This window comes from Glutamicibacter sp. FBE19, from assembly GCF_015524875.1.
GTDB lineage: Bacteria > Actinomycetota > Actinomycetes > Actinomycetales > Micrococcaceae > Glutamicibacter > Glutamicibacter halophytocola.
Genome location: NZ_JACKQN010000009.1, coordinates 1 through 57,671 on the forward strand (window position 1 = coordinate 1; position 57,671 = coordinate 57,671).

The 57,671-nt window shown below is 59.7% G+C and carries 51 protein-coding genes and 1 riboswitch (1 of these 52 running past the window's edge); of the genes, 31 read left to right on the forward strand and 20 right to left on the reverse strand.

The window, feature by feature from the left end:
- The 3 genes from H6F58_RS18000 to H6F58_RS13595 form a co-directional block, all read left to right on the forward strand.
- Positions 1-254 (forward strand): LPXTG cell wall anchor domain-containing protein (locus H6F58_RS18000; protein ID WP_206693702.1); only part of this gene is annotated, 254 nt, incomplete at its 5' end.
- Positions 255-371: 117 nt separating this feature from the next.
- A complete protein-coding gene (locus tag H6F58_RS13590; protein WP_146276095.1) occupies positions 372-1,127 on the forward strand; it encodes a DUF5819 family protein in 756 nt (251 codons plus the stop codon).
- On the forward strand, positions 1,118-2,191 hold the full coding sequence (locus tag H6F58_RS13595) for an HTTM domain-containing protein (RefSeq protein ID WP_195181958.1): 1,074 nt from the start codon (positions 1,118-1,120) through the stop codon (positions 2,189-2,191). Before H6F58_RS13590 ends, H6F58_RS13595 begins: the two co-directional genes overlap by 10 nt.
- A gap of 81 nt (positions 2,192-2,272) precedes the next feature.
- On the opposite strand, the gene H6F58_RS13600 is transcribed toward H6F58_RS13595, so the two are convergent.
- The 3 genes from H6F58_RS13600 to H6F58_RS13610 all read right to left on the reverse strand — a co-directional run bounded on the left by H6F58_RS13600 (position 2,273) and on the right by H6F58_RS13610 (position 5,443).
- Positions 2,273-3,655 carry an NAD-dependent succinate-semialdehyde dehydrogenase gene (locus H6F58_RS13600; protein WP_060702483.1) on the reverse strand — a complete coding sequence of 461 codons (1,383 nt, stop codon included), beginning with the start codon at positions 3,653-3,655 and terminating at the stop codon, positions 2,273-2,275.
- A gap of 271 nt (positions 3,656-3,926) precedes the next feature.
- Positions 3,927-4,973 carry an L-glyceraldehyde 3-phosphate reductase gene (gene mgrA, locus H6F58_RS13605; protein ID WP_244652609.1) on the reverse strand — a complete coding sequence of 349 codons (1,047 nt, stop codon included), beginning with the start codon at positions 4,971-4,973 and terminating at the stop codon, positions 3,927-3,929.
- A 332-nt stretch (positions 4,974-5,305) separates the two neighbouring features.
- Complete coding sequence (locus tag H6F58_RS13610) at positions 5,306-5,443, reverse strand: hypothetical protein (protein WP_171919718.1); 138 nt, start codon at positions 5,441-5,443, stop codon at positions 5,306-5,308.
- A 158-nt stretch (positions 5,444-5,601) separates the two neighbouring features.
- On the opposite strand from H6F58_RS13610, the gene H6F58_RS13615 reads away from it, so the two are divergent.
- Both H6F58_RS13615 and hrpB read left to right on the forward strand, forming a co-directional pair.
- Positions 5,602-6,387, forward strand: a complete 786-nt coding sequence (locus H6F58_RS13615) for an alpha/beta hydrolase (protein ID WP_195181959.1) — start codon at positions 5,602-5,604, stop codon at positions 6,385-6,387.
- Positions 6,384-8,954 (forward strand): ATP-dependent helicase HrpB, encoded by a 2,571-nt coding sequence (gene hrpB, locus H6F58_RS13620; protein ID WP_195181960.1) that lies wholly within the window; start codon positions 6,384-6,386, stop codon positions 8,952-8,954. Before H6F58_RS13615 ends, hrpB begins: the two co-directional genes overlap by 4 nt.
- Before the next feature lie 67 nt (positions 8,955-9,021).
- Here hrpB and H6F58_RS13625 read toward each other — a convergent pair whose 3' ends face one another.
- Both H6F58_RS13625 and H6F58_RS13630 read right to left on the reverse strand, forming a co-directional pair.
- Positions 9,022-10,254, reverse strand: a complete 1,233-nt coding sequence (locus tag H6F58_RS13625) for an acyl-CoA dehydrogenase family protein (RefSeq protein ID WP_195181961.1) — start codon at positions 10,252-10,254, stop codon at positions 9,022-9,024.
- Between the two features lie 98 nt (positions 10,255-10,352).
- The gene (locus H6F58_RS13630; RefSeq protein ID WP_195181962.1) at positions 10,353-11,042 is read right to left on the reverse strand and encodes a TetR family transcriptional regulator; all 690 of its coding nucleotides are present in this window, start codon (positions 11,040-11,042) and stop codon (positions 10,353-10,355) included.
- Between the two features lie 159 nt (positions 11,043-11,201).
- Here H6F58_RS13630 and H6F58_RS13635 point away from each other — a divergent pair, with 159 nt between their 5' ends.
- Positions 11,202-11,633, forward strand: coding sequence for a hypothetical protein (locus tag H6F58_RS13635; protein WP_084793264.1), 432 nt, complete (start codon positions 11,202-11,204; stop codon positions 11,631-11,633).
- Between the two features lie 104 nt (positions 11,634-11,737).
- A complete protein-coding gene (locus tag H6F58_RS13640; RefSeq protein WP_060702478.1) occupies positions 11,738-11,920 on the forward strand; it encodes a hypothetical protein in 183 nt (60 codons plus the stop codon).
- An 88-nt stretch (positions 11,921-12,008) separates the two neighbouring features.
- Here H6F58_RS13640 and H6F58_RS13645 read toward each other — a convergent pair whose 3' ends face one another.
- Both H6F58_RS13645 and H6F58_RS13650 read right to left on the reverse strand, forming a co-directional pair.
- The gene (locus H6F58_RS13645; protein WP_146276083.1) at positions 12,009-13,454 is read right to left on the reverse strand and encodes a DHA2 family efflux MFS transporter permease subunit; all 1,446 of its coding nucleotides are present in this window, start codon (positions 13,452-13,454) and stop codon (positions 12,009-12,011) included.
- A gap of 61 nt (positions 13,455-13,515) precedes the next feature.
- Positions 13,516-14,514, reverse strand: a complete 999-nt coding sequence (locus H6F58_RS13650) for a PhzF family phenazine biosynthesis protein (protein WP_244652604.1) — start codon at positions 14,512-14,514, stop codon at positions 13,516-13,518.
- Between the two features lie 228 nt (positions 14,515-14,742).
- Here H6F58_RS13650 and H6F58_RS13655 point away from each other — a divergent pair, with 228 nt between their 5' ends.
- On the forward strand, positions 14,743-15,837 hold the full coding sequence (locus H6F58_RS13655; protein WP_195181963.1) for a mechanosensitive ion channel domain-containing protein: 1,095 nt from the start codon (positions 14,743-14,745) through the stop codon (positions 15,835-15,837).
- Between the two features lie 85 nt (positions 15,838-15,922).
- Here the strand turns inward: H6F58_RS13655 and H6F58_RS13660 are convergent, their stop codons facing one another.
- Positions 15,923-16,567, reverse strand: coding sequence for a YqaJ viral recombinase family protein (locus H6F58_RS13660; RefSeq protein WP_236995193.1), 645 nt, complete (start codon positions 16,565-16,567; stop codon positions 15,923-15,925).
- Positions 16,568-16,631: 64 nt separating this feature from the next.
- Positions 16,632-16,892, reverse strand: a complete 261-nt coding sequence (locus H6F58_RS13665) for a thioredoxin (protein ID WP_146276077.1) — start codon at positions 16,890-16,892, stop codon at positions 16,632-16,634.
- Positions 16,893-17,021: 129 nt separating this feature from the next.
- Between H6F58_RS13665 and H6F58_RS13670 the strand changes: the two genes are divergently transcribed.
- The 3 genes from H6F58_RS13670 (at position 17,022) to H6F58_RS13680 (ending at position 20,335) form a co-directional block, all read left to right on the forward strand.
- Positions 17,022-17,762, forward strand: a complete 741-nt coding sequence (locus H6F58_RS13670) for an ABC transporter ATP-binding protein (protein WP_146276075.1) — start codon at positions 17,022-17,024, stop codon at positions 17,760-17,762.
- On the forward strand, positions 17,759-19,084 hold the full coding sequence (locus H6F58_RS13675) for an FtsX-like permease family protein (protein WP_195181964.1): 1,326 nt from the start codon (positions 17,759-17,761) through the stop codon (positions 19,082-19,084). The genes H6F58_RS13670 and H6F58_RS13675 overlap by 4 nt, the downstream gene beginning before the upstream one ends.
- Positions 19,085-19,276: 192 nt before the next feature.
- Complete coding sequence (locus H6F58_RS13680; RefSeq protein ID WP_146276071.1) at positions 19,277-20,335, forward strand: ABC transporter substrate-binding protein; 1,059 nt, start codon at positions 19,277-19,279, stop codon at positions 20,333-20,335.
- A 3-nt stretch (positions 20,336-20,338) separates the two neighbouring features.
- On the opposite strand, the gene H6F58_RS13685 is transcribed toward H6F58_RS13680, so the two are convergent.
- Entirely contained in the window at positions 20,339-21,133 is a 795-nt protein-coding gene (locus H6F58_RS13685) for an MBL fold metallo-hydrolase (protein WP_195181965.1), read from the reverse strand.
- A 20-nt stretch (positions 21,134-21,153) separates the two neighbouring features.
- Here H6F58_RS13685 and H6F58_RS13690 point away from each other — a divergent pair, with 20 nt between their 5' ends.
- From H6F58_RS13690 to H6F58_RS13700, 3 genes are read left to right on the forward strand one after another with little or no spacing between them, the layout of a single operon-like run.
- A complete protein-coding gene (locus H6F58_RS13690; RefSeq protein WP_060702468.1) occupies positions 21,154-22,203 on the forward strand; it encodes an iron chelate uptake ABC transporter family permease subunit in 1,050 nt (349 codons plus the stop codon).
- A gap of 11 nt (positions 22,204-22,214) precedes the next feature.
- Positions 22,215-23,288 carry an iron ABC transporter permease gene (locus H6F58_RS13695; protein WP_195181966.1) on the forward strand — a complete coding sequence of 358 codons (1,074 nt, stop codon included), beginning with the start codon at positions 22,215-22,217 and terminating at the stop codon, positions 23,286-23,288.
- A gap of 3 nt (positions 23,289-23,291) precedes the next feature.
- Positions 23,292-25,196, forward strand: coding sequence for an SIP domain-containing protein (locus H6F58_RS13700; protein ID WP_195181967.1), 1,905 nt, complete (start codon positions 23,292-23,294; stop codon positions 25,194-25,196).
- A gap of 81 nt (positions 25,197-25,277) precedes the next feature.
- Here the strand turns inward: H6F58_RS13700 and H6F58_RS13705 are convergent, their stop codons facing one another.
- The gene (locus H6F58_RS13705) at positions 25,278-25,754 is read right to left on the reverse strand and encodes a MarR family transcriptional regulator (RefSeq protein ID WP_195181968.1); all 477 of its coding nucleotides are present in this window, start codon (positions 25,752-25,754) and stop codon (positions 25,278-25,280) included.
- 103 nt (positions 25,755-25,857) lie between these two features.
- Here H6F58_RS13705 and H6F58_RS13710 point away from each other — a divergent pair, with 103 nt between their 5' ends.
- Entirely contained in the window at positions 25,858-27,702 is a 1,845-nt protein-coding gene (locus H6F58_RS13710) for an ABC transporter ATP-binding protein (RefSeq protein ID WP_195181969.1), read from the forward strand.
- On the opposite strand, the gene H6F58_RS13715 is transcribed toward H6F58_RS13710, so the two are convergent.
- Complete coding sequence (locus tag H6F58_RS13715) at positions 27,699-28,184, reverse strand: MarR family transcriptional regulator (protein WP_195181970.1); 486 nt, start codon at positions 28,182-28,184, stop codon at positions 27,699-27,701. The genes H6F58_RS13710 and H6F58_RS13715 overlap by 4 nt on opposite strands.
- A 204-nt stretch (positions 28,185-28,388) precedes the next feature.
- Between H6F58_RS13715 and H6F58_RS13720 the strand changes: the two genes are divergently transcribed.
- Positions 28,389-29,510 carry a glutathione S-transferase C-terminal domain-containing protein gene (locus H6F58_RS13720; RefSeq protein WP_195181971.1) on the forward strand — a complete coding sequence of 374 codons (1,122 nt, stop codon included), beginning with the start codon at positions 28,389-28,391 and terminating at the stop codon, positions 29,508-29,510.
- Here the strand turns inward: H6F58_RS13720 and H6F58_RS13725 are convergent.
- Positions 29,507-29,812 carry a hypothetical protein gene (locus tag H6F58_RS13725; RefSeq protein WP_146276061.1) on the reverse strand — a complete coding sequence of 102 codons (306 nt, stop codon included), beginning with the start codon at positions 29,810-29,812 and terminating at the stop codon, positions 29,507-29,509. The genes H6F58_RS13720 and H6F58_RS13725 overlap by 4 nt on opposite strands.
- A 117-nt stretch (positions 29,813-29,929) precedes the next feature.
- Here H6F58_RS13725 and H6F58_RS13730 point away from each other — a divergent pair, with 117 nt between their 5' ends.
- Positions 29,930-30,853 carry an RNase H family protein gene (locus H6F58_RS13730; RefSeq protein WP_146276059.1) on the forward strand — a complete coding sequence of 308 codons (924 nt, stop codon included), beginning with the start codon at positions 29,930-29,932 and terminating at the stop codon, positions 30,851-30,853.
- Between the two features lie 77 nt (positions 30,854-30,930).
- Here H6F58_RS13730 and H6F58_RS13735 read toward each other — a convergent pair whose 3' ends face one another.
- Positions 30,931-32,382 carry an APC family permease gene (locus H6F58_RS13735; protein ID WP_146276057.1) on the reverse strand — a complete coding sequence of 484 codons (1,452 nt, stop codon included), beginning with the start codon at positions 32,380-32,382 and terminating at the stop codon, positions 30,931-30,933.
- A 263-nt stretch (positions 32,383-32,645) separates the two neighbouring features.
- Here H6F58_RS13735 and H6F58_RS13740 point away from each other — a divergent pair, with 263 nt between their 5' ends.
- The 10 genes from H6F58_RS13740 to H6F58_RS13785 all read left to right on the forward strand — a co-directional run bounded on the left by H6F58_RS13740 (position 32,646) and on the right by H6F58_RS13785 (position 46,564).
- Positions 32,646-33,806, forward strand: a complete 1,161-nt coding sequence (locus H6F58_RS13740) for a serine hydrolase domain-containing protein (RefSeq protein WP_195181972.1) — start codon at positions 32,646-32,648, stop codon at positions 33,804-33,806.
- 48 nt (positions 33,807-33,854) lie between these two features.
- A complete protein-coding gene (locus tag H6F58_RS13745; RefSeq protein ID WP_309245038.1) occupies positions 33,855-34,643 on the forward strand; it encodes an SGNH/GDSL hydrolase family protein in 789 nt (262 codons plus the stop codon).
- A gap of 101 nt (positions 34,644-34,744) precedes the next feature.
- Positions 34,745-34,842: riboswitch (glycine riboswitch) on the forward strand.
- Between the two features lie 165 nt (positions 34,843-35,007).
- Positions 35,008-37,854 carry an aminomethyl-transferring glycine dehydrogenase gene (gcvP, locus tag H6F58_RS13750; protein WP_171919139.1) on the forward strand — a complete coding sequence of 949 codons (2,847 nt, stop codon included), beginning with the start codon at positions 35,008-35,010 and terminating at the stop codon, positions 37,852-37,854.
- Positions 37,855-37,866: 12 nt separating this feature from the next.
- On the forward strand, positions 37,867-38,994 hold the full coding sequence (gcvT, locus tag H6F58_RS13755) for a glycine cleavage system aminomethyltransferase GcvT (RefSeq protein WP_195181973.1): 1,128 nt from the start codon (positions 37,867-37,869) through the stop codon (positions 38,992-38,994).
- Between the two features lie 60 nt (positions 38,995-39,054).
- Positions 39,055-39,435, forward strand: coding sequence for a glycine cleavage system protein GcvH (gcvH, locus tag H6F58_RS13760; RefSeq protein WP_060702456.1), 381 nt, complete (start codon positions 39,055-39,057; stop codon positions 39,433-39,435).
- Positions 39,435-40,757, forward strand: a complete 1,323-nt coding sequence (gene glyA, locus H6F58_RS13765; protein WP_206693703.1) for a serine hydroxymethyltransferase — start codon at positions 39,435-39,437, stop codon at positions 40,755-40,757. The genes gcvH and glyA overlap by 1 nt, the downstream gene beginning before the upstream one ends.
- 187 nt (positions 40,758-40,944) lie before the next feature.
- Complete coding sequence (locus tag H6F58_RS13770) at positions 40,945-42,354, forward strand: L-serine ammonia-lyase (RefSeq protein ID WP_146276049.1); 1,410 nt, start codon at positions 40,945-40,947, stop codon at positions 42,352-42,354.
- Between the two features lie 402 nt (positions 42,355-42,756).
- Positions 42,757-44,124, forward strand: a complete 1,368-nt coding sequence (mgtE, locus tag H6F58_RS13775; RefSeq protein ID WP_244652605.1) for a magnesium transporter — start codon at positions 42,757-42,759, stop codon at positions 44,122-44,124.
- Positions 44,125-44,183: 59 nt separating this feature from the next.
- The gene (locus tag H6F58_RS13780; protein ID WP_195181975.1) at positions 44,184-45,293 is read left to right on the forward strand and encodes an NADH:flavin oxidoreductase/NADH oxidase; all 1,110 of its coding nucleotides are present in this window, start codon (positions 44,184-44,186) and stop codon (positions 45,291-45,293) included.
- Positions 45,294-45,433: 140 nt separating this feature from the next.
- Entirely contained in the window at positions 45,434-46,564 is a 1,131-nt protein-coding gene (locus H6F58_RS13785; protein ID WP_206693704.1) for a hypothetical protein, read from the forward strand.
- A 104-nt stretch (positions 46,565-46,668) separates the two neighbouring features.
- On the opposite strand, the gene H6F58_RS13790 is transcribed toward H6F58_RS13785, so the two are convergent.
- Positions 46,669-47,841, reverse strand: coding sequence for a CPBP family glutamic-type intramembrane protease (locus H6F58_RS13790; RefSeq protein WP_195181976.1), 1,173 nt, complete (start codon positions 47,839-47,841; stop codon positions 46,669-46,671).
- Positions 47,842-47,976: 135 nt separating this feature from the next.
- On the opposite strand from H6F58_RS13790, the gene H6F58_RS13795 reads away from it, so the two are divergent.
- From H6F58_RS13795 to H6F58_RS13805, 3 genes are all read left to right on the forward strand, one after another.
- On the forward strand, positions 47,977-49,230 hold the full coding sequence (locus H6F58_RS13795; protein WP_060702449.1) for a YibE/F family protein: 1,254 nt from the start codon (positions 47,977-47,979) through the stop codon (positions 49,228-49,230).
- Between the two features lie 69 nt (positions 49,231-49,299).
- Complete coding sequence (locus H6F58_RS13800; RefSeq protein ID WP_195181977.1) at positions 49,300-50,310, forward strand: zinc ABC transporter substrate-binding protein; 1,011 nt, start codon at positions 49,300-49,302, stop codon at positions 50,308-50,310.
- Positions 50,311-50,330: 20 nt separating this feature from the next.
- Positions 50,331-51,449: a CDP-glycerol glycerophosphotransferase family protein gene (locus H6F58_RS13805; RefSeq protein WP_146276036.1), complete on the forward strand. Its 1,119-nt coding sequence runs from the start codon at positions 50,331-50,333 to the stop codon at positions 51,447-51,449.
- A gap of 8 nt (positions 51,450-51,457) precedes the next feature.
- Here the strand turns inward: H6F58_RS13805 and H6F58_RS13810 are convergent, their stop codons facing one another.
- From H6F58_RS13810 to H6F58_RS13830, 5 genes are all read right to left on the reverse strand, one after another.
- A complete protein-coding gene (locus H6F58_RS13810) occupies positions 51,458-52,948 on the reverse strand; it encodes a gamma-aminobutyraldehyde dehydrogenase (RefSeq protein ID WP_195181978.1) in 1,491 nt (496 codons plus the stop codon).
- Positions 52,949-52,968: 20 nt separating this feature from the next.
- Positions 52,969-53,337: a cupin domain-containing protein gene (locus H6F58_RS13815; RefSeq protein WP_186468104.1), complete on the reverse strand. Its 369-nt coding sequence runs from the start codon at positions 53,335-53,337 to the stop codon at positions 52,969-52,971.
- Entirely contained in the window at positions 53,337-54,782 is a 1,446-nt protein-coding gene (locus tag H6F58_RS13820; protein WP_195181979.1) for an FAD-dependent oxidoreductase, read from the reverse strand. Before H6F58_RS13820 ends, H6F58_RS13815 begins: the two co-directional genes overlap by 1 nt.
- 184 nt (positions 54,783-54,966) lie before the next feature.
- Complete coding sequence (locus tag H6F58_RS13825; protein WP_195181980.1) at positions 54,967-55,338, reverse strand: hypothetical protein; 372 nt, start codon at positions 55,336-55,338, stop codon at positions 54,967-54,969.
- 55 nt (positions 55,339-55,393) lie between these two features.
- Positions 55,394-57,316, reverse strand: a complete 1,923-nt coding sequence (locus H6F58_RS13830; protein ID WP_195181981.1) for a primary-amine oxidase — start codon at positions 57,314-57,316, stop codon at positions 55,394-55,396.
- 123 nt (positions 57,317-57,439) lie between these two features.
- Here H6F58_RS13830 and H6F58_RS13835 point away from each other — a divergent pair, with 123 nt between their 5' ends.
- On the forward strand, positions 57,440-57,671 hold the beginning of the coding sequence (locus tag H6F58_RS13835) for a TetR family transcriptional regulator C-terminal domain-containing protein (protein ID WP_195181982.1). 356 nt of this gene lie beyond the right edge of the window; 232 of the gene's 588 nt are visible here — the first part of the coding sequence; it begins with the start codon at positions 57,440-57,442; its stop codon lies off the right edge, out of view.

The window sequence follows — 57,671 nt, forward strand, 5'->3', positions numbered from 1 at the left end:
ACACTGACGCAAACACGGATGCGAACACTGACGCAAACACGGATGCGAACACTGATGCAAACGGTAGCGCCAATGCCGCGGACAACTCGGATGCAAATTCCGATGACTCTAAGGAACCACAAAAGGACAATTCCAAGAATGGTGGCCTTGCGGACACCGGTTCTAACGGAGCGCTCTGGATTGGTGCGGGTGCACTCGCACTTGTCCTCATCGGAGCTGGTGTGACTGTGATCGCTCGAAAGCGTTCAGCTTAGTCAATAGCAAGTGGTAGTTAGAAGTAGGAGGGGCATCAATTGATGCCCCTCCCATTTCGCGTTCAAGTCGTGATTGCAATTATTCACGGGCATTGAGGGATCGGAGACAATAGCCTGATGAGGCAACATAAAACTAGGCCCAAACTGTTCACGGTGTTGGTGCTTTTAATTGCAGGTGCGGCAGCATTGGGGCATATTGGTGCGACATTGGCCTTCACTGGACCTTCCACGCCAATTAAGTCGTCATTGCAACCTGGATTGAATCGTTATTTTCTTGGGCCGCTAGATCAAGGGTGGAGCCTTTTTGCTCCCGGTCCGTATTCGCAAGATGAATACTTTACGATGCGTGCTTGCCTATCGAGTCCGGAAATTTGCGCACAAGGAAGCAAGAAAGGCGCGAAATTCACGGAATGGCGCGACGTCACCGCTGAGGAGATGAAAAGCCGCGCCGGTAACATGTTCGCTAACCGTGAGTCCAAACAGTCAAAGTCGATACATGGAAGGCTTTGGAGTGCCGCATCGGATTTGAGTACAAGCGCACGTGAACAAATCGCAAAACCGTTTATTCAAGGGACTCCAGTATTCGGAGTGGATCTCAGTTCGTCACAGGCGAGGAAAGAATACTCAGCTACAGAATTGAGTAATCTTCGAGCTTACAAGCGAATGGAGGACACGGCCGTCGGCTTCGCATCTCTTTATGCGATTGAGCAGTGGGGTGGAGCGTCAATGGTTGAAATTAAACTCAGGCGTGAACCAATCGTTCCTTTCGCTCAACGAAACAACGATGAAGCTAAAACGAAATCTCGTGAAACGTATATCGGATGGCGAGATACCAAAGAATTCAGTAAAGCGGCGGTGTCGGCATGGAGCTAAATCAGGAGACGGTCAATGCTCCGTCTATCCGAAACTGGATGGTAAAAAATAGAGATTTTGGTTCGAAATTTCTCGCCGCGCTCTACAGCTGGTTTACCGTAAACCGCCATGCGGCATATGGTTTGGCCGTTATGCGCATGGCATCAGGCCTTTTTATCTTGGGCTGGTTAGTAGTAAATGTTCCCGTCGCCTCCAAGATTTGGGGTCCAGGGTCGGAATATCTAGAACCATACCGCTCGGTACTTGGATACAAGTGGCCGTTAGATATTCTGCGTGATGCTGGACTTGGCTTCTTCGTCTTTTGGTATGTGGTTGCCGTAGTTTTAGCGATCGCCTTTGTAATCGGATGGAAGACGCGTTTTGTCACTCCACTCTTTTTCATTTTCTACACGGCCATAAATGCTCAAAACACACCTGTTTCTGACGGTGGAAACTACTTCATCCGAATCATGCTGATTTATCTGATCTTTGCAGATCTATCGAAGCATTGGTCGGTCGATTCTTGGATGCGTAAGCGCGCTGCAAAAAGTAAAAAAGAATTCGAAGCCGTTACGGTGCTTCATAATCTAGCGTTGTGCCTAGTAGTGGCTCAGCTTTGTATGGTCTATTTAGAAGCCGGTCTATACAAAGTTCAGGGTAGTTTGTGGCAGAACGGCACCGCCATGTATTACCCGGTCAATTCTGAAGCTTATGGTGTCTTTCCTTGGCTCAGCGACCTCATCACTGCGAACTCTTGGGTAGTTGCGCTGATTACCTACGTAACTGTGGTGGCACAAATTGCGTTCCCATTCATGCTGTTCCATAAGATCAGCAGGAGGATTGCGCTGATCGTGATTCTTGGGATGCATATCGGTATCGCCGTCGTTATGGGGCTCCCGTTCTTCTCGGGCATCATGGCATCTGCGGACGCCGTCCTTGTCTCCAGCGGCACTTGGTTAACTATTCAGGGATGGCTAGCCACACAATGGCGTGAAAAGTTCCTTCGTAGGAATCCATCTGAAGGTACCTCAGAACCAGAAGATGAATTTACCGACAGGCCGGAAAAGGCATCTTCGACCGCTTAAACGAATAAGTCGGGGCGAACCATGCAAGCTCATGGTTCGCCCCGAGTTTCATGGGCACATTGGCGGCTGCCAATGCATGAATTACTCGCCCACGTAGAACAGGCGCTTGTTTACGAACTCATCCATGCCCAGTGGGCCGAGCTCGCGTCCGAAGCCAGATCGCTTCACACCACCGAACGGCATTTCAGCACCTTCAGCTGCGGCGATGTTGACATTGCTCATGCCAACCTGCAGCTTCTGGGCGACTTTGGCAGCGCGTTCTGCATCGGTGGAGTGCACTGAACCGCCCAGGCCGTAGATGGTGTCGTTAGCGAGGTCCGCAGCTTCCTCGTCGCTGGCTACCTTGTAGACCACGGCTACTGGGCCGAAGAGCTCTTCGTAGAAGGCCCGCATCTCCTTGGTGACACCGGTCAGCACGGCAGGGGAGTAGTAGGCCGCAGGACCATCGTGCAGCACGCCACCGGCGTGCAGGGTCGCTCCCTTGGAGACTGCATCCTGCACCTGGGCGTGGAGGTCCTCGGCTGCCTTGCGCGACGACATCGGCGCGAAGGTCCCTTCCAGCTCTGCCATTGGATCCCCGGCCTCCAGGCCTTCTGCGCGCTTGGTCAGCTCGGCGACGAAGTCGTCATAGATGTCTTCCATGACGATCATGCGCTTGTTCGAGTTACAGGCCTGGCCCGTGTTATCGATGCGGAATCCCCACGCGGTGTCAACGATGCCAGGCACGTCATCCGAATCCAGGACAACGAATGGATCCGAGCCGCCAAGTTCCAGCACGGCCTTCTTCAGGTTCCGGCCCGCTTGCTCGCCGATGATGGCGCCTGCGCGCTCCGAACCGGTCAAGGAAACGCCCTGGATGCGGGAATCAGCGATGATGGTGGAGATCTGGTCGTGCGTTGCGAAGACGTTGTTGTAGACGCCTGCCGGGACACCGGCCTCGTCCATGATTTCCTGAATGGCCAATGCCGAACGCGGGCAGGACTCGGCGTGTTTCAGGATGATGGTATTGCCCAGCATCAGGTTTGGCGCCGCGAAGCGCGCTACCTGGTAGAGAGGGAAATTCCACGGCATGATGCCTAGAAGGGCGCCAACCGGAAGCTTCTGTACGACGGCCTTGCCGCCGGAGAACGACTTGATTTCCTGGTCCGCAGCCAAGGAAGGTCCCTCGGTGGCAAAGTACTCGAAGATGTCCTTGCAGTATTCTGCCTCGCCGACTGCCTCGGAGAGCGGCTTGCCCATTTCAGTGGTCATGATTTTGCCAAGCTCTTCAGCGCGCTCGGCGAAGAGGGCTGCAACCTTGGAAACGATCTTCGCGCGCTCGGTGATGTCAACATTCTGCCATGACTCGTAGGCAGACTGGGCCGAGCTCAGGGCCTGCTCGACTTGCTCGTCGGTGGCGGCGGCGAATTCTTCAATAACTTCACCGGTGGCCGGGTTCAAGACCTTGTAGGTTGGGGCGCTCATCAATGCTCCTGTCGTTTGTGCAGATTGGTCAGCGTAAGCCTGTTCCTTGACGCTATCGAACTTAACACAATAAATGAATGTAATTCACTTCATTGCGCGTCTACGTCGAGCTTATCCCCAGAATTGCGTTTGAGCCAGTATGCAGAAGCAATATTCATCGGCGGAAAACAGGCCACGCATCCAAGCAAAAGCAAAGCCATGGTCTCCCCAAGTGAACACGGGGAAACCACGGCTTTTGAGATGAACTCACAAGGGAGCTCTCCGGGTGTCGCTAGCTGATGGCTGAGGCGCGCCACCAATCGATTCCGGCATCTCCTTGCGCGATATCGGCAATCTTCGATAGCTCTGTCTCGCTGAATTCCAGGTTGTTCAAAGCACCCAAATTTTCGTCCAGCTGCTTGGTGGAAGAAGCGCCAATGAGCACCGAAGTTGCCGCGCCGTCACGAAGCAGCCATGCCAAAGCCATCTGTGCCAAGGATTGGCCGCGCTGCTGGGCCACCTCGTTCAGGCTTCGGACCTTGGTCATATTCTCTTCTGTCAGTTGGCTTTCAAGTGAGCGGCGACCTCCTTGGCGCTCAACATCAGTGGTCGACAGGTACTTGTCGGTCAGCAAGCCCTGGGCCAATGGAGTGAACGCAATGGTCCCCATGCGTTCTTTCTCCAAAGTTTGCAGCAAGCCATGTTCAACCCAAGGGTTGAGGATGTTGTAGGAAGGTTGGTGAATGACCAGCGGAGTCCCCAGATCATTGGCGATGGCCTTGGCCTCGGCGGTGCGTTCTGCAGAGTAGGAAGAAATGCCAACATAGGTGGCCTTGCCTTGGCGCACCAGGGTATCCAGAGCGCCTATGGTCTCCTCCAGTGGCGTCTTGGGATCAAAGCGATGCGAGTAGAAGATATCCACATAATCCAAGCCCATTTTTTCTAGCGACGCATCGCACGATGCAAGCAAATACTTGCGAGAACCGAAGGTTCCGTACGGGCCCGGCCACATGTCGTAGCCGGCCTTGGAAGAAATCACCAATTCATTTCGGTAAGGCTTGAAGTCCTTGCGCATCATGCGCCCAAAGTTCTCTTCGGCAGAACCCGCAGGTGGACCGTAATTGTTGGCCAGGTCGAAGTGGTTGATGCCGTTGTCAAACGCATGGCGGAGAATTTCTCGCTGGCTGTCGAAGGGCCGGTTGTCTCCGAAGTTCCACCATAATCCCAAGGACAACGGGGGCAGCCGCAAGCCTGAATCGCCAACGCGGCGGTAGCCGTAGTGTTCGTAGCGATCCGCCGCTGCAGTGTAGGGGCGGTGCAATTCCTTGATGGATGACATTCGTTCGTATTCCACGAGACACCTTTCTACCAGCAGCAATGCTGGCTGGGTGGAGGGCAAAGGGCTTCCACCTCAGAATATGCCAGACGGCGACTCGTCCAACATGTTGCCGGGACAAATCTGCTATGTGCGTAACGTTGCGGCAACGGCGTGGATGGGAATCTGATCAGAAGAAATTAAATGAAGAACCGATCCGTCAGGCCAAGGAGGTAACGCCTGCGCGGATCGGTTCTTCTAGATCACTCGCACCTTGAGAAGGTATTAACCACACTAGGAGCCGAGTCTTGAAACAAGCTGAGTGCGACGTGTGTGGTCACCTAGGAAGTTGATGCCTAGTAATTCGACGGTGGGTCAGAAGCAGGGAAGGATTCATCTTCCCACTCTTCGACAAGCTCTTCGTCATGCTGGTCATGAAGCTTTTTCTCTTCGTCGGGATCTACCGGCTGCCCGTTGGCTGATTGTGCATTCATGATCTTCCCCCTTTTGATTTTGGTCCAGACCACTTTTGTTGGCGGTGGCCTTTTCGCGTACATTCAGTCTTCACCTATTAATTGGCGTTGTCGATAGGTTTGGGGCAACTCAGATTTCCCCTTCCCCATGGATAGGGGATTTAATCGAAAGCATGCCGATGATCAATAATCCTGTCGATGGTTCCAACATCTTTTTTGACGATGACGGAGCAGACGGGGAACCAATTCTCTTCCTGCACGGCTCAGCTTTATCCCGCTCCATTTGGCGCGGTCTGGGCTACACCAAGGAACTTGGCGCAGACCATCGGACCATCCGCATGGATTTACGCGGTCACGGCAAATCAGCCAAGTCGCATGACGTCGCCGACTACACCATGGACAAGGTCGTCAGCGACATCCAAGCAGTCTTGCGCCATCTGGGCCTTGAACGGGTGCATATTGTTGGGTACTCGTTTGGTGCGCGTACCGGTCTGCACTTGGCCATGAATCATCCGGAGCAAGTGATCTCATTGATCATGCTCGGCGGCACTTTTGAAATCACCCCTGGCGAAATCGGCCAACTCTTCTTTCCCGGATATCTGGAAGTGTTGCGCCGTGGAGATATCGAAGGGTTCGTCAGCGGCCAGGAGACCGGCGGAAAATTGGATCCTGCAACCAGGCTGGCTTTCAAAGCAAATGATCCGCTAGCCTTGGCCGCGTACTACGAGGCCGCCGAGACGCTCCAGAATATTGCTCTTGCAGACTTGGCCAAAATCGGGATCCCAACCTTGCTGCTGATCGGCACGCGTGATCAGCCTCGATTTGACCAGAACAAGATTATGGTTCGCACGTTGCCCAACGCTCGAATGGTGGCCTTGCCGGGACGAACGCATGGCAGCACCCTGTACCCAATCGAGCCAGTCATCACCGCCATCCGCTCCTTCTGGTCCGGGCGCCAGGCATGAGCGGCAGTTCTTTTGATCTAGAGCGGGTCGCCCGCGGGCTTGCGTTCGGGCCCATTCGAGATGACCTGCACAGCGCGCTCCTTTCGGATCCTTCTGGCCCCCTGATAATTCAAGCGCCGCCGGGATCGGGCAAAACCACCGTTGTCCCGCCGACGGTGAGCAATGCACTGCGGGAAGCCGGGCTGACTGGAAAAATAATCGTTACCCAGCCACGCCGCGTGGCAGCCCGCGCCGCTGCCCGAAGGCTTGCCCACTTGGATGGGTCAGTGCTCGGCGAGCACGTCGGTTTTGCGGTTCGCGGAGAACGCAAGAGTTCCGCAACTACCCAGGTGGAATTTGTCACCGCGGGTTTGATGCTGCGCCGTTTGCTGGACGATCCGGATTTGTCTGGGGTCAGTGCCGTCGTCATTGATGAAGTTCACGAACGGTCCATCGACACCGATCTGCTGCTGGCAATGGTCAAGCAAGTCAATGAACTTCGAGATGATCTCTGCCTTGTCCTGATGAGCGCGACGCTGCACGCCCAGGAACTTGCCGATTTCCTTTCGACTGAAAAACCAGCGAGGGTGTTCAGCGCCCAAACCGCGCAGTTCGATGTCGAGGAGATTTTCGAGAGCTACTCATCAACCAGAGTCACTGAATTCGGTATCAAAGATGACTACTTGCGGCATGTCGCGGCCGTTAGCGTACAGCATTCGGCGAGAGCCAATGCTGCCAGCAAGCATCCGGTGGACACCTTGGTGTTTGTGCCGGGCGTGCGTGAAGTCGAGCGCGTCTGCGCCCAGATTTCAGCCAATGGTGTCACCGCATTGGCACTGCATTCGCAAATCTCGTCGGCCGAGCAAGACGCGATTTTGAATGAACCTGAGGCAGGCAGCTCGCCGCGAATTATTGTTTCAACTTCCATTGCCGAATCCTCGCTGACAGTACCTCGGGTCCACCTCGTGGTCGACGCTGGCTACGCCAGGGAACCGCGTCGGGATACGTCCCGCGGAATGTCCGGGCTTGTCACCGTCGTAGCAAGTCGGGCCACAGCCACCCAGCGTGCTGGCCGTGCTGGCCGATTGGGACCCGGCCAAGTCGTGCGCACCCTTGACCCCAAGTCGTTTGCCGCGGCACCAGCCTATTCCACCCCGGAAATCCGCACCGGTGATCTGGTTCCGGCTGGTCTTGCCCTGGCAGCGTGGGGAACGCCCCGCGGAGAGGGCCTGGAGCTGTGGGAGGTTCCCCCTGCCGCGGCCATGGGCAGCGACGAGCTGGTGCTCAAAAGCCTTGGCGCTGTTGACAATTCGGGACGCATTACCTCGATGGGCGAGCAAATGGTCAAGATCCCCACCGATCCCAGGGCAGCGCGAGCCTTGCTGGAGGGCGCGCCCTTGTTCGGCTCGCTGCCGGCGGCCGAAGCAGTGGCATTGCTGGCCAGCTCCGAGCGCATCGCCAGCGCAGATCTGCAAGAACTGCTGGTCTCGATTCGAAGGGCATCCCATTCGGGCCACAGAGCCTGGAAACATGAAGCAGCGCGCATGCAACGGCTGGCAGAGGTGAAGGCTCGCGGCAAGCAAGGACAACCTGCGCCAGCCACTGCTTCGTCGGCCGAGGCATTATCAGCCATCAGCGCACTGGCCTACCCGCAATGGGTTGCCCGCAAAGTTGGGCACGATGAGTACCTGCTCGCTTCTGGAACGAGGGCTGTTCTTCCTCGGGGGAGCCACTTGGCACATGAGGAGTATTTGGCCGTGGTCGAAGTGGCGCGGACCGGGACCAGGGCAACGATCAGGCGAGCGACGGGTATCGAGCTGTCTACGGTCCTTGAATTGCTTCCGCAAATGCGCGAGAGCAAGGAAACAGCCGAATTCATCGACGGCAAAATCAGTGCTCGCAAGGTAGAACGATTCGGCGCCATTGAACTTTCCGCGCGTCCCATCAAAGCAACCGAGGAATTGGGAATGCAGGCGGTCCAGTTCGCTGTGCAAGAGCAGGGGCTGGCGTTTTTCGGTGAGCAGGAGGGTTTTGATGCCCTGCGCCGCCGCATGGCAGTGGCCTACCGGTTGCTTGGCGAACCGTTCTGCGCGGTTGATGATGAGTCCCTGATAGCGCGGGCCGATGAATGGCTGCAACCTATCCTGCGCCAGATATCTCATGGCAAGAACGCTGCCAAAGCCGATGTGCATTCGGCCTTGCGCACCCTGCTTCCATGGGAGCATGCGCACGATTTTGATTCGTTGGTGCCGCAACGCCTGGAAGTGCCCTCAGGGTCCAAGATTCGTATCTCCTATCCACCTGTGGGCGAGAGCGGTCCGGCTGTGGTGGCCGTCAAGCTTCAAGAGTGTTTTGGCCTGGACCAATCTCCGCGGCTGGTGCACGAGAAGCTGCCGGTGCAGTTCCACCTGCTGTCCCCAGGGGGCCACCCGCTGGCAGTTACCGAAGACATTGCCAGCTTCTTCAATGGCCCCTACGCTCAAGTTCGTTCTGAAATGCGTGGACGCTATCCGAAGCATCCCTGGCCGGAAAATCCTTGGGGACATGTTGCCACGGCGAAAACGAAGAATCGGCTCAACGGGCAATAGCCGCACAAAGATGTCGGGCTGCTGACACGGACAGCACCCCGACATCTTGCCAGCGACCCTGGATCGCTTAGGCGAAGGCGGAGAACCCCGTGATGTCGCGTCCCATGATCAGGGCCTGGACCGTCTCGGTTCCTTCATAGGTGTGAATAGCTTCCACGTCAGCAAAGTGGCGGGCGACGCGGTTGCTGGTGAGAATTCCGTTGCCTCCCAGCAGGTCGCGGGCATTGGAAGCAATGGCTCGTGCCGTGCGAGTGGCCGTGTACTTGGCCAGCGAGGCCTGTGGCCCGGTGAGCTCACCGTCGGTCTCGCGCTTGGTCGCTTGCATTGCCAATACCTGAATAGTTGCAAGTTCGGACTGCATGCGTGCCAAGCGCTCCTGGACAATCTGGCTGGCAGCCAACGGACGGCCGAACTGCACTCGCTGTTTTGCGTAGTTCACCGCTGACTCGTAGCAAGCGGTGGCATGGCCTACAGCTGACCACGCGACACCGAGACGCGTAGCGAACAGAACTCGGGAGGTGTCCTTGAAGCTGGTGGCATCCGGCAGCACGTCTTCGTCGGGGACGAAAACATTCTCCATGCGGATATGCGCCTGCCAGATAGCACGCAGCGACAGCTTGTTTTGGATGGTGGTGGCGTTGTACCCCTCGGCGTCCTGATGGACGGCAAAACCGCGAACCTTGCCCTCATCGTCACGAGCCCAAACGATGGAGATGCCGCCGATGGAGCCGTTGCCAATCCATTTCTTTTCACCGCTGATCCGGTAGCCGCCCTCGACTTTTGTCGCACGAGTTTCCAATGACACCGAGTCAGACCCGTGGGTTGGCTCGGTCAGCGCAAAGGCGCCCGGCAGGTCGCCGGACAGCATCGGCATGGCGTACTTTTGGATCTGTTCCTCATTGCCGCAGAAGAGCACCGAGCGCAGCGCCAACCCGCCCTGCACGCCAACGATGGTGGCCACGGAACCATCGCCGCGTGCCATTTCCATGTTGACCAGTCCGGCTGCCAGTGGACTCATTTTTTCGTGGGAGTCCAGATTCATTCCGTCACGCAGCAGGTCCGCTTCGCCGAGCTTCTTGATCAGATGCAGGGGGTAGTCGGCCTTGTCCCAATATTCGTGAATGTCCTTTTTGACTTCTTCTACGACGAACTTGCGTGCCTTGGCGCGCCAGGCGAGGTCTGCAGCATTAATATCGGCAAAGATTCCGGTGGGGTCAATATTGACGTCTTCTGCCCACAGATCGTACTCCGGTTCAACAACTCCGGCGGGAAATTCCAAACCGGTCGACTTCTCTGTCATCTCAGGCGCTCCAAATTGGCTAGAGTGAAAACTTTTAACTCCAGCCTAATGGAACGCAGTGTCATGTCAAGAAACTACGTCTCAGGTTCTGTGGTTTATTATTTGCTGTGTTCTTTCAGCGCCGCCGAAACTGCCTTCAGAATGGATTGCTCGTCGGAACCTGGATCAATCACTGAAACAATGACTGTAGGCGTTGGGGAAGCGGCAGTGGTGCCCGTATTTTCGCCACCCAGCAGGTCTGCAAAGCGTTCAAGGAATAACCGAACATCATGTGCCAGCTTGCTTCGGTCGGTGCTGGCTGGATCCTTGATCCAGGTGCGCAGGTGATCATTGTGGATGGCCACCAGGCCGGCGCTAACTCCGAGGCACAAGGATTTTTCCGATGCGGTGTTGGCCAATTCGCGACGGACCAGAAAATCGTAGAATGCGCGCTCGTACCGATGAGTTGAAACGAGCTCTCGTTCTCGTAGCGATGGGACCGAGGAAAGCAGCCTGTGCCGAAGCCGAGCACCCTCGGGGTTGACAGTGTACTGATCAAAGACGACATGAGCCGCGTCAATCAAAGTCGAGATCGCGTCGACAGATGATGCCGCCAGCGTCGTCTGAACGTGGGTGATGATCATTTCTTGATCGGCAAAGACCATGTTCTCTTTTGAGCCGAATCGGCGGAAGAACGTGGAACGCGAGATCCCCGCAGCTGCTGCCAGCTCATCGACGCTGGTGGTGTCGAAGCCTTGAGAAATGAGCAGATCAAGTGCGGCCGGTGGTACAGCGGAAGAAGCGATCATGATTCACGAATTTAGCACGATTCTCAATCCCTGATTCTTGAAGGCTGCCAAGCGCGCCGCTGAAATGATTGTGAACTCCCACAGCCATGACTACGCTGAACAGCAAGGGCGTTCTTTTCCAGAACGCGTATTTACTATTGGAAAGAAAAGTGAGGGCCCATGGGAATCTCGATCGCAAACGCCGCACTCCGATTAGTCAGCGGCGCATTCATTCTCAACAGCGGCATTAACAAGCTGCGCATTGATGAAGCCAGCGCGGCCGGGTTGCAGCAAATGGCGTCCAACGGTGTACCGCAGATGGCAGAACTGGAACCTGCAGTCTTCGGCAAGATCCTATCCGTTTCGGAAATTTCGCTGGGCAGTGCACTGCTTTTGCCATTGGTTCCTTCGCGCTTGGCAGGAATCGGTCTGGGTGCCTTCTCCGCAGTGCTGTTGTCGTCTTATCTGCGCACTCCGGGAATGACCGAATCTGATGGCGTACGTCCAACTGCTGATGGCACCGCCTTGGCCAAGGATGTGTGGCTAGCCGGTATCGCCGTGGCTTTGATTTTTGGCCGTCGGGCAGCAAAGAAGATCAAAAAAGAAAAGTAATTTTTGCGCCGTTGCCCAGTCCGGTGCACAGGCGGAAGTAGATTGTTTCTGAAGACTGAGGTTTTCAGGGTTCAAATTTGGATGACAAGCTAAGAGGAGAACCAATGGGTTTCTTAGATGATGCAAAGAAGAAGCTGGGCGAAGCAGTCGAGAACGCCAAGGAGTTCGCCGGCGACGCCACCGAAAACATCAAGGACTTTGCCGCTGATGCGCAGGAGAAAATCGGCGAGAAGGTCGATGAGTTCAAGAATGGCGACAGCAACGATGGTCCTTCAGACCAAGCATAAATAACTGGCAAGAGAACCCCGGATCGACAATGGAATTCCACTGGCAATCCGGGGTTCTCTTGTATCCAGAACAGCAACGAAAGTGTTGTCAGGACTTCTTGCCGGGGCTCAAGAAAGCCACCACAATCACGGCAGCTACGGCAGCGAACCCGGGCAGCAGCAGTGCTTGGCCCAAACCTACCGAGGTTGCTTCCATCAGTGTTGCAGGATCCTTGGAAGAAGCCTTTTCGATCTGTGCTTGCACGCGCGAATCCATCATCACGGCGATCAGCGCCGAACCGAGCACGGAACCGATCTGGCGAGTGGTGTTATAGATACCGGATCCGGCCCCGGCATCACGCGGAGTCAGGTCTCGGGTAGCTGCCAGCGAAAGCGAAGGCCAGATCATGGCCGAGCCAACGCCCTGCACGGCTGATGGAATCAGCAGGGTCCACAGGGCGATGTCTGCGTGCATCATGTAGGCGTAAACCACGGTTGCTCCGCCAAAGAGCAGGAAGCCTGGTACTGCCAGAATTCTCGGACTGAGCTTGTTGACCATCTTGCCCAGGCGAGGTGCGATGAAAATGCCCACCACTGCCATTGGCGAAATCATCAGCGCCGATTCCGTAGGAGATAATCCGCGGACGTTCTGCAAGAAGAACACCATCGGCAGGCTGATCGTTGCGATGGTCAGGCCCATGAACGCGATGGCCACATTGGAAAGCGAAAAATTGCGTACCAAGAACAAGCGCAACGGAACCAGCGGTTCAGACTTCGTCTTGCCCTGCCACCAAACGAACACGGCCAGCAGCAGTACGCCGGCGATGATCAAGTGCCACGAAGAAACCGGGCCAATGAATGGTTCCCAACCGGTCGAGTCGCCTTCCTGGATGCCAAAGACCAGGCAGAACATCGCTACTGCTGACAGGGCAACTCCGATCCAGTCGAAGGAGTGCGCCTGAGGTTCCAAGCGCGGAACAAATTTGAAAACCATCACCAAGCTGAGAACTGCGATGGGCAGATTGATGAAGAAGATCCATTCCCAGCCCACCGAGTCCACCAGCAGGCCGCCGGCAATCGGGCCAATCAGTGAAGCGATCCCGGCTACTGCACCCCACAACCCCATGGCTGCGCCTCGGTGCTGGTACGGGAACAAGCGGGTAATCATGGTCATCGCCTGGGGCGAGATCATCGAGGCGCCCAGTCCCTGGACTGCGCGGGCGGCAATCAGCGATCCAAGGGAATCCGAGAGGCCGCACCAGAGCGAGGCGAGGGAGAAGATGGCCATGCCGATGAGGTAGATGTTGCGCGGGCCAAACCGGTCGCCCAAGCGGCCGGTGACCAGCAGCGGTACGGCGAAGGTGAGCAGATAGGCGCTATTGACCCAGAGGATGCCAGAGATATCTGCATCAAGCGAGGCCATGATGGATGGCATGGCCGTGGACACAATGGTGGTGTCCAGGAGGATCATGAAGAACCCGATGACTAGTGCCCAGAGGGCACGCCAAGCGGCTTTCTTATCAAAGTCAGTGGTGGGATTCGCAGTTTCAGGCACTGGACAAGGCTAGTACCTGATTGGCGGAAGTGGAATGGATAGTGAGCCTATGAACGGATAATCAGTCGAAACTCACATTGCCGGAAATGCGGGTTTCAACATCTCCGCTGACCCAGACACCTTTTTCCGTGGCTTCGATATGCAAGATGGCGCTGCGGCCAACGCGGGTTCCCTGGCGCACGGTATAGCGTTGCGGGGCGTACCCGGATTGGGTCAGCCAGATTCCAAAAGCCGCATTGAGCGAGCCGGTAGCAGGGTCCTCTGACACCGCTTCGCCAGCGACGAAGGCTCGCACCTCGAAGTCGGCTGGCGGTTGCATCACCACGGAACCGAAGCGCTCTTCGGAACGCTCCAGGTCCGAGGAATCCAAGGGGCGCAATTCTTCCCGCGTTCCCGAGACACGGGGCAAAACCGAACCTCGCGGCTGCCACACGCCATGGGCCACGCTGGAAGCCGTATAGGGGCCGATGACGCCAACCTCCAGTCCCTGAAGCGCCTCGTAGTCTGGTTCGATGCCCAGAACAACGTCTGCGTCACGCAGGACCAAGCCAGCAGGATGCGGGCCGTTGACCAGCCATTGGTGGTCAACCACGTCATCTTCGTGGATGCCGAGTCCGCTGATAGCCCACTGGAGGACATCTGGCTCCAGCGGACCGGTGCGCGTCAGCGGGGGAGCGAGGAACGCCAGCCGGCGGGAATGGCTGTCGGTGCATTCGCGTTCGACCCGAACCGGAATGAGCCCTGCCCCGCATTCCTGGATCAAATGTCCGGCAGGTCCCGGCGCCCCACCGGATTCCAGCCATGCATGGGCGGCACCAAGTGTCGGGTGTCCGGCAAAGGACAGCTCCGTGCTCGGCGTGAAAATGCGGATGGCATAGTCGGCCTCTTCATGGGATGGCTCGACGAAGAATACGGTCTCGGACAAATTCATCCACTGGGCGAAGTGCTGCATCTGATCATCAGTCAGGCTGTCAGCGTTGAATACGACTCCGAGCCCATTGCCGTTGAACGCAGTGGGCGCAAAAACATCAACCTGCTGATAAGCAAATGTTCGGCTCATACTTAGCATGGTGGCACATTAACCATCAGGTTGATCGGGTGTTACGTGAAGGGACACATAAAACGTCATTAACCTCTCCCGCGCTTGCTGGCCAGCGCGAGTGCCATCCTTTTTGCAATCATCGTAGCTATTCGACTGTGATCAAGACCGCTCGGATTCGCTGGGTTCCGTAGGCTGCGGCAAGGGCTTGCACAGCATTTATTTAGTGCCATATGACATCCTTTAAACATGTCACCTACCCCCGTTGAACCTCTGGACGAGACCGTCGAGGAAGTCATCAGCGTTTCAAGCGTCCTCCCCGCATCGTTGCAATTCTGGGCTGTTCTCCTGGCCGGCGCAGTGGTTGCCGCTATCTTGGCTTTTGTTTTCAGCGCTATTGCCCGCCGCATGCTCAAGCGCATTGGCGTGGATGAAGCTGATGTGAAGGCCACCCGCCTTCCATTTTTCGGCCTGATTACTTCTATCGTTGCCAAGTCCGCCTTTGCGCTCTTCTATCGAGATCGTGACTGGTACAACCCGTGGCAATTCGTCATTCTGATCATCCTGGTGACGTTCCTGACCTGGTTCATCATCAAGCTGGTTCTCGTCATCGAGGCAGGCATGATGTCCCGCTTCGAATCGAAATTCGGACCCGGACGCCGACTGGCCAAGGTGCAAACCCAGGTGGGCTTGATGCGCCGTGTGCTCATTGCGGTGCTCTGCATCTTGGCCGTAGCCGCCGTCTTGCTGACTATTGAACAAGTGCGAGCACTAGGCGCCGGACTGCTGGCCTCGGCAGGACTGGCCTCGGTAGTGGTCGGTTTGGCCGTTCAATCCACCCTCGCGAACGTCTTCGCAGGTTTGCAGGTCGCTTTCACCGATTCCATCCGGGTGGATGACACCGTGGTGGTTGAAGGCGAGCGCGGCACTGTCGAAGAGATCACCTTGTCCTATGTGGTGGTCCTGTTGCTCGATGGCCGCCGAATGATCTTGCCTTCCACGTACTTCACCACGACGCCATTTGAGAACTGGTCACGGCGCAGCACCGAGATTTCGGGCAATGTGGCACTGCAGCTGAAGCTCAACGCGCCAATCGAATACCTGCGCCAGCGCAGCACGGAACTGCTTGAGTCCTCGGACCTGTGGGACGGGCGCGACAATGAGCTGCTGGTGACCGACGCGCAAAACGGTCTGCAAACCGTAACCGTCTACCTCTCAGCGCGCAATGCTGGAGACCTGTGGGGCCTGCGCAATATGATTCGCGAAAAACTGTTGGCGGAGTTGCTCGATAGCTATCCCGAATGCCTGCCTGATCCGAGAATCGTTCCAACAACCCCGGGCTAAGCCTCGAATAATGGCCAAGAAACCAGTAGATCCTTGGAAGCCGCCAGTGAACTGGCTCCCAAGGATCTACTGCGTTGTGCAGCAATTACAGGCGCAGGGCCGCCGGGCCGTAGTCGTTGTAGCGTTCCTGCCGGGCTGTCGCCTCGCGCAATGCTGAAATCAAGGCTTCAGCCTTATCGATCAGATCTTGAATCAGGTCATCATCCCGTTCGACCCACAGGTACTCGGGCACCGCGCGCACCGGTACGAAGTCCTGGTGCTCTTCCCAGACGAACAGGGTTCGCTCGGCACCGATGACGTGCTGTTGCCAGAGGATTTGGCGCAAGTAGTTCTTGGGGATCTTCTTGAACGGCTTGTTCGTGGTCTTGATTTCCGCCAAGACCGGAGCGCCTGACGCATCGAAGCCCAGGCCGTCCGGGGTAGCCAGATGGAGCTTGGAGTTCTGGGCGTGGAACAACTGGGATGAAGGGAAGATATTAAAATTCTCCTGCACCCAGGCCGCGATGACTGGTTCGCGTTTGCGCCCGTGATCGGTGTAGGTGTTGCCGGAGAATCCATTGCCGTAGAGCTTGTCCCAGGCCGCGTTCTTGATGGACTTCTCGGTGGATAGCTTGGCGACGTCGGTTGCCGTGATGCCTTGAGCGCGTGCCCTGAGCCATTCAATGCGGTTGGCTGAATCAGCTAAGACACGCTGGAAACACTCATGTTCAACGCCAGGCACAGTTATCACTTGATCTATTCTTCCCCATCATTGCCGCAGAAGCGTGCATCTCGGGGCTCCAAGTCACGTGAGACTAGTCGCTGGCGCGTGCAATGGCAGCCAAAAGCTGAGGCAGCGTGGGTGTATCGCTGGCTCTGAATTTCTCCGTGCTGCCTCGCATCAGCCTGATTACCGGTGTGCTGGTGATTCCCAATTCCTCGCCGCGCTGGACCTGCTCCACAACATTGATTTCTTCCACCTGCAAATCCGGCAGCAGTGCCTGGGCGCGTGCCACAGTTTGCCTCGTGCGGATGCACGGTGCGCAGAACGGCTGCGTATACAGTTCCAATTTCATGGGCAGTTCAAGAACTCCTGGGGTACTGGTTCATGGCGCCGGCGCTCCTACTGGAGGATGAGCCTGACAAGGCGCGACTTCGCCCTGCGCGCCGATGCGCGCAGAACTCGATATTGAAAACATGGAATCATGCTTGAAAATTCCATTGGCCATCCACCCGTACTCCTTGCCCAGAACCTTTGCCGGAGCTTTGGCTCAACCACCGCGCTGAACCGCGTTAATCTCGAAATCTCCCTTGGAGAATCATTGGCGATCATGGGTCCGTCCGGATCCGGAAAATCAACGTTGCTGCATGCCTTGGCCGGCATTGAGCTGCCCGACTCGGGAAGCCTGATGCTCAACCTGCCCGGGCAACAGCCGGTGGACGTCCAGGAGCTCGGAGATAAGGCGCGAACCAAGCTGCGCCGGCAGTCCTTCGGGTTCGTTTTCCAATCAGGCCTGCTGATCCCGGAACTCACGGCTGAAGAAAACGTGGCCATGGCCCTGATGATCAATGGCACCCCCCGGGCTGCCGCCATCGCCCAGGCAGGCCAGGCGCTTGTTGCCCTGGGGCTGGCCGGCATGGAGCAACGTCGAATCGGGCAGCTCTCTGGCGGACAGATGCAACGTGTAGCTATCGCCCGCGCACAGGTCACCGGGGCCATGGTCGTATTCGCCGACGAGCCCACTGGCGCCTTGGATTCCGCAACGGGTACCGAGGTGCTTGAGACCTTGCTGGAGTGCACCGTAGGCCAGGGCAAGTCCCTGGTTATGGTCACCCATGATCCTTCTGTTGCTGCACAGTGCGATCGCGTCGTAAAACTGCACGACGGGCAATTGATCAGCGACAGCCGGCGCGGCACCAGCGCGATGGGCGGGGATGTTCGATGAACATTCTGCACCTTGCCTGGTTGCTCGGGCGTCCGGCTAAAACCCGTCTGGCACCGCAAATCCTAACCGTTAGCGCCTACGCCTTGGTCAGTGCGATTTTGCTGATCGTCTTGGGCGGCGCTTATTCCTTTACCAGTTTTGAGCTTGAGGCACAGGGTGCCTATCTGCCTTTGGCCGGGCTTGCCGTGGTGCTGCTGGTAGTGCCGCTGATGGTCCTCGGCTCCGCGGCGGCCAGGCTTTCGGCACGAGCCAATGACCGGGCGCTGTCCTCGCTGCGCCTGCTTGGTGCCACCGGCTCGCAGATCAGCCTGGTAGCCATTGTGCAGGCCGCCGGTACTGCCCTGGCGGGAGCGCTCGCCGGGGTCGTGCTGTATCTGGCCTGTGCGCCGGTGGCATCGCTGATTCAGTTCCAGGGCGCACCCATCGGGACGGCCATCTACCTGCCCGCATGGGCATTGGCGATTGCAGTATTCGCAGTCGTCGTGCTCTCGGCGGTGAGCGCGGCAGCCGGTTTGCGCAAGCTGATGATCACCCCATTGGCTGTGGCCACGCGTCGCAGCGTGCCGGTCCCCAGCTGGATTCGGGCGTTGATCACCGTGGGCGGCATCCTGCTGTTGTGCCTGCTCTTCTCCAACCTGGGGCAGGTGGCGCAGAGCATCGCAGTGATCTTGGCGGTAATTGTTGGAGGCTTTGGCTTTGGCCTGCTGGTGTTGAATCTCGTTGGGCCCTATCTGGTGTCCAAGGTAGGGCAGAGCAAGCTGAAGAAAGCCGATACCCCGCAACAGCTGTTGGCCGCCAGGATGATCCTGGAGAACCCTGCCGAATCCTGGCGACAGGTTTCCGGCGTTGCCATGGCATCATTTGTTGCCGTGGTGGGTGGAAGCGGCGCGGCGATGATGCAGGCTTCCCCAGCCGAGGAAGCCAGCAACAGCTGGTACGACTATTTGCCCGGAGACATCCTGACTGGCGTTCTGCTGACGCTGGCGATTACCTTAATCTGCGTGGCGGCATCCTCGGCCATTACGCAGAGCGCCGGCACCTTGGACCGCGCGGAACTCTATTCAGGGTTGCATCGCCTGGGCATGCCATGGAGCACGATGAATGCGGCACGGACCAAGTCCTTGATGATCCCGGCGCTGGCGGCCTCCGTCGCTTTTGCCATTGCTTCCACCGTGCTGGTATTTCCGCTGGCTGGGATGGCAGTGATCTTCAGCCCGTTGACGGTGATCACGGTCATTGTCGCAGTGTTACTCGGATTGGTGCTGGTGCGAGCATCAATTTCGGTAGCTGATCCGGGCCGATTGCTAGCGGCTCGAGAATAAATTCCGTGGTCAACAGCTGCTGGCCTGCCTCCATGTGTGGCTAGCTTCACTTATGGGTCGGTGATTAGAGACGTTTCGTGTTGCGTATTGATGGGCCTAGCGCGTATTGTGGCATACGGTTCGGATAGGTAAACCTAACCTATCTACACCAACATGTTTACAGAACCTCGCATAGTCTGGAATCACCGACCCATGAATATTTCACGTCGCGCCGGGATCTTCGCCGCGTCCACCGCAATCCTCGCCCTGAGCCTGACCGCATGCGGTTCGGCAAGCAACTCCGCAGATTCCTCGGCGGATGCTTCAGGCACCTCTGCAAGCGACTTCACTCCGGTCACCATCAAGAACATTTATGGCGAGACCAAGATCGACAAGGCTCCGCAGCGCATCGCCACGATTTCTTGGGTCAACGCCGACACCCTGCTGGCACTGGATACCGTTCCAGTGGGCATGGACACCGACGCCTACGGCCAGAACGAAAACAACTCCACCGAGTGGAAGGACGAGGCGCTCGCAAAGCTGGACGCCTCCATCGGCTCCGAGAAGGCTCCTGTGCAGTTCGCTACCGGTGACGATCCGGACTACACGGCTATCGCCAAGACCAAGCCAGACGTCATCTTCGCCCCGTATTCGGGCTTGAAGAAAGAGCAGTACGAAAAGCTGCAGGAAATCGCCCCGGTTGTGGGCCCGATTGAGCCGAATTACCTGACCAGCTGGCAGGACGCGACTGAAGCTGCCGGCCAGATGCTGGGCAAGGAAGAAGAAGCCGACGCGCTGATCGAGAAGGTCGAAGGCGACCTGGCAAAGGTCGGCGAAGAGAATCCGGTACTGAAGGACACCACCTTCATTGCTGCCGACCTTTCCGCTCCGGATACCGCCTATGTCTACTCGCAGGGCGACACCCGCCCGCGCTTCCTCGAGGCCCTGGGCATGAAGCAGGCCGACTATGTCCAGAAGAACGCCGCCAAGGACACCTTCTTCTTCACCGTTTCACCTGAAAAGGTCAACGAGTGGGATTCGGATATCGTCTTCGCTTCGGCAGTAGCCGGAAACACCACCAAGGACATTGTGAAGTCCCAGGCGTTGTATGGCCAGATTCCGGCCGTGAAGAACGATGCCCTGGCCCTGCCGGGCACCGATGAAGCAACTTTGGCCATTTCAGCCGCTTCGCCGCTGTCCCTTGAATGGTCCTTGGACAAGGTTGTTCCAAAAATCGTGAAGGCTGCTGAAAACGCAGCAGCCGCAAAGTAGCGGCTAGCGATTCGACGCTAGATAGTGCAACTGCGCTTCCAACGATCGGCTAGCCGCGCCCGCCAGGCGCGGATCCAGGTCGGGGTAGACGAGCTCCAGCAATTCGGCTGGGGTGGCGTCCGCCCCGGCCTTGCCGAGTTTCTGCAGGGCGGCGCGCACTTGGTCCAGCCGGGATTCCCGGTGCTCAAGGTAGGCACGCAGCAGCTGATGCGAGGTTCCATGCTGCTGCCCGTGCGCCGGATGCAAGGGCATGTCCGGCAAATCCAGCAGCCTGTTCAGCGAAGCGAGATAATCGGACAGCGTTCCATCTGGATGCTCCAGGATGGTGGTGCCCCGGCCCAGAACGGTATCGCCGGTGAACAGGTGCGAGTCCTGCACCGTGAAGCACACCGAATCCGAGGTGTGTCCAGGGGTGGAAAGCACCTGGATGTCCACCCCGGCCAAGCTGATCACCTCATGGTCTTCCAGCACGGGGGCGTCGCGGCAGAATTCAGCCAGCTTCGCGCGGACCGGCGCCCCGGCCAGCTGGCGCAAGCGATCGATCCCGCCGGTATGGTCCGCATGGCGATGGGTGACCAGCACCAGCTGGATATCGAATTGGGCCAGCGCCTGCAGATGCGCTTCAAGCTCGGGACCCGGGTCGATGAGCACCACCGGGGTGCCCGGCGCCAAGGCCGGGGACCCCGGTTCGAAGAGCAAATAGGAATTAGTCCCATCCAGCGTCATCTCCGAGGGATTGTCGGCCGTAAGCAGGCCGATGCCGGGAGCAATAACGGTGGGCGAGGAAAGATGTGCCATAGCAATGAGTGTAGGAACCAATGACCGCGACTGAAAGCACGACGCGCCAAGCGCAGGAGCGCACCGGGCCCCGATTGCCCCGGAAAGTCGGTGCCTTCCTGATCCTCGGGGCGCTGCTGGCAGTGGCCATAGCCGCTTCGCTGCTCTTCGGCGCCCGATCGGTGTCGCTGGGCACCGCCAGCGATGCCCTATGGCATTTTGACCCGAACAACGGGGACCAAGGCGTGGTGGCCTCGCGCTTTGCCCGCACCGTCGGGGCGATTGTGGTCGGAGCGGCGCTGGGCCTGGCCGGGGCTGGACTCCAGGGGCTGACCCGCAACCCGCTGGCCGACACCGGGATCCTCGGGCTGAACGCGGGTTCTTCCATGAGCGTGGTTGTGGCCATCGCCTTCTTGGGTGTCAGTTCATTGGCCGGCATCATGCTGGCAGCCTTTATTGGCGCGGCCGTGGTGATGACCCTGGTGTACCTGGTGGCCAGTGTCGGCCGCGAGGGAGCAACTCCGATCAAGCTCGCCTTGGGCGGCGCGGCCCTGGCAGTGGGCGTTGGGGCCATGACCAACGCGATCCTGATGGTCTCTGATTCCACCTTGGACCGCTTCCGCAAATGGCAAATCGGATCATTGTCCAGCACCCCGATCGACACCTTCCTCGGGGCGATACCGATGGTGGCCCTCGGCGCGCTGATCCTGCTGTCCACCGCGCGGGTTTCCAATGCGGTCGCCATGGGCGATGACACCGCCACCGCCCTGGGCTTCAACCTGGGCCGCGCCCGCCTGCTCGGATCGATCGGCGTGGTCATCCTGGCCGGCACCGCTACCGCGGTGGCCGGGCCGATCGCCTTCGTCGGGCTGATGATCCCGCATGCGGTCCGCCTGCTGGTGGGCTCCGATTACCGCTGGCTGATGCCCGGCAGCCTGCTGGCCGGTCCGGTGCTGCTTCTGGCCGCTGATACCGTGGGACGGGTGATCGCGCCGCCGAGCGAAATCCAGGTGGGCGTGATGTGCGCGATGATCGGCGGACCGCTGTTCATCCTGATGATGCGCAGCGGCATGAAGTCGGTGAGCCTGTGAGCACGAAGGAAATGACTAGAGCAGCTATGAGCCAGCCCGCCGCAGACGAATCCGGGCCGGCGCCGCAAGGCGCGCCGGCCAAGGCCGCGGTGAGAAGGAACCTGGCACGCCGGACCGCCGTGTGGATGGCCGTGGCCATGGTGCTCGCCATCATCGCCTACCTGTTCTGGGGCAGGGATCGATTGCCTGCGGCAGAAGTCCTGCAGGTGCTGGGCGGGCAGAAAGTCCCCGGCACCAGCTTCATCATCATGTCCGACAGGCTTCCGCGCGTTGCGGTCGGGGCCTTGGCTGGAGCCGGGCTGGGCATCTCCGGCGCCCTCTTCCAGCGCTGGCTGGGCAACCCGCTGGCCAGCCCGGACGTCATCGGCGTTGGCTATGGCGCATCGGCTGCCGCCGTCCTGGCCATGATCACCCTGGGCTATAACGACTGGAGGCTCAACGCCTTCGCGCTGGCCGGCGGCCTGGTTGTCGCCGCGCTGATCTATTGGCTTTCGGCCTCGGGCAAGCGCACCGGGCCTCGGCTGATCCTGGCCGGCCTGGCCATCGGCGCGATGCTCCAGGCCCTGATCCAATACTTGCTGACCCAGGCGCAGGTGAATACCGCCAGCGATGTGATGCACTGGCTGACCGGCTCGCTCTCCTCCAGCAACTGGCACAGCGCCCTGGTCCTCCTGATCAGCCTCGGAGCGATCGGCGTGATCCTGCTGCCCTTCGTCGTGCGCCAGCTGAAGATGCTGGAGCTGGGCGAAGACTCGGCGGCCGCCTTGGGCGTGAACGTGAGCCGGGCCCGGATACTGCTCGTGGTTGTTGCCGTGGCCATGGGCGCCTTGCCCATTGCCATGACCGGCCCGCTGGCCTTTGTGGCCTTCCTGGCCGGGCCGATCAGCGCGGCGCTGAGCCGCGGGCCGATCCACATCCCGCTGGCGGGATTGACCGGTGCTGCCCTGGTCGTCGTTGCCAACTTTTTTGCCGCGAACTTGTTCGCGGGTCTTGCACTGCCGGTAGGTGTCATCACCGGCGCATTCGGCGCACCCTTCCTGATTTGGATTCTGGTGCGCGCCAACTCAACCGGAAGCGGGGCGTAACCCATGGCCACTTTGCAGGCTAGCGATCTGACCTTGGCCTATGACAAGGTCACCATCGTCGACGAGCTGTCCTTGGATATTCCCACCGGGCAGGTGAGCATCGTGGTGGGCGCCAATGGCTGCGGCAAGTCCACGCTGCTGCGTGCCCTGTCCCGGCTGCTCAAGCCATCGGGCGGCCAGGTGCTGCTGGACGGGGCAGATATCCACTCCAAGCCGGCCAAGGATGTCGCCAAGACCCTGGGATTGCTGCCGCAGTCGCCGACCGCGCCGGATGGGATTACCGCCCGCGAGCTGATCAGCCGTGGACGCTACCCGCACCAGGGGCTTTTCAAGCGCTTCTCCGCAGAGGACGAAGCGGCGGTGAATCGCGCGATGGAGCTGACCGGCACCATCGAGCTGGCCGATCGCGCGGTGGATGAGCTCTCCGGCGGACAGCGCCAGCGCGTCTGGATCGCCATGGCCCTGGCCCAGGAAACCGATCTGCTGCTGCTCGACGAGCCCACGACCTTCCTGGACGTGGCCCACCAGCTGGAAGTGCTGGACGTGGTCAGCGAATTGAACCGCAGCCGCGGCATCACCGTGGTCATCGTGCTGCACGATTTGAACCTGGCCGCCCGCTACGCCGACTACCTGGTGGCCCTGCGCCATGGCAAGATCTACGCTGCGGGCCACCCCAATGAAGTGGTCACCGAAAAGACCGTCAAGGATGTCTTCGGCATGCCCAGCCGGGTGATCCCGGACCCGGTAGGCGGAACCCCGCTGGTCTTGCCCATTGGACGGCACCGGGTGCTGCGCACCGAACAGGTGCTGGCCTCCAAGGGCATTTTCCGCAGCGAGCCGCAAGCGCTGGAGCCCGAAGCCGCACCGGCCGCCGCGCGGAGCGGCAACGAGGATGCCGCCGAAGCCACGGCGCTGGATTATCGTCCGGCCTACGAGCATGTCCCGACCCTGGCTTTTGACACCACGGTGGTCAACCGGCAAGAGCTCTCTCCTTCCTTCCGCCGGCTGACCGTCAGCGGCAAGGACCTGGACTATTTCGGGACCAACAGCCACCCATTGGATATGCGCATCAAGCTGCTGCTGCCTCCGGCTGGCGGAACGGCCCTGACCGATGAAATCGCCTCGATGCGCCCGCAGGCCATGACCAGCCCAGCGGAGCAAGAAGGCTGGTACAAGCGCTGGCTGTCCATTGATCCCGATACCCGCGGCTACATGCGAACCTATACGGTCCGTGCCTTCCGCGAGGCCGGCCACCGCGACAACCAGGGGCTGACCGCGGAACTGGATATCGACTTCGTGATGCACGGGCACCTGGTGGATGGAAAGCTGCAAGGCGGACCGGCCACCGAATTCGGCGACCGCGCGCAGGTCGGAGACCAGCTGCTGTTGCTGGGCCCGAACAAGTTCCTGAACGACGCGAGCTACGGCGGCATCGAATTCCGCCCGGGCGAAGCGCGGCGAATCGTGCTGGCTGGCGACGAAACCGCGGCCCCGGCGATCTGCGCCATTCTCGAATCCCTGCCGTCGAATGTTACCGGGCATGCGCTCATCGAGGTTCCCGAGACCACCGACATCCTGGGTGCTTCGACCCGTTCGGGTGTTTCGGTGCAGTGGCTGACTCGTGGCAGCCACGCCCATGGCGAGCTGTTGCGCAATGCCCTGAGCCAGGTGGTGGCGATTCCTGCAGCAGGAGTGGTGCATACCAATGCCGAGCCGGAGGACATCGATGTGGACTCGCAGATCTTGTGGGAGACCGGGCAGGCCAATAAGGCGCCGTTCTATGCATGGATCGCCGGCGAAGCGGGAACGGTGAAGGAAATGCGCCGCTACCTCGTCCGCGAAGCAGGCATCGACCGCAAGCAGGTGGCATTCATGGGCTACTGGCGCCACGGCAAGACCGAGAACTAATTCTGCCTCAGTGCAGAACGAGGGCCACGGCCCGGTTAACCACGCAGCGGTTATCCGGGCCGTGGCCCTTTAAAGCGGAATTCAGTGTACGGGCCCTGGCTCCTTGCACGCCGAGCGTGCCGGCCGCGGATTGTCCCGGTCGAGGATTTCCAGCAGCCTCGCGAGTTCTTCGCGGTCCGGCGGCGAAAGCTTTTCGAAGTACCCTTCCATGCTTTCCCTGCGAAGCCGGGACATCTCGCCCAGCTGTGCACGGCCACTGGGACTTAAGGCGATCAGCGTTGCGCGGCGGTCTGCAGGATCCGGGGTGCGGATCACCAGCTGCTTGGCCTCCAGCTGGTCGACTACCTCGGTGGTGGAGCGCGCTGCGATATGCAGCCGCTCGGCAAGCTGGGAATTGCGCAAGCCCTCGGACTCGGCATGCCCCAGCAGGGTCAGCACCCGTGACTGGTGCGGGGTGATTCCCAAGGGGATCAGCCCTTCCCTCCAGCGGCCCCGGATAACGCGCGAAGCGCGGAGGAAAAGATCTGCCAAGTCAGGCTTGGACTCTTCGTTCAGCATGGTTTCAAGAATAGTGTGTTCTTCAGAACAATTTCAAGATGGAACCACATAGTGAGGTTACCTCTGTTATTCTTTGGGGGAAGAGAATGATGGAGGAGGGCCGATGAGCGTGAATTCAATGCCTGGACATCCCGGTGGGCCGGCCGGCGGAGGCCGAATGAAAAATGCCGTCCAGGACAGGCAATGGCTGGCCGAACATCCGGTGTCGCTTCAGCGCGTAGCGGCACTGTTCCGCCCGCACTTGGGATCTGTCCTTGCCGTGGTGCTGCTGATTGCAGCCTCGTCCATCATCGGCCTGGCACAGCCCTTCATTGTCCGTGAGCTGATAGATGTCGCGATTCCCCAGTCCAATATCCGCTTCTTGGTGCTTGGCGCCGGGGGACTGGTCGCGATTGCCCTGGCCACCGCGGTGCTGGAGGTTTTGCAGACCTGGCGAGCCACCCTGATGGGGCAGCGCGTGATGCACCGGTTGCGAACCGGGCTCTTCACGCACCTGCAAAAGCAATCACTGGGATTTTTCACCAACTCGCGATCCGGCGACGTGCAATCCCGGCTGATCAATGACGTCGGGCAGATGCAGTCGGTGATCACCAACTCGGCAACGAGCATCGCCTCGAACTTGACCACCGTTGTGGCTACGGCCGTGGCCATGGTGGCAATTTCCTGGAAGCTGAGCCTGATTTCGCTGGTTGTCTTCCCGCCGGCCATCTTGCTGGCCAAGCAAACCGCGAAACTGCGTCGAGCGGTCACCGGCAAGCGCCAGCGCGAGATGTCGAACCTGGCATCACTCATTGAAGAGCGCCTGAGCATTTCCGGCGTTCGCCTCTCCAAGATCATGGGCACCGGTCCCGCGGATGCGCAGGCATTCGCAGGTTCCAGCCACAGGCTCATTGATCTTGAAATGAAAAGCGCACTAGCTGGTCGCTGGCGCATGGCCACCATGAGCATCATCTTCGCAGCCATTCCAGCGGCGCTCTATTTGGCTGCTGGCCTGCCGGTGACCGGTGATGGCATGAGCATCGGAACGCTGGTGGCCTTCACGGGACTGCAAGCCGGGATCTTCCGCCCGGTCATGGGGCTTATGCAGCTCTCGGTGCAGTGGGTATCCGCGATGGCGCTGTTCAGCCGCGTCTTCGAATACCTGGATGCGGATCAAGAACTCCCGGTGGCAGCTGAGCCAAAGGCGGTGGAGCCCGAGCGAATGAGCGGCGAGGTTCAGCTGCGTGATGTGAGTTTCCGCTACCCCCAGGCGCATAAGCCAACCCTGGACCAGCTGAATCTGACACTCAAGGCTGGCACCATGACGGCAGTGGTGGGAGCCACTGGCTCGGGAAAGTCGACGCTCGGCTCCCTCTTGCCTCGCCTGCTTGATCCAACCTCCGGGCAGGTGCTGCTTGACGGGGTGGACCTGAGGGAATACGACCCGCAGGGCATCTCCAGTGCGGTTTCCGTTGTTGCCCAGGAAAGCTACTTGTTGCACGATACGGTCCGGGCCAACCTGTTGTGGGCTGCGCCGGAGGCGACCGAGGAGCAGTTGTGGCATGCCCTGGAATCGGCGCAGATTGCCGAGCTGATTCGCAGCTTGCCCCTGGGCATTGAGACCGAAGTGGGGCAGCGGGGCCACCGGTTCTCCGGCGGCGAACAGCAGCGCCTGGCCATTGCCCGCACCATGCTGCGCGAACCCAAGGTCCTGGTGCTGGATGAAGCCACCAGTGCGTTGGATACCGTCACCGAGGCCTTGGTCCAGCAGGCATTGGACGAGCTGGCCGCAGGTCGAACCACGTTGCTGATTGCCCACCGGTTGAGCACAGTGATGCGTGCGGATCATATTGTGGTGCTTGATGGTGGGAAGATCGCAGAGGCCGGAACCTTTGGCGAGCTGGTGTCCCTCGGTGGGTGTTTCGCCCGCTTGGTCCAGAACAGCGAGCTGGCCTCGCGGGCAAGCTAGCAGCTGGAGTCCTTGAGCCCCTGCTGCTCGATCGATTCAAGAATCTTGGGCAATGCGGTCTCCAGGGCGCGGCGTTCGGCGGCGTCCAGTGAATCAAAGAGGGTTTCGCGCACAAAAGTCACGTGGCTCGGTGCCGCGTTTTCGATGGTTGCCTGGCCCAGCTCGGTCAGCGCAATCTGATGGCCGCGGCGGTCGGTCTCATCGGAGCAGCGACTGATCAGGCCCTTGGTCTCCATGCGGCGCAAGAGGTGGGAGAGGCGCGAGCGATCCCAGCGCAGTGCCTCGGCGACGTCCGCGGGACGTAAACTGGGTTCGGCTGCTTCGGAAAGCACGGCCAGGACCGAGTACTCCCCGGACTGCATTTGGGAATCGCGCATCAGCTGGCGATCCATGGCACTGGGGAATAGCCAGAGGAATTCGCGGATGGTTCTCCAGAGGTCCTGCTCGCTCTCGGACAGCCAGCGGGTCTCATCGCTCGTCATTTTTCTTCACCCTTTTAAAATCTTGCAGATCAGCAAATTTTGTTGACGCATCAATCATCTCGTGTAAAGTTTAATTTTGCAATATATGGTGACGCGTCAATCGGATATCTGATCCTGCTGCCATGTTCAATTGCTGCCGCTTGCCATAGTGTCGATAGGGGAGCGCGCAATCTTGATTGGCACGACGGACTGTGGAGGGAAAAGATGAGCGAGGAATATTCAACCAAGGGTGCCTATGTCACCGGCGGGGAATTCACCCGGGATACCAATTACATCCAAGACCGGATCGTGGCCGATGCGAACCCGGCAAATTACGGCAGTGAACACAACAACAGCAAGATCGGCCACCCGGACGCCGGCGTCAGCGAAGGCGCCCAGCTCTGGCCGGTGGAAGCCGGACGCTACCGGCTAGTCGCGGCTCGCGCCTGCCCATGGGCCAACCGCACGCTGATTGTTCGCCGAATACTTGGCCTGGAAGACGCGCTGTCTGTCGGACTGCCCGGCCCCACGCACGATGCCCGCAGCTGGACCTTTGACCTGGACCCCAGCGGGAAAGACCCGGTCCTTGGCACCGAGCGCATTCAAGAGAACTACTTCAAGCGCTTTGCCGACTACCCGCGGGGCATCACCGTGCCGGCCATCGTGGACATTCCCACCGGGGCGGTCGTCACCAATGACTACCCGCAAATCACCTGGGACCTGTCCACCCAATGGAAAGAATTCCATCGCGAAGGCGCGCCCAACCTGATACCGCAGGACCAGCTGGAGGAGATGCTCCCGCTGATCAAGCGCATCTTCACCGAGGTCAATAACGGCGTCTACCGCGCCGGCTTCGCGGGCAGCCAAAGCGCCTACAACGATGCCTATGACCGGCTGTTTGCCACCTTGGATTTCCTTGAAGAGCGCCTTTCCACCCGCCGCTTCCTCATGGGCGACCACATTACCGAGGCAGATGTCCGGCTCTTCACCACCCTGGTTCGATTCGATCCTGTGTATCACGGGCACTTCAAAACCAACCGGAACAAGCTCATCGAAATGCCGAACCTCTGGGGCTATGCACGGGATTTGTTCCAGACTCCCGGCTTTGGCGACACCATCGACTTCGAGCAGATCAAGGCCCACTACTATGTGGTCCACGAAGATATCAACCCCACCCAGATCATCCCCAAGGGGCCGGTCCTGGAGAACTGGCTGGAAGCGCCAGAACGCGAGCGCTTGGCCGACCAGGGCCCGTGGCTAGAAGGCACGGCCCCGGCGCCGGTGCGCCCGCAAGAGCGCGTCCAGTCCGGGCACAATCCGCTGTACCCTGCCGAACTGGCAGGCTAGTAGTCAAACCCCTGGGCTTCACAGGCCTTCTTGAATCCTTCAAGATCCGTGATCTCAGGGGTTTGCGGCTCCCGGAGATCAACCGCCTCGCGCAATTGCACGGTTGCGGATTGCGCGCCATGGGCTGCGGCCTTTTGCATATTGGTCTCTCCAACCCCCTGGGGCGCGTCAAGCCCGCCGCCAAAATGGATGCAGGCCGCATAGCCTTCTGGGTCCTGCTCCCTGAACTGATCAGTCGAGGGCGCCGAGCACGCGGCCAATAGCAGGGTGGTGGCCGCCAAGAGGGGCAAGATTTTCTTCACGCCACCCATGGTAGCCAGTGCACGGCAAGATGAAGTGCGAACAACGCCATAGATATCGCGGCGACATGGCCCAATCCAAGAGCCGGAGCCAGGCCGGTAGCGTGGCAGGATTAAACCATGACGATCATTGCTGCTGCAGATGGATCCGCCCTCGGCAACCCCGGGCCGGCCGGTTGGGCCTGGTACGTGGACGAAGCGAACTGGGCCGCTGGCGGCTGGGACCATGGAACCAATAACATGGGCGAGCTCCAAGCTGTCCTCGAGCTCTTCCGTTCCACCGCGCACCTGCCGGATGAAGAGCTGAAGATCCTCTGCGATTCGCAGTATGCCATCAACTGCATCAGCAAATGGATGCCCGGATGGAAAAAGCGCGGCTGGAAAAAAGCCGATGGCAAACAAGTCCTCAACCAGGACATCCTCAAGGAACTTGATGCCGCGATCCAAGGGCGGAAGTACACCTTTGAATGGGTCAAGGGGCACGCCGGCCATGAGCTGAACGAAGCCGCCGATGACCGCGCCCGGGCGGCAGCGACGGCGCATCAGCAGGGCACCGCTGTGGATGCTGGACCCGGCTACGCCGGTGGCGCACGCCCGGCAGCAGCCGCAGGCGGCACCGCCGCTGCGCCACCGGTTCCGGTGGCACCGGAAGTTCCGATCGCCGCCGAGGTGCACGCGGAGCCGGGCGCCGACTTCGCGGCCACGGTCTACGAACTTGAACTCGGCTTCCTCGACCCGCAGATCCGGTCCAGTTTCACCGAGCTCAAGGATTTCCTGCACCCCAGCTACCAGGAAGTGACCCGGCATGGCGGCCTGCTTGATGTCGCGACGATCGGATCGCTCTTGAGCGCCGGATCTTCCCTCCCGGGCACCGGCCAGATGCAGGTCCTGGCCACCCGCCAGATCAGCAGGGAAATGGTGCTGCTGGCCTACCGGATGAAGCCAGCCGGCACCGGGACGCTCATTGTCTCTTCGTGGTGGCAGCTAGGTGCCAGCGGCTGGAAGCTTCGCTTCCGGCAGGAAACCATCGAGCAGCCAGCCTAGGTCCTGCCGCCGGGCATAGGGCAAAAAACATGGTCTATCGGGAAAATCCCGATAGACCATGTTTTTGCCAAGATTATTTATTTGTAGTCGCCAGGGCGGGTCTCGATGATGCCCTTCTTGTAGTTGACGCGGTTGATCAGCCAGGTCAGGGCCCAAAGAGCCACGCCGATGACCAGCAGCAGGCCCGCGATCTCGTACTGCACCCAGTCAGCACGCGAACGCGCCCATGGGCCGGCGAGGAACAAGCAGAAGGCCACGCCAAGAATCGGGATGATGGTCGGTGCGCGGAACGCATCGTCCGGTGCCTTTTCGCGGCGCAGCACCAGCAGGGAAATGTTCACTACCGCGAAGACGCACAGCAGCAGCAGCGCAGTGGTGCCGCCCAGGGAACCGACAATGCCGTTCTCGCTGTCCAGGTTCACATAAGCCACCAAGGCGATGGCCAGGGCGGTGCTGAACAGGATGGCTACCCAAGGGGAGCGGCGGGTGGAGTGCACCTTGCCCAGGAACTGCGGCAGCACGCCCTGGCGCGCCATGCCGTAGAGCAGGCGGCTTGCCATGAGCATGTTCATCAGCGCCGTATTGACTACCGCAAAGACGGTCACGAACGGGAAGATGGTATCGATGGGAATGTTCGGTGCGCCGATGCGCACCACGTCCAGCAGGATGCCGGCATCCGGGTTCTTCGGGTTCAGCAGGTCGCCGGTGGGGATCACCATGATGACGGTGATGGCCACAAGCATGTAGATCACGGCGCACAGGCCCAGGCCGATGAGCATGATCTTAGGGAAGATCTTGTTCGGGTTTTTCGTCTCTTCCACCAAGTTGACCGAGTCCTCGAAGCCCACCATGGCGAAGAACGCGATGGCCGTGCCCATGGTCACCGCGGCGAAGAGGCTGCGATCCGAAGGGGTCTCGAAGACCACCAAGCGGCTCACGTCGCCCTGGCCCGAAGCGATAACTGCGAAGCCAATGCCGATAATCACTGCCATGATGGCCAGCGAAACGATGGTCAGCACCAGATTGAACTTCACGCTCTCGCCCACACCGCGCAGGTTGATCAGCGCAAGGAGAACGATGATGACAATGGCCGCCCACATGCCCGCCTGCGGGGTCGTGGGCACACCGTCAATGAATTGGCCGAAGCCGATCAGCAGGTTTTGCCCCACAAGGGTTGCCGACGTGGCAGCACTGGTAATGCCAGAGCAAGCCACGGTGAAGGCCACGATAAAGGTGACAAAATGGACGCCGAAGGCCTTGTGCACATACAGCGCAGCGCCGGCGGCGTGCGGGTATTTGGTCACCAGCTCCAGGTAGCTGAAAGCGGTGAGGGTTGCGATGGCGAAGGCGACCAGGAATGGCAGCCACGCTGCGCCGCCGACCTGTCCGGCAACCTTGCCGGTGATGGCAAAAATTCCAGCGCCGATGATATCGCCCATGATCAGGAATAGCAGCAGCTTGGGGCCGATCACCCGCTTGAGTTCTGCATCCTGGCTCTGGGGTATTGGCGTGTCACTATCCACAGTCATGCGATCGAGATCATCTCCTTCAATTATTGGTGGCAAGCATGACAAATTTAGTGGCTGCACCCAAAGCGGGCAACCTGTCTTCAGGGCTGGCTCACAGTTTCCGAAGTCCAGCGGTATGAATCACGGGATAAGCGGTAATTCGCTGGCAAACCTGTGACTTGACGTACGGATATGCTGGTAGGGATGCCCAGGGGCGCCAATCGTGAATTGCGCAGAATCCGACTAGGGTTAGTTGAAAAGCGAGAAGCAGTTTAAGGATGTAAATGGACTCGGTGATCAGCGAAGATTTCGCACCGTTGGCTCAGGCTCTTGAAGCGCGAGCTGCCGAAGAAGAGGACTATTCGGCGCAGCTGGCCGTATATCACCGAGGCGAGCTGGTGCTCAGCCAAAGCGTGGGTGAGCACCTTTCCGGGGATGCGCTGACTTGTGTTTTCTCCTGCACCAAGGGGCTGGGCGCGCTGGTCGTTGCCCTGCTGGTCCAGGATGGCCTGATCGACCCCGCCGCGCCGATGGCCAGCTACTGGCCGGAATTCGGCGCTGGCGGAAAAAATGCCCTGAGCGTCGGCGAAGTGCTCAGCCATCAGGCCGGCGTCCTCGGCGTTCCCGGGGGAGTGCCCAGCCAGGTGCTGCTGAACTCGGCAGAATACGCCAAGGTCCTGGCCTCCATGCCAAGCATCTGGCCGCTGGGCCAGAACATCGTGGGCTACCATGCCATCACCTTGGGGGTGCTCATGGAAGAACTGGTTCGCAGGGTCACCGGCAAGGAACTCAAGGAGATCTTTGAAGAGCGCATCCGCAAGCCGCTGGGGGTGGATGCCTATATCGGGCAGGATCCCGCGCTGGAATCCCGCTACCGCGACGTCTTGCCGGCCGCCGAAGCTCCCGCCGAATTTTTCGACCCCTTCTCACCGGCTGGCCTCGCCGTGAACTCCTCCTCCGGGTTCGCCCTGGACAGCGGCCCGGTGTACAACTGGCACGAGCTGGCCAATGCGGCGCAGGTTCGCGAACTTGGCCCGGCTTCCATGGGCGGCGTAGCCAGCGCGCAGGGCCTGGCCGCCATCTACGCGGCGTCCTTCGGTGCGGTTCCTTCCCTCGGCGCTTCGCGCGGATTGCTCAGCGAAGACACCTGGTCGCAAGTATCCACCGAGCTGGTCTACGGCCATGACCGCACCAATGGATTGCTGCAAGCCTTCGCACTGGGATTCATGAAAGCCACCGCGCGCAACAGCTACGGCTCGATTTTTGCCTACGGGCACGATGGGGCGAACTCCTCCCTGGCCTTCGCGGACCCGGCCTACCAGTTGGGCTTCGGGTTTATCCCCTCGCGCAGCGAGGGCGCCAGGGAAACCTCCACCGGGGTGCAATTGAGCCAGCTGTGCCGCCAGCTCATCTTGGCCAAGGGCGCCAAGGCGAAATCCAGCTAGCCGCAACGGCGCAACGCAAAATCATCAGCAAGACGAAGTGGGATTGAAGTGAAGAAGTTTCTGGCATTGGGTGATTCATTCACCGAAGGCGTCGGCGATGTTGATGCACAACGTCCAAACCAGGTGCGCGGATGGGCCGATCGAGTTGCCGAAGTGCTCAGCGCCCAGGGGGATTGGGAATATGCCAACCTTGCGGTGCGGGGCAAGAAAATTGGCCAGGTGATCAACCAGCAGCTGGACCAGGGGCTGTCCATGGCCCCGGACCTGGTGAGCATCTACGCCGGCGGCAATGACATTTTGCGGCCCACCGCGGATTTGGACGCGCTGATGCGCGGCTATGAGGGAATGGTCCGCCGCTTTTCCGAGGCCGGTTGCACCGTGATGCTCTTCACCGGTTTTGATACTGTCGAGTCCCCGCTGTTTTCCAGGACTCGCCCGCGCACGGCCATCTATAACGAGAAGGTCCGCGAGATCGCCGACAAGCACGGCGCGATCATCGCCGACTACTGGCGCTGGCGGGAATTCTCGGACCTGCGGTACTGGGCGGCCGACCGCCTGCATATGAATGAGCTTGGCCATGCGCTGATGGCTTCCAAGGTGCTCAACCTCCTGGGCGAAGAGCAGGTGGCCGAGGGCAACTGGGCCGAACAGATCCAGGCACCGGTGCTGCCCGAGCTGGCCGTGAACTCGCGCGGCGAGAAGCTCAAGGAAGAATTGGGCTGGGCCACCGAGCATTTGGTGCCGTGGATCAAGCGCCGCCTGACCGGAACGTCCTCCGGGGACTCCTTGTCAGCCAAGTATCCAGAGTACGTTCGGCTGGCCCTCCCGGCGAGCTAGAAGTTTTGTGACAGTTTTTCTGCCGAGGCGTCTTTGATGTTCCGCGCGCGGCAGGTAACATGGTGGTGTGCTGCGGGTCTGTGACCGGCAGCGTGCGCCATAGACGGATGGCGGGAGAGTCCCGTTCACACCATGGACGGGCGCCGTAGGAGCAATTCCTCCCCAGGAAACTCTCAGGCCCCCGTACCGCCATCACGAGGCAACTCTGGAAAGTAGCCGGCCAGTACCGGTTCACCGAAGGTGCAAGCGCCCGGCTTAGTTGGCCGGACGCGTAAAACTCTCAGGTAGTGCAACAGGGATGGGGAGGCAAAGCGTCCTTCCTTTGGCATGCGCCAAGACAGATCCCCGTGGAGACTCCAGCACCATGACCATCACGCAGATTTCGGCTTCTACGAATAGCGAATTCGTTGCCCGCCATATCGGCCCGCGTCCTTCCGACGTAGACACCATGCTTCAGACTCTGGGCTACAACAGCCTCGAAGACCTGATCGACACCGCCGTTCCGGCAGACATCCGCCAAGATGCCATGCTGGATATCCCAGCCGCCCTGAGCGAAACCCAGGCACTGGCCCACCTGCGTGACCTGGCCTCCAAGAACGTCATGAAGACCCAGATGATCGGCCAGGGCTTCTACGACACCATCACCCCCGCGGTCATCCGCCGCAACATCGTGGAAAACCCGGCCTGGTACACCGCCTACACCCCGTACCAGCCAGAAATCTCCCAGGGCCGCCTCGAAGCCCTGCTGAACTTCCAGACCATGGTCATGGACCTGACCGGACTGCCGATCGCCAACGCCTCGCTGCTGGACGAATCCTCCGCCGCCGCCGAAGCGGTGCTGATGATGCGCCGTGCCAACAAGAAGAAGGCCAAGGGCAAGACCGTCCTGGACTCCAACATCTTCCCGCAGACCATCAAGGTCGTGCAGGGCCGCGCCGACGCGCTGGGCTTCGAAGTCGAGGTCGCTGACCTCTCCGCAGGCCTGCCAGAAGGCGACATCTCCGGCATCGTGCTGCAGCAGCCAGGCAGCAACGGCTCCATCAGTGAGCACGCCGGCATCATCGCCGCCGCCAAGGAAGCCGGCGCCATGGTCACCGTGATCGCCGATCTGCTGGCACTGACCATGATCACCCCTCCAGGCGAGCAGGGCGCCGATATCGCCGTGGGCAACACCCAGCGCTTCGGCGTGCCGCTGTTCTTCGGCGGACCGCACGCAGCCTACATGGCAGTGGCCGATGGCCTGACCCGCTCAATGCCAGGACGCCTGGTCGGTGTTTCGGTGGATGACGCAGGAGTTCCTGCCTACCGCTTGGCCCTGCAGACCCGCGAGCAGCACATCCGCCGCGAGAAGGCCACCTCCAACATCTGCACCGCCCAGGCATTGCTGGCCATCTGCGCCTCCATGTACGCGGTGTACCACGGTCCAGCAGGCCTGAAGCAGATCGCATCGCGCGCCAACAACCACGCCCGCGTGATCGCCAGCTCGCTGGTTGCCGGGGGATTCACCCTGGCCTCGCAGACCTTCTTCGACACCGTGGTGGTGAACGTCGAGAACGCCGGGGAAACCATCGCCAAGGCCATCGAAGCGGGAATCAACCTGCGCAAGGTCAGCGACACCCAGGTCGGCATCTCCACCGATGAGACCACCACCTCGGGCATTGTGAAGTCCCTGCTGGAGGTCTTCGGCGTGCAGCTCTCGGCTCCTGAAGGTTTCGAGATCCCTGCAGGCCAGGTGCGCACCAGCGACTTCATGACCCACCCGATCTTCAACACCATCTCCTCCGAGACCCAGATGATGCGCTACCTGCGCCGCCTCTCGGATCGCGACCTGGCGCTGGACCGCACCATGATCCCGCTGGGCTCATGCACCATGAAGCTGAACTCCGCAGCCGAGATGGAATCCATCACCTGGCCAGAGTTCGCTTCCATCCACCCTTACGCACCAGCCGAGCAGACCGAGGGCTGGCGCGAGCTGATCACCGACCTGGAAGGCCGCCTGACCGCGATCACCGGCTACGCTGGCGTCTCCATCCAGCCAAACGCCGGCTCGCAGGGCGAATACGCGGGCCTGCTGGCCATCTCGGACTACCACGCATCGCGTGGCGAGGGACAGCGCAATGTCTGCCTCATCCCGGCTTCCGCCCACGGCACCAACGCCGCCTCGGCAGTGCTGGCCGGCATGAAGGTCGTGGTCGTGAAGACCGCAGCCGACGGCACCATCGACGCCAATGACCTGGATGCCAAGATCGAGGCCAACAAGGACGTCCTCTCGGCCATCATGATCACCTACCCATCCACCCACGGGGTCTACGACGCCGATGTGCGCGAGGTCTGCGACAAGATCCACGCTGCCGGCGGACAGGTGTACATCGACGGCGCCAACATGAACGCCATGGTGGGCCTGGCCCAGCCGGGCAAGTTCGGCGGAGACGTCAGCCACCTGAACCTGCACAAGACTTTCTGCATCCCGCACGGCGGCGGCGGCCCGGGCGTTGGCCCGATCGGCGTCGGCGAGCACCTGCTGCCATTCCTGCCAGGCGATGCCTCGGGCACCTACACCGAGCGCGACGGAGTGCCGGTAGTGGCTACCGCCTTCGGCTCGGCCGGGGTACTGCCGATCTCCTGGGCCTACATCGCGATGATGGGCGGGGAAGGGCTGACCGAGGCCACCAAGCACGCCATCCTGAATGCCAACTACATTGCCAAGCGCCTGAACGAGCACTTCCCCGTGCTGTTCACCGGCAACAAGGGCCTGGTTGCCCACGAGTGCATCCTGGACCTGCGCGAGCTGACCGCGAAGACCGGTGTGACCGCAGAAGATGTGGCCAAGCGCCTGATCGACTTCGGCTTCCACGCACCGACCCTGTCCTTCCCGGTGGCCGGCACCCTGATGGTGGAGCCTACCGAATCCGAGGACCTGGGCGAGATCGAGCGCTTCATCGAAGCCATGATCACCATCCGCCAGGAAATGGAAGAGGTGCTCTCCGGGGTCTACACCATCGAGCAGTCCCCGCTGCGCAACGCTCCGCACACGGTCTCCGCTGTGGTCAACAGCGGCTGGGACCGCAAGTACTCGGTAGAGCAGGCCGCCTTCCCGGTAGCCAGCTTGAAGTCCGACAAGTACTTCCCGGCCGTCGGACGCATCGACGGCGCCGGTGGCGACCGAAACCTGATCTGCTCCTGCCCGGCTCCTGAAGCCTTCGAAGACTAGGAAGACTTTGAGATGACTGAGACTACGCAAGAACTCAAGCACACCGCCCTGCATGCCCAGCACGCAGAGCTCGGCGCCAACTTCACCGACTTCGGCGGCTGGGATATGCCGCTGAAGTACGGTTCGGAACTGGCCGAGCACAAGGCCGTGCGCTCCACCGCTGGCCTGTTCGACCTGTCCCACATGGGCGAGGTATACCTTTCCGGCCCGCAGGCCGGCACCGCGCTGAACACCGCGCTGGCTGGCAACTTCACCATCATGAAGGTGGGCAAGGCGAAGTATTCGCTGATCCTCGATGCCGAAGGCAAGATCATCGATGACCTGATCGTGTACCGCCTGGCAGAAGAAGAATTCCTCGTGGTGCCCAATGCCGGCAACGCCGAGGTTGTGGCCGCGGCCCTTCAAGAGCGCGCTGCAGGATTCGACGTGCAGGTGGATAACGCCTCGGCCCGCCAGAGCCTGATCGCAGTCCAGGGACCCAACGCGCAGGCGATTGTCTCCAAACTGGCAGCGGATGCCGAAACCGCCCAGAGCGTCACAGAGCTGAAATATTACGCTGCGGCCAAGCTGGTGCTCGGCGGTATCGACGTGCTGCTGGCGCGCACAGGATACACCGGCGAAGACGGCTTCGAATTGATCATCGACAATGAACAAGCCGCCGAACTGTGGGCCAAGATCATCGCGGTTGGCGCGGACCACGAATTGGTTCCGTGCGGCCTGGCCGCTCGCGACTCGCTTCGCCTGGAAGCGGGCATGCCGCTGTACGGCAACGAGCTGAGCCTGGATCGCACCCCATTTGATGCGGGATTTGGCCCAGTGGTCTCCTTCAAGAAGGAAGAGGACTTCGTAGGCCGCAAGGCACTGGAGTCCCTGCGCGAGCAGACCCCGGCACGCAAGCTGGTTGGCCTGAAGGGCCTGGGAAAGCGCGCGGGACGCGGCGGCTACGCCATCGTGAAGGACGGGGCCACTGTTGGTGAAATCACCTCCGGACAGCCTTCTCCGACCCTCGGCTACCCGGTGGCCCTGGGGTATGTGGATGCGGAATTCAGCGAAGTCGGCACCGAGCTGGAAGTAGATCTGCGCGGTAAGACTTTGCCATTTGTCGTCGTCGAACTGCCGTTCTACACGCGAGCCAAGTAACGTTAAACATCAGTAGGGCCAAGCCATACGCCCGCTTATTCCCTTGGGAGAGGAAATACCGTGAGTAAAGTTCTTTCGTCATTGCGCTACTCGGCCGAGCACGAGTGGATCGATGCATCGTCCCCAGCCAAGGTCGGCATCACCCAGATCGCTGCAGACGCCCTGGGCGACGTGGTCTACGTGGACCTGCCAGAGGTTGGCGATTCCGTCAGCGCCGGTGAAACCTGCGGCGAGGTGGAATCCACCAAGTCGGTATCCGACCTGTACTCGCCAGTGACCGGCACGGTAGTTGCCATCAACGACGAGGCTGTTGACAACCCCGCAATCCTGAACGAAGATCCCTACGGTGCCGGCTGGCTGTTCACCGTAGAAGTGACCGAAGAGGGTCCGCTGCTGTCGGCAGCAGACTACGCAAGCACCAACGGTGGAGACGTCCAGTAATGAGCAACCCGACTTTTGAATCCCTAGCACCAGCATCGCTGACCCAGTCGCTGGCTGCCCTTGACCCAGAGGTAGCGCAGCGCATCGACGCTGAACTGGCCCGCCAGCAGCGCGGCCTGGAAATGATCGCCTCGGAAAACCACACCGCCCAGGCCGTCATGCAGGCCCAGGGCTCGGTGCTGACCAACAAGTACGCCGAAGGCTACCCGGGCCGCCGCTACTACGGCGGCTGCGAAGAAGTCGACGTTATCGAGACCCTGGCCATCGAGCGCATCAAGGAACTGTTCGGCGCGAACTTCGCCAACGTCCAGCCGCACTCCGGCGCCCAGGCCAACGCCTCGGTCTACCACGCACTGGTCCGCCCAGGCGACACCGTGCTGGGATTGAACCTGGCGCACGGCGGGCACCTGACCCACGGCATGAAGCTGAACTTCTCCGGCCGCTTGTTCAACATCGTTCCCTACGGCGTGAATGAAGAGACCAACGTGGTGGACATGGACGAGGTGGAGCGCCTTGCCATCGAGCACCAGCCGAAGATGATCGTGGCCGGCTGGTCGGCGTACCCGCGCCAGCTGGACTTCCAGCGCTTCCGCGAGATCGCTGACAAGGTCGGTGCCTATCTGTTTGTGGACATGGCGCACTTCGCCGGCCTGGTCGCTGCCGGCTTGCACCCATCTCCTGTGCCTTACGCCCACGTGGTCACCTCGACCACCCACAAGACTTTGGCTGGTCCTCGTGGCGGCATCATCCTGTCGAACGATGCCGAGATCGCCAAGAAGCTGAACTCTGCAGTGTTCCCTGGCCAGCAGGGCGGCCCGCTGGAGCACGTGATTGCTGGCAAGGCGGTGGCCTTCAAGATCGCCGCGTCCGAAGAGTTCAAGGAGCGCCAGCAGCGCACCTTGGCTGGCGCGAAGATCCTTGCTGAGCGCCTGGCCCAGGAGGATGTGGCGGCCAAGGGCATCAGCGTGCTGACCGGTGGCACTGATGTGCACCTGGTTCTGGTTGACCTGCGCAACTCGGAGCTCGATGGCCAGCAGGCCGAGGATTTGCTGGCGCAGGTGGAGATCACCGTGAATCGCAATGCGGTGCCGTTTGATCCTCGTCCGCCGATGGTGACCTCGGGGTTGCGCATCGGTACTCCGGCGCTGGCAACCCGCGGTTTCTCGGAGGCGGCGTTTGCTGAGGTTGCCGAGATCATCGCGCAGGCGTTGATTGCTGGTGCTGAGGGCGATACCTCGGTGTTGCCGGAGCTGAAGGACCGGGTTCTGAAGCTGGCCGAAGCCCATCCGCTGTACCCGGACCTGGCCAAGGTTTCCGAGTAGCACCATCTTGTGAGGATGGGGGCCCGGAAGGCGGAAACATTCGCTTTTCGGGCCCGCAGTCTTTCATCCGCAGAAGTTCACCCCACGCTGTGCGGAAGTTCCGATGCAAGGATGACCTCTTGCACACCACACCATCTTTCCGGAGTGAGCACTCCGGATTGCCGACGTTCTAAGGATGTGACCCGCCATGGCGGTAAGCGTATTCGATCTTTTTTCGGTTGGCATTGGACCCTCGTCCAGCCACACCGTGGGGCCAATGCGTGCGGCGCACGCATTCATCGCCCAAGTAATCCGTGAAGAGAAGATGGATGCCCTGGATAATATCCGGGTCGATGTCTACGGCTCACTGGCCGCGACCGGACGCGGGCACGGAACTTTCACTGCCATCATGCTGGGGCTTGAAGGCTTTGAACCCGAAACGGTGCTGCCTTCGCAGGTTGATGAACGCCTGGAACAGATGGATGCCACTGGAATCTTGCAGTTGGGAGCGCAGCTAGGTCAGCGCAAAGACCTGAACTACTCCGTCAATGACATGGTCCAACACCCGTTGACCGTACTGCCGCGCCACACCAACGGAGTGAAGTTTGTAGCTCTCGATTCACAGGGCAATGAACTGACCAATGAAACGTTCTTCTCAGTGGGCGGCGGCTTCATCGTGCGTGAAGGTGCTGAAGAGCGCATCGAGAAGAATCTGGAAGAAAAGCTGCAACAGCAGCCATACCCTTTCACCACTGCTGCCCAGCTTTTGGAGCATGTGAAGGCCACGGGCAAGTCCATTGCCGACATCATGATGTCCAATGAATTGGCCTACCGCAGCCAGGACGAAATCCGATCAGGACTGGTCCACATCTATCAGGTGATGGAGGACTGCAAGGACTCAGCCTTAGAACGCACCGGTGTGCTGCCCGGCGGGCTCAAGGTGCGCCGCCGCGCGCCGGAATGGCATGAGCGCCTGCGCAAGGAAGACAAGGACCGCGACCCTGTCTACTGGCAGGAATGGATCAACCTTGTCGCTTTGGCGGTGAATGAGGAGAACGCTTCCGGCGGCCGTGTGGTGACTGCGCCGACCAATGGCGCGGCCGGCATCATCCCAGCGGTCTTGTTCTACGCCACCCACTATGCCCCAGGTGCCAAGTACTGGAATGAAGAGGAAAGAAACGACGCCGTAGTGCGCTTCCTGCTCACCGCAGGCGCAGTGGGAGTGCTCTACAAGGAACAGGCCTCGATCTCCGGCGCTGAGGTTGGCTGCCAGGGCGAAGTCGGCTCGGCCTCGTCGATGGCCGCTGGCGGCCTCGCCGAAATTCTCGGTGGCACGCCGGCACAGGTGGAAAACGCAGCGGAAATCGCCATGGAGCACAATCTCGGGTTGACCTGTGACCCCATTGGAGGTCTGGTCCAGATTCCATGCATCGAGCGCAATGCGATTGCTGCATCCAAGGCAGTGAATGCTGCCAAGATGGCGCTGATGGGTGACGGCGAGCACCATGTCACCTTGGATGAAGTCATCATCACAATGCGCGAAACTGGCAAGGACATGAGCGATAAGTACAAGGAAACGGCCATGGGCGGTTTGGCCGTCAACGTGGTCGAATGCTAATCGCTAGCTGAGCTTTACTTTCGGGAGGCCGGTTGATCCGGCCTCCCGAAGCCATTTAATGTGAGATGCATCGTTGTTGTTGGCTATCAGCCTCGGGTTTCTGATAGAACTGGCAATACACGCAGCATGAATCCATGCTTCGGAATTTCAGGAGGTGAGCTTCATGGACGGCAGTTCTAGTCGATCTATATACCTGCGAGCTCACCAGTTCCTTTCTTCATGCGCCAGCTGATTTTCCTGATCTAGGACAGCTCTGCGTCCGGCGAGTTCGCAGCCTAACCACCCTTGGCATGCGCAAATTGGCGCACGCAAATACTGACTGATTTATCACCCAATTTATCGGGTGGGGAGCAGTGAGTAGTTGCTTGTGAGCCTTGAAATTGCGCCAAACGAACCGTTTGGATGACCATTATGTTCACCTTCGAATACGTAGACTTTTCAACTACTTCCCAGGAAATCCGCACCTGCCTCGCAGCTGATGCATACCAGCGCCTTGCCGCGTTGCTCAGGGAACTGGAGCTGGGGCAGCTCATCGAGCAATTTGAGGCCTTGAAGACAACCGACGCTGCGATCCTTTACCGCATGCTGGACAAAGAGCGGTCGTTGGAAGTCTTCCAAGAACTCGATGCACCAGTACAGGCAGAACTCATCGAGACGCTCCAGGAAGAGTCGGTCGTTGACGCATTCGCCGCGTTGGAACCCGCAGACCGGGTTGCGCTGCTTGACGAGCTGCCGGCCACCGTTGCCACGCAGTTGCTTGCTGGCCTGGACGCCCGGCAGCGCCAAGCGACCGGGGTGCTGCTGGGCTACCGGGATTCAAGCGCCGGGCGGGTCATGTCGGCCCACTTCCTCTCCACGCATCCGGAGCTCACCGCCGGGCAGACCCTGGATCGAATTACCCCTCAACTGGGCACTACGGAACACTGCCACATCATCATGGTGGTTGATCGCACCCGCCGGTTCATCGGAGCGGTGCGGCTGGCCGATCTGCTCGGACGGCCTCGGGAGCAGCTCATCTCTGACTTCAGCGTGGAAGTACCTGCCGCACAGGCCTCCGCGCCTGGCATCGAGGCAGCGCGCAGGGCTGTCGAACGCCACCTGGACTTGATGCCGGTGCTTGACAATGAGGGACGATTGATTGGCGTGCTTCCACTGGGCGAGGCCATCGACCTGCTCGAAGACGCCGAAGAATCACGCACCGCACGCAGCGCTGGATCCGAGCCGTTGTATCGCCCATACCTTGGCACTCCGCTGCGCAAGCTGGTGCGAGCCCGTGTGGTTTGGCTGCTGGTCTTGGCCATCGGCGCCACGCTCACTGTGCAAGTGCTCGCCACCTTCGAACAGACCTTGGAGTCCATGGTCGTGCTCAGCTTGTTCATTCCGCTGATCGTTGGCATTGGCGGAAATACAGGCAACCAGGCGGCCACCACTGTCACAAGGGCCCTGGCCATGGGAGATGTGCGGGTGAGCGACTTGGTCCGCGTCATTTTCCGGGAAGTGCGTATCGGGGCAATGCTGGGAGTGTGCTTGGGCGCTATTGCCTCCCTCGTTGCCGGCGTCGTTTTTGAACTGAAGGTCGGCCTGATCATCGGGATAACGCTCGTGGCACTGTGCAGTGTGGCGGCGGCCGTTGGGGGAGCGATGCCGATCATCGGTAAGTTCTTCAAAGCCGACCCGGCGGTCTTCTCCAACCCATTCATCTCCACCTTCGTGGACGCTGCTGGGCTGATCGTGTACCTCACCGTGGCAGTACTCGTCCTGGGCCGGTGATCTTTGCGCTCGATGGTGCTGGGCGGAATAAATCAGGCGACCTCAACGTCACACTAGGTATGCCACAAAGCAAGTTATTCAGCCCAGTCACCATCCCCGCCAAGAACGGAACAGGACTCCAGCTGCGCAATCGCGTGGTTCTGCCACCGATGTGCCAATATTCCATCATCGAGCGCAACGGAGTGCCAACCACATGGCACCTCGCGCATCTGGGATCCATGGCCCACGGCGGTTTTTCCCTTGTCATCGCCGAGGCAACGGCAGTCGCTGCCGAGGGGCGGATCTCTGACCGGGACGCCGGATTATGGAACGACGAGCAGGTCGAAGCCTGGAAGCCCATCACCGAATACATCCGCTCCCATGGCGCTGCCGCCGGGGTGCAGCTGGCCCACGCCGGCGCGAAGGCCTCCACCTACGGATGGCTCAAAGAGCTGGAGGAAGCTGGCCTCTCGGGCAGCATCAGTGTCGAAGACGGCGGTTGGGAAACCTTCACGTCCGCGCCGAGCGGGCTGTTCGACCTGAAGCCGGCAACAGCCATGAGCCGTGAGCAGATTGCCGAGTCCGTCCAGGATTGGGCAGCAGCGGCACAGCGTGCCGATGCGGCCGGATTTGATCTCATCCAGATCCACGCAGCGCACGGTTATCTGATCCACCAGTTCCTGTCTCCACTGACCAATCAGCGCACCGATGAATATGGCGGAAGCTACGAGAATCGCACCCGATACTTGCGTGAAATCATCCAGGCGATCTCGGCCGTTTGGCCGGCAGATAAGCCGCTGGGCATTCGTTTTTCAGGTGAAGACTGGGTGGAAGACGGATGGGGCATTGCCGACACGGTGAAACTCGCCGGAGAACTGTATGAGCTCGGGGTGCGTGCATTTGACCTCTCAAGCGCGGGCATCGGGCCCTTCCGTGGGCCAACGGGGCCGGGGTACCAGGTGCCCCTGGCGCAGGCAGTCAAGCAGGCCCTGCCGGACGATGCATTTGTCACCGCCGTAGGCTCTATCACCGATGCCATCCAGGCTGAGCATATTATGGTCTCAGGGCAGGCCGACGGCGTGAGCGTTGGACGCGCTGCCTTGGGCAATCCGCAGTGGCCAAACCATGCTGCCCAGCAGCTTGGCGCCGAGAAATCGCACCCTCCGCAGTACTGGCGTGGCCGCTGGTAAATTGTTGCCGCCATGCTGATTTCTTTCCAATCACAAGTTAGTTTCTGGTTACCTCTTCCAGCCACTGAATAGTGATGTTAGGTTAGTCCCACGGATCTAGTCGCAAGGCGGCCAAGGGTCGCGTGCGGAAGGGAGTCAGCATGGCACTACGCGCGGATTCTAATGGAATCGACGCTTCGCTCTATCGAAGGAATGGATCATGGAGCACGGCTCTCGTGGATGCTTCACTGGGTACGACGGGTGCTCAAGAAGCAGCTGATCGGCTTCCAGGGGATGTCGCCAAATTGCTCAAGTCCCAGCAAGCCCAGGCTGAAGATATCCAAGCATTGATTGGTGCGTTGGAACCTGCCGAAGGACTGCGAGCACCGGTTGCAAGATTCGTCGCTGTCCATGACGGCGAAGTTGTACTCAATGAAATCATTCCCGGGCTCAAGGTCCAGACTCCAACGGTGGATGTCGGACCTTTCCCGAATTTCACGGCATTGGCACGTGCTCGCGGTGGTTCCTTCTCTTATCTGGTTGCTGAAGTGGGCAAGGACGGTGGCGAAGTGCATCTTTACAACACGTCATCGCCTGAGCGCATCGCTAGCCAAGGCATTGTTGGACTGCCCGAGGAAATTCACCACGCTCGGAAGGTGCCCGGTGAATACGACCAGCCCAAGGCCCAGGCTGCTGCCGACGAAATGGTGCGCAGGAACGCAGATGAAGTCGCCGAGCTGATTACAAAGATGTCTGCGGAAAATTACGTTCGATTGATCGTGATCTCCGGGGATATCAAGGCTCGCGAATCGGTCATTGCCCAATTGCCGGTGGCCTTGCGGGATTACGTGGAAGTCATCGATTCGCACACGAGAACTGGTGGTGCTGATTCAAAACAGGTTGATGCCCGGGTCGCCAAGCTTATCGAGGACGTGAAGTCCAAGGCACTGGCTGATCTGGAAGCGAAAGTCGCGGCGCAGTCAGGCAACGGCCGTTCGCTCTTGGCCGTGGGCCTGGAGGAAGTGGTGACAGCGTTGCAGTCGGCACAGGCTGAAACTGTGCTTGTCGGGCAATACCAGGACGAGCACACCTTGCGTGCCCTGAGTGCCGAGCCCTGGATTGCCCATCAAGAAGGGGATGACCACGCAGAATTGGTTGCCGGTGAGTGGCCGGCACCGGAAGTGCTCTTGCGGGCCACCGCTTTGACGGATGCGACTATTCGATATGTCCCGGATTCGGTCATACCTGACGGGGCAGGAATTGCTGCACTGCTGCGTTGGGCGAAGCCCTGACCCCTCAATAATATGAAATTGGGCTCTTGCCACGAGGAAAAATCGTGTCAAGAGCCCATTGCCATGCCAGAACCTGCCCCAGCTTTCAGCCGGAGAACAACGGCTTAGCGATCATGATTCTCGGGAGCGCCATGAGCTGGATCAGCGGGAGGCGTCGACGAGTGCCCGGGAGACGGAGGATAGTCCTGCGGGTAAGGCGATTGGGCCTGCGGTGCGGACGGATCCATCGGTGGCGCCCAATAAGCCTGGCGCGGGTGAGGCACCGGCTGGGCCATCGGCCAGGGCTGCAGTAGCGGCGGCCGAGTCATGGGCGGGATTGGCCCTGCGGTGCGGGCGACGTCGTTCTTGCTGGAAAGCTTGACCAGGGCAAATGTCAGCAGCGCCGTGAAGAGGACCGAGAAGAGCAAGGACATCGGACCGGATGACGTTGCATTCAAATCCACCTGGCCCATTGCTCCGAGCAAGAACAAGAAGGTGTTGTTGATAATGTGCATGGCCATTGCAGCTTCCAAGCCGCCGGTGCGCCAGGTGAGATAGCCGGCAGCGATGGCAAACGCCGTCACATCCAGCCGGCCATAAACGTCGTAGAGATGGCCAAAGGTGAACAAGGGCACCGGCAGGAGAATGGCAAAAAGGGGGTGCTTCAGCCAGCTGCCGATGATCTGCATCAATGCTCCACGGAACACCAATTCCTCGGCAGCACATTGAAATGGTGTCAGCAAAATGACCAGGAGAGCGAAAAAGAGCGGATCAGCCGGACCCTGGACCGCAGCCATGTCAGGTTGCCCTCCCACCCCGGCGGCCGTCAGGCCGAAGCTCAGGGCGAAGTAGGCAGCAAATAAGAGGGAACTGGTGCCGAGGGCCATTGCGAACCAGCGCCAGCGCAATCTTCCAGCGACGGAAATCAACTGGCCGACAGGCTTGGAACCGAGCAATAGATAGGCCAGATATACCGCGGGGATCATGATGATCAATGACGCCATCGTGATGGTGAAATCGATGGGCGAGGTCATGTCCAGGTCTGCCTCGGTGAGGAGGGAGTCTGGCGCGCCATTTGGATCAGCCGCCCAATTGGCGGGGTTCACCAGGGCCACTACGAAGATAATCAGCATGACGACGATGAACAGTGCTACAAAAAAACCCAGCCCGGTTCCGGCAAAAGCCAGCGGGCGCCACCAGCGGTAATCATGGTTTCGACGCATTAGCCGGTGGAAGGGAAAACTTTGTTCCCCGGCAGCTATGGGCGCAGGGGGCTGCAGAAAGTGTGGCGAGCTCATAGGTCAATTCTCCCGCTGATCACCCATTGCGACATGAACCTTGCGGAGGATTTATCGGTCATCCCAAGGTAGCCACCGTGGTGCTCATAGACTTGTTGCAGACGATTCGCCTTTATTGATTTGGAGAAAGACCCAGTGGGCCACCATCACCATGACGAACCGATATTGCAGGATCCCAAACGACGGCGCCGTGCCTCGATCATCTTGTGGGCATTGCTCGCGCCTATCGGCGTGCTGGCAATGGTCATGGTCATCGTCCTATGGCCCCAAGGAACGTACAACAAGTTCGCCCTCGATGGCTCCATGGATACCGCTGGTGGTGCCACGATGGCGACCGGCACCGTAACCCGGAGCGGTGTTGAGACCTGTCCTTCGTCCCAAGGGCTGGAAGACGTGGGCGGCAAGACCTTGGAATGCACGGTCACCTATGTCATGCCAGCGTCAGGCGGGGCGGAAATCCAGATGGAAATTCCGCCTGAAATGCTGCAATCCCGGGACGCCCGGCCCGGCGATGCCTTGCGCTATTTGGACCTGTCCAAGGTAGATACCACCAGCGGCAGTCCCTACGTCTTTGTCGACTTCGTGCGGACCTTGCCCATGACCCTGCTGGCTATTGCCTACGGGATAGTTGTCGTGCTGGTGGCTGGGTGGCGTGGTGCGCGAGCGGTCATCGGCTTGGTTGGCGGCATCGCGTTCATGATCTTCTTCATGGTCCCGGCGCTGATCGAGGGCGGGAATCCCGTGGTGGTCGGCCTGACCGGTGCCACGGCCATCATGTTCGTGGCGCTGTATTTTGCCCATGGCTTGAATGCCAAGACATCAACGGCGCTGCTGGGGACGCTCTTTGGCTTGGGAGTGACCGCGGCATTGGCGCTGTGGCTGACGGACGCGGCGGCGCTGACCGGCGCTAATGACGAGTCGGCAATGACCTTGTCTACTGTGGCGCCGCAAATTTCCCTGCCTGGCCTGCTGATCTGCGGCGTGCTGGTCGGCGGAATGGGTGTGCTCAACGATGTCACAATCACCCAGTCCGCCACGGTATGGGAGCTGGCCGAAACTTCGCCCAGGGCTTCGGCCAAGGAACTGTTCTTCCGCGGCATGCGCATTGGCCGGGACCACATTGCCTCAACGGTATACACCATTGCCTTCGCATACGCCGGGGCCGCGCTGCCAATCCTGGCCATAGCGGCGATGAGCAACCAGGGATTCGGTGTGACGCTGGGCTCAGGGGAGATGGCCGAGGAAGTTATCCGGATACTTATTGGTTCTATTGGCTTGGTACTGGCTATTCCTGTCACGACGGCCATAGCGGTCATGGTGGTGAAGGCCACCGGTACTGGCGGAGCACACGGCAAGCGATCCTTGTTTGCCGCCAACGCAGACGCCTAGGTGCGAACGGTTCTCAAAAGTAATGTAGAATTGTTCTCAATAGCAAACGTGTTTGGATGGAGAACTCATATGAAGAAGTATCGCTCATTGCTTGCAGCCGCCGTCGCTGTGCCCGCAGCGGGAATGATCCTCGTCGGGTGCGCCGGGACTGGCAGCGAAGCCAGCGAAGCTGATACCTCTGCAGTCAAAGTGGTGGCAACGACCAATGTCTATGGCCAGGTTGCCCGTGCTGTGGGAGGCGACACCGTCAGCGTCAGCGAGATTATCACCTCGGCTGCCCAGGACCCTCACTCATATGAGCCAACCACCCGCGACAAACTCACCGTTTCTGAAGCGAATATCGTTGTTGCCAACGGCGGGGGATACGACCAGTTCATGGATTCGCTGGTCCAGTCCCTGCCCAGCGACCAGGCTTCGGGCGTTCAGCTGATTCACGCGGTGGATTCTTCGCCTATTGCCAAGGAGCATGAGGAAGAAGCGCATGAAGGCGAAAGTGCCGAGGAGCATGCCGAGCATGCCGAAGAGGAAGCGCATGAGGAGCATGAAGGCCACGATCATGCCGGCTACAACGAGCACATCTGGTACGACCTGGACTCCATGTCGGCCTTGGCCGATGAGCTGGCCACCACCTTCGGCAAAACCGATGCCGCCAACGCGCAGCAATATACGAAAAACGCCGAAGAGTTCAATGCCGGCATCAAGAAGCTGCAGAGTCAGCTGCGCGACGCCAAGCTCGAGGACAAGAAGTTCATCATGACTGAACCAGTGCCGTACCACCTTCTGGATGATGCAGGCATGGAGGACATCACGCCTGAAGGGCTGAGCGAGGCCATCGAAGAAGGGGAAGGCATTGCGCCAATGACCCTCAAGAAGGCCCAGGACCTGTTGGAAGGCGGCAATACCGACGTCCTCGCTTACAACGTGCAGACCGAGGGAAATGAGACCAAGGCGCTGAAAAAGGATGCTGAATCCGGCAAGGTGCCAGTCGTCGATTTCGCAGAAACCATCCAGGATGATTCAAGCTACCTGGATTGGATGAAATCCAACATTTCCAACTTGGCTTCCGCGATCAATGGCTAGCGGGTACGTAGACTACATGTATGGCATTGATTCCTTCCCAAATTACTCAGGCGACAGGTAAAGCACGCGCCCTGATCGCCGAGCGATCGGTGCGAGCTGAAATAGCGCAAGGCCAAAGGGAAATACAACAAGCCGACCATGTCATCTTCTTTGCCGAAGGCCCCGGCCAGTTCTACCAACTAGGTGTCTGGCTGGGGACCTTTGAGCGTCTTGCCGCCCAAGGCCTGAGCATCGGCCTGGTATTGATGGATTCACTCAGCGCGCGGCAGGCATTGAACTCCAGCACACTGCCCCTGCTGTTCACGCGTTCCATGGAGCAAATCGAGTCCAGGCTGCGCGAGTGGAACACCAAGTCGATCAGCTACGTGAACAATGCCCAGCGGAACTTCACCATGCTGCGCTTCAACGGGCCAGCGCATATTCATCTGAACCATGGCGAGAGCGAAAAGGCCTCGATGGTTTCCAACCAGCTCAAGGCCTATGACTATGCCTGTGTTGCCGGACCCGCAGCGGTGGATCGCATCTGTGAAAACATCTCTCGATTCGATTCTTCGCACCTCGTGCAGATCGGGCGGCCGCAACTTGATGCCTTGGAATTGGAAGGACCCTCAGAGAAGATCCGGGTCCTCTACGCGCCAACATGGGAAGGCGATTCTTCGGCGATGGCCTATTCCTCGGTAATGAGGCTGGGCGAACGGATCCTTGCGCAGCTGGTCAACGATGACCGGTTCGACGTGCGTTTCCGCCCCCATCCGAAAACCGGCGATATCCTGGCCGAAGCCAAGAAGACCGTGGCTGCTTTGCAGTCGAGGTTCGAGTCGACCATGGATCCCGTTCCCGACGCTTCGCAATCCCTGGTCTGGGCCGACGTGGCCATTTGCGATACTTCAGCCATGGCCTACGACGCCGTGGCATTGAACATTCCGCTGCTGCTCGCCGCCGATCGCCCGAGCAAGCTGCGTGACGGGCTGCCGATGGAACAGCACCTTGGCAACGCCAACGGATTGGCGGACCGGGTAGCAAAACTGGCTGCCAGCGGAGTAGCCGGCCAGCAAAAACAACTGGCCCAGTACTTCTTCGCCACCACCGAGCCCGGGATGGCCACGAAAAAGCTGAACCAGCTGTTCTCCGGTCTGTAGCCGGACTTTTAGCGCTGTTTGAAAACGGTGTCCTGCCACTGGCGGTGAGGCGCCGGATCGTGGGAGAGCATCACGTGCTTCACATTGGTGTATTCGTCAAAGGAGTACTGGCTCATATCCTTGCCCATGCCTGAAGCCTTGTAGCCGCCATGGGGCATGTCCGAAACGATGAGGATATGCTCATTGATCCACACGCAGCCGGCCTGGATCTGCGCACTGGCCTTCATTGCACGGTCGACATTCTTCGTCCACGCGCTGGCAGCCAAACCGTAGGGCGTGTCATTGGCCAGATCCATGGCTTGCTCGTCATCGTCGAACGGCAGGGCCACCAGGACCGGCCCGAAAACTTCGTGCTGGACGATTTCTGAATCCTGGGCGGCACCGATGACCAGTGTTGGGCGATAGTAGAACCCGGGGCGTTCCTCGCGCCGGCCACCGGCCAGTATTTGCGCGCCGTCCTGCTTGGCGCGATCGACCATCGCCGAAACCTTTTCCAGATGCGCTTCGCTGATCAGCGAACCCATATCGGTGTCGGGATCTGAGGGACTGCCAACCACCATCGCATCCATCAGCTGCGCCACCCGCGCGGTGAACTTGTCGAAAACTGAAGAGTGCACATAGGCGCGGGTCGCCGCCGTGCAATCCTGGCCGGAATTGATTGTGGAACCGGCCACCGCACCGTGAGCCGCTGCCTCGATATCGGCATCGTCAAAGACGATGAATGGCGCCTTGCCGCCCAACTCCAAGTGCACGCGGTTTGCGCGTTCAGCGGCCATCGACATGATCTTCAGCCCTACCGCGGTGGAACCGGTGAACGAGGTCATCTTCACCAGAGGGTGGCGTACCAGTGTTGCCCCGACGGAAGGGCCATCGCCGACCACCACATTGAGAACACCGTCTGGCAAGCCCGAATCGCTTGCGGCCTTGGCGAAAAGCATGGACGTGCCGGGAGTGAGCTCACTGGGCTTGAGCACGATGGTATTTCCCGCGGCGATGGCCGGGAGCACCTTCCAGGCAGCCATCTGCAATGGATAGTTCCAGGGGCTGATCGAGCCGATGACGCCAATAGCCTCGCGGCGGATCATCGAGGTGGTGTTCCCTGCATAGTCGCCAGCAGCCAAGCCCTGGAGGTTTCTGGCGGCGCCGGCAAAGAAGTTCACATTGTCGATCGTTCCGGGGACGTCAAACTCCGTGGACATCCGAATGGATTTGCCGGTCTGCGCCGTTTCCACCTGGGCCAGCTCGCCGGCATGCGCCTGGAGCTCGCGGGCGAAGGCCAGCAGATGGTCAGAGCGTTCTGCCGGTGTCAGCGCGGACCAGGTCTTAAACGCCCGTGCCGCGGCTTGTACCGCTTGGTCCACCTGTTCCGCGCTCGCCGTATCAACGTCGAGCAATTTATCACCGGTCGCGGGGGAGACCCGCGGCAGGACAGGTCCCTGGCCGAGTACCTGCTCTCCGTTGATGAACTGATGTCCCAGAGTTGGGTTGTAGTAATCCATGGCGATGCTCCTGTGGATGCTCAGAGGGTGAAGTAGATCTTGCGAAGTGTTTCGGTCACGTCCCACCGGGTATGCATGCCGGCCTTCAAGCGCACAGCGGTGCCGGTGGCCAGCTCTATTTCCTGCGCGCTGAAACCGCCGCTGCCAAGAATTTGCAGCTTGCCGCGGCCGGAGAGCACGACAAAATACTCGTCGGCTTCGATATCTTGCATGGAGCCGGGCGACATTTCCCAAACTCCGATTTCAGCTTCGCCAACGGTGCTGACTTGTTGGAATCCTGTGGTTGCAGGAATCCGTCCCTCGATGCGCTGCCCTGTTTCTATCGGTTGGAGGGCAATGGGGAGCTCAAGCAGCTTTTCGCTCTCAGGGTTTGGAAGGAAATCTGTCATCAGGAATCGAACCCCATCCCGATCTTGTCCATGAATTTCAAGAATACGGAGCGCTTGCCTTCGTGGTGATCCGCCTTGACCAGATGGTTTGTCATGATTTTGACTCCCAGCCATGCGGCCGGTTCTGGTGGAAAGGGAATGGGTTTGGTGCGGACCAATTCCAGTTCTGTCAATTCGGTTTTTTCCCCGGAAAGCAAGTCCAGCATGACCTTGGCGCCGAACCGGGTCGCGCCGACTCCCAGCCCGGTGAACCCGGCGCAGTAGGCGACTTTGCCGCCATGGGTGAGGTCGAAAAAGGAGAAGAAGCGGGAGCAGGTGTCGATGGCCCCGCCCCAAGCGTGGGAGAACTTCACGCCGGATAACTGCGGGAAGCTGCCAAAGAAGTGCGCCGCCAACTTGTTGAAGGTCGCTTGATTGCTGTCGTAGCTTGAACGCACTTTTCTGCCGAAATGGTACACGGCATCGTACCCGCCGTAGAGGATCCGGAAGTTCCCATGGGCATCGATTGTTGGCCGCGAGTAGTGGAAGCGATTATTCATGTCGGCTAATCCAACCATTTGCTCCCAGCCGATGGCCGCGCGCTGCTCTTCGGTCAGGGGCTCGGTCATCAGGGCGTAGTCGTACACCGGGACGATACGGGCCCGGTGGCGCTTGAGCAGGGATGGGAAAACATTGGTTGCCAGGGCGACTCGCTCTGCCATGATGCTTCCGCCAGCGGTCAAGACCTGGACTGTGTCGCCGGCATCAGAGATTTCCAGAGCATGGGTATGCTCGTAGAATTCCACACCCAGCTCACGGCAAACCCGGGCAAGCTCCCATGCCAACTTGGCTGGATGCACCAGCGCCGTGGATTGGTGGTCTAATGCGCCAGCCAAGAAATCCGGCGAATTGATGACGGTTTTGACTTGCTGCTGGTCGAGGAAATCTACCCCGGATGATTCGGCTTCTTCCCTGGCCCAGGCAATCTGGTGGGCCTCGGTAGCCACGCTCAGGGAACCCTGGCGGACAAAGTCGACGTCCATGGCGTACTTCTGAACGGCAGCCTCGAACTCATCAAGGTTTTGCGCTCCAAGCCCGGCAAGCAGCGCATTTTCCTTGGGGAGATGATTCGCTCCGTTGGCTTCTCCATGCACGAGCGACGCTTCGCAGAATCCTCCGTTGCGTCCGGACGCGGCCCAGCCGATGCGTTGGCCTTCGATGAGAACCACCTGCCGTTGCGGGTCCCGCTCCTTGGCCTGCAACGCGGTCCACAGGCCCGTGTATCCACCACCGACGATTAGCAATTCTGCGGTGATTGAACCGTGCAGCGAAGCACTGGGTTCTGGACGATGTTCGTTGTCCAGCCAATAACTGGTGTGCTTGGCTGATGCCAGTGATTCGGCAATGAGAGATGAAGGGACTTCTGCTTCATGCCGGTCGAAAGTAATTTGATGCTGGGTGCTCATGGGTTCTTTCCTGGATTAATAGCGGAGTTGTGAGAATGCTATTGATCCAGGGGAACAACCATGGGGCCCTGGGGTTTTGCGGTTTGCTGGGCACGCAGGATGCCAGTTGAGAGCCAGTCGGCGATCAAGGCTTATCCCTCTTCTCGGCAGAAGATCCGCAAATTGAATGTGATTCATTACTTATCTAAACTTGAGCTTTTCCGCCTGTCAATAGATTGCCGGAAAGCGACAACCGGCTTCGCTGAATATGACACAGAATTGCCGCCCAGAACATCACGGCGAATTCTGGCAATGCCAGCAGCAGCATGAGATTTCCGTGCGCGGATGAATGCGCCGTCGCTGAATGATGATGTTCGCCCATCCATGGCAGGCCCAGAGCCATCGCCATATGGAGCATCCCCATCAGGGCGCTCATCACCAGCAGCTTTTGCGCCGGGGCGCCCCGCCAAACACCCCAGGCGCATTTGGTGCACCAGAGGGTCATGACCAGCAGAATGGACATCCACCACAGCGAATGCGGCAGAACAGCAATGCTGGCCAGATGCGCGAGGCCCAACCCCAAGGCGGCTGACCCGAGCACGCGATGTGCAGGGATCAGCCGCCGGGAAGGGCTAGGCGCTATCGCCGCAGCAACCATCGGTTTCCTTGGTGGAGCAGCATCCGTGCTGGACGGGGGCTGGTACATCTAGCACCGGGGAGCGGTCGAAGAAGCCCTCGGGGCGGATGGTGAAGCCCACGGTGTCAACCGGCATAATTGGCCAGTCCTCGGTGCGTGGGAAGTGGGTCAAGGCGAAGGTGTGCCACATGCTGATTTGCTCGCCATCGATATTCTTGTCGTCTTCAATCCACGAACCGATGCCATCGACCCCAGGGTTCTGGTTGACGAAATCACCGGTGGGGTAGCGGTGCGAAGCATCGCGTTTGGTTACCCAAAGCGCCTTTGAAGCGAATTCGGCCCGTCGATGAATCGAGGATTCGTCGGCGGCAAGCAGGGTTGGCAGTCCCTGGGACATGAGCTTGTAGCCTACCGGCTTGCCAAGGTAGTTCTTCGATTCAGGGTTGGTCACCACCCAGGTGCGGCCGGCAGTTGGGTTGTTATCGCGCACCGCTTGCTGCTCGGTGCCCAGCACCGTGTGGCTGCGGGTGAAGGCGTTGCCGCGAGGATTTTCCTTGCTGATGGGAAGGCGTACCGCTTCCTCCTCAATGACCCGGCTCGGGCCGCCGTCCAAGGCGAAGTCCAGGCGGGCGCCGAAGATGTGCTGGTGGAAAGGTGCGCCGAGCCCTGGCGCCATCTCGGATGCGAAGCGCTCGTCGAGCATGGCCGAGGTGAAGACAACGCCGGTGGCCTTGGCCTCGAATTCGATGGTGCCGTCCAGGTAGAGGTACCAGTAGAAGCCGTAATCGTAGTTGCCCACGGTGGTGAAGAAGCTGATCACCAATCGGCGGTTGCGACGCGTGTACTTCACGCCGGACCAGTCATCTGCGTGCTTGGAGAGAATCGAGGCGTCTTCCTCGTGCATGCAAATGCCGTTGGTGATCGTCTGGGCGTTGCCATCGCCGTCAGTGACCACGGGGGAAATGTAGTGGATTTCGCCCAGGCAATCGCAGCCGAGCTCCAGCGAATTGGCCAGCCGGCCGATCAGGTATTCTCCGGTGTCGAAGTAGTTCTGCCAGCTGCGCACCGGTGATGGGTCTCCATAGGGGACCACCATTTCGGCGATGGAGGCGCGGTCCAGGATGCGGCGATCGACCCCCTTGTCGTTGAAGCCGATGTTGTAGAGCACCAGGCCCTCGCGCATGTCGAATCCGATATCAAGAGACCACTTTTCCCATTCCACGTGGTTGCCGTTGGCGACGGTGAAGCTGGCGCCCTCTGGCTGGGTGATTTCAATGGGCTTCTGCGTGGTGCGCGTCGGGCCGGTCAGCTCGGGATCGGTGTAGTTGCCATGGGTCTCGGGTACCGGGACGATTTGGAGATCCAGCAGGCGGTCAACTTTTTGGGCGATGGTGTCGATGTAAACCACGAGTCCATCCACCGGGTGGGCCCAGGCTGAATCCTCGGCGAAGTCCTGGCGGAATGCGAGCCCGCGCAGGATGCGGCGACCGGATTCCTCTGGATACTCGTCATCGTAGACACCTGCGGAAAGCGGGGCAACGCGTACTTGAGCTGTGGTGAGGTCGCGTTTGGCTAGGGCGGCCACCCACTGGGGGTCAGCGTTGAGAATGGATTCGACCATTTCGAACTCTTCAAGCAGCACCGGCATCTGGCCCACTTTGGACGGGTCGAGATCGATGATCGACACCACGCTGCGGTTGCCCAGATCCAGCACGATGTCTCGTGGCGAGTTGGTGAGCTTGTCCAGGAGCATGACTCGGACATGCCGGCCGGGCCGGGAGTGCTGTGGGTCTTCCAAGCCCAGGTAGGCGATACGGGTGTTGTCGCCGAACAGTTGGTTTTCAACCATAAGCTCTTTGGCCAGAGAGATTTCCGCTTCACTGAGCAAAGTGAAATCTGTCGTTGCGGTGATGGTCACGAGCTGGGCTCCTTTGAATGTGATGTAGATCAATTATTATTCTATGAATGTAGAGAATACGGAGCGGCACTGCGGGGCGCAACCCTTTGGGAACAAAAATTTTAAAATGGCTAGGCTTGAGCTATGCCAAAAATCGTTGATCATGACCAGCGCCGCCGAGAGATCGTAGAGGTCACTTGGAAGTTCATCGCCCGCGAAGGTATCGAGAAGCTGAATCTGCGTGACTTGGCCGCTGCCGCTGGTTACGCCAACGGAGCGCTGAAGCCGTACTTCCCGACGCGCGATGCGCTGCTTGTGGCGACCTTCAACTTCGTGGCGGACGCAACGAACCAGCGCATAAAGCAGAACGCGGCAG

Coding starts and splice junctions, on each gene's coding strand:
- H6F58_RS13590 (WP_146276095.1), top strand. CDS start 372: ATGAGGCAACATAAAACTAGGCCCAAACTGTTCACGGTGTTGGTGCTT.
- H6F58_RS13595 (WP_195181958.1), top strand. CDS start 1,118: ATGGAGCTAAATCAGGAGACGGTCAATGCTCCGTCTATCCGAAACTGG.
- H6F58_RS13600 (WP_060702483.1), bottom strand. CDS start 3,655: ATGAGCGCCCCAACCTACAAGGTCTTGAACCCGGCCACCGGTGAAGTT.
- mgrA (WP_244652609.1), bottom strand. CDS start 4,973: ATGTCATCCATCAAGGAATTGCACCGCCCCTACACTGCAGCGGCGGAT.
- H6F58_RS13610 (WP_171919718.1), bottom strand. CDS start 5,443: ATGAATGCACAATCAGCCAACGGGCAGCCGGTAGATCCCGACGAAGAG.
- H6F58_RS13615 (WP_195181959.1), top strand. CDS start 5,602: ATGATCAATAATCCTGTCGATGGTTCCAACATCTTTTTTGACGATGAC.
- hrpB (WP_195181960.1), top strand. CDS start 6,384: ATGAGCGGCAGTTCTTTTGATCTAGAGCGGGTCGCCCGCGGGCTTGCG.
- H6F58_RS13625 (WP_195181961.1), bottom strand. CDS start 10,254: ATGACAGAGAAGTCGACCGGTTTGGAATTTCCCGCCGGAGTTGTTGAA.
- H6F58_RS13630 (WP_195181962.1), bottom strand. CDS start 11,042: ATGATCGCTTCTTCCGCTGTACCACCGGCCGCACTTGATCTGCTCATT.
- H6F58_RS13635 (WP_084793264.1), top strand. CDS start 11,202: ATGGGAATCTCGATCGCAAACGCCGCACTCCGATTAGTCAGCGGCGCA.
- H6F58_RS13640 (WP_060702478.1), top strand. CDS start 11,738: ATGGGTTTCTTAGATGATGCAAAGAAGAAGCTGGGCGAAGCAGTCGAG.
- H6F58_RS13650 (WP_244652604.1), bottom strand. CDS start 14,514: ATGAGCCGAACATTTGCTTATCAGCAGGTTGATGTTTTTGCGCCCACT.
- H6F58_RS13655 (WP_195181963.1), top strand. CDS start 14,743: ATGTCACCTACCCCCGTTGAACCTCTGGACGAGACCGTCGAGGAAGTC.
- H6F58_RS13665 (WP_146276077.1), bottom strand. CDS start 16,892: ATGAAATTGGAACTGTATACGCAGCCGTTCTGCGCACCGTGCATCCGC.
- H6F58_RS13670 (WP_146276075.1), top strand. CDS start 17,022: ATGCTTGAAAATTCCATTGGCCATCCACCCGTACTCCTTGCCCAGAAC.
- H6F58_RS13675 (WP_195181964.1), top strand. CDS start 17,759: ATGAACATTCTGCACCTTGCCTGGTTGCTCGGGCGTCCGGCTAAAACC.
- H6F58_RS13680 (WP_146276071.1), top strand. CDS start 19,277: ATGAATATTTCACGTCGCGCCGGGATCTTCGCCGCGTCCACCGCAATC.
- H6F58_RS13685 (WP_195181965.1), bottom strand. CDS start 21,133: ATGGCACATCTTTCCTCGCCCACCGTTATTGCTCCCGGCATCGGCCTG.
- H6F58_RS13690 (WP_060702468.1), top strand. CDS start 21,154: ATGACCGCGACTGAAAGCACGACGCGCCAAGCGCAGGAGCGCACCGGG.
- H6F58_RS13695 (WP_195181966.1), top strand. CDS start 22,215: ATGACTAGAGCAGCTATGAGCCAGCCCGCCGCAGACGAATCCGGGCCG.
- H6F58_RS13700 (WP_195181967.1), top strand. CDS start 23,292: ATGGCCACTTTGCAGGCTAGCGATCTGACCTTGGCCTATGACAAGGTC.
- H6F58_RS13705 (WP_195181968.1), bottom strand. CDS start 25,754: ATGCTGAACGAAGAGTCCAAGCCTGACTTGGCAGATCTTTTCCTCCGC.
- H6F58_RS13710 (WP_195181969.1), top strand. CDS start 25,858: ATGAGCGTGAATTCAATGCCTGGACATCCCGGTGGGCCGGCCGGCGGA.
- H6F58_RS13715 (WP_195181970.1), bottom strand. CDS start 28,184: ATGACGAGCGATGAGACCCGCTGGCTGTCCGAGAGCGAGCAGGACCTC.
- H6F58_RS13720 (WP_195181971.1), top strand. CDS start 28,389: ATGAGCGAGGAATATTCAACCAAGGGTGCCTATGTCACCGGCGGGGAA.
- H6F58_RS13730 (WP_146276059.1), top strand. CDS start 29,930: ATGACGATCATTGCTGCTGCAGATGGATCCGCCCTCGGCAACCCCGGG.
- H6F58_RS13735 (WP_146276057.1), bottom strand. CDS start 32,382: ATGACTGTGGATAGTGACACGCCAATACCCCAGAGCCAGGATGCAGAA.
- H6F58_RS13740 (WP_195181972.1), top strand. CDS start 32,646: ATGGACTCGGTGATCAGCGAAGATTTCGCACCGTTGGCTCAGGCTCTT.
- gcvP (WP_171919139.1), top strand. CDS start 35,008: ATGACCATCACGCAGATTTCGGCTTCTACGAATAGCGAATTCGTTGCC.
- gcvT (WP_195181973.1), top strand. CDS start 37,867: ATGACTGAGACTACGCAAGAACTCAAGCACACCGCCCTGCATGCCCAG.
- glyA (WP_206693703.1), top strand. CDS start 39,435: ATGAGCAACCCGACTTTTGAATCCCTAGCACCAGCATCGCTGACCCAG.
- H6F58_RS13770 (WP_146276049.1), top strand. CDS start 40,945: ATGGCGGTAAGCGTATTCGATCTTTTTTCGGTTGGCATTGGACCCTCG.
- mgtE (WP_244652605.1), top strand. CDS start 42,757: ATGACCATTATGTTCACCTTCGAATACGTAGACTTTTCAACTACTTCC.
- H6F58_RS13780 (WP_195181975.1), top strand. CDS start 44,184: ATGCCACAAAGCAAGTTATTCAGCCCAGTCACCATCCCCGCCAAGAAC.
- H6F58_RS13785 (WP_206693704.1), top strand. CDS start 45,434: ATGGCACTACGCGCGGATTCTAATGGAATCGACGCTTCGCTCTATCGA.
- H6F58_RS13790 (WP_195181976.1), bottom strand. CDS start 47,841: ATGAGCTCGCCACACTTTCTGCAGCCCCCTGCGCCCATAGCTGCCGGG.
- H6F58_RS13800 (WP_195181977.1), top strand. CDS start 49,300: ATGAAGAAGTATCGCTCATTGCTTGCAGCCGCCGTCGCTGTGCCCGCA.
- H6F58_RS13805 (WP_146276036.1), top strand. CDS start 50,331: ATGGCATTGATTCCTTCCCAAATTACTCAGGCGACAGGTAAAGCACGC.
- H6F58_RS13810 (WP_195181978.1), bottom strand. CDS start 52,948: ATGGATTACTACAACCCAACTCTGGGACATCAGTTCATCAACGGAGAG.
- H6F58_RS13815 (WP_186468104.1), bottom strand. CDS start 53,337: ATGACAGATTTCCTTCCAAACCCTGAGAGCGAAAAGCTGCTTGAGCTC.
- H6F58_RS13820 (WP_195181979.1), bottom strand. CDS start 54,782: ATGAGCACCCAGCATCAAATTACTTTCGACCGGCATGAAGCAGAAGTC.